Raw genomic sequence first — 57,671 nt, forward strand, 5'->3', positions numbered from 1 at the left:
TTCCACCTATCGACGTGTCTGAGGAAATTAGACCAGTACAGGGAGAGGGCCGGAGGTTCTGCTTGCCGACCGTGTCGCGATTTGCACCGCTTGCCCTCTCCCCCGCCCCTCTCCCTCGCGGGAGAGGGGAGCAAACCAAGAGAGAAGGAGTCAGGCTTTCACCGCTCCCCATCCAGCAACGCATTCAACACCTCGTCAAACGCCGCCTGCGCATCTTCCAGCATCTGCAGCGCGGCGTCGAAGGTCTGGAGGGCCAGCTTCGACGGCTTGCCGCTGCCCTCGGGCGGATACTGGCTTTGCAGCGCGGTGAATGCCACCTGCACCTGGCGCGTGGCGCTGACCACCCGCTCCATGATCTGCGCCTCTTCGGCGCGTTTCTGTTCGTCGCTCATTGGAAGGCCCCCCGGTGGCCGCTTTCGATATGCGGCATATCGTACAAGAACTCGCGGCAGTGCTGGGCTGTCCAACGCCGCATTGCCGGATTTTCGGATAGTCTGGGCAAGCTTGCCCATCTGTAGCCCCTAACCCATGTCATCGTCGATATTGCGCAGGACCCTTGCCGCCACGGTCGTCACGGCCAGCGGTTTCGTCTGTTACTGGACCTTTCTCGCCGTCAACCAGGAGCGGCTGCTGTTCGATGCGCGCCGTCGCCCGCCGCGCGACCTGCCCGAAGGCATCGAGGCGTATTCGCACCCGGTGCCGGGCGGCCTGTTCCGCGGCTATACCTACCGCGCCAGCGAGGAAGGTGTGCGGGACCTGCTTTTCTACCTGCCAGGGCGGGGCGAGGACGTGCTGGAAACGCTGCAGTTCATGAAATGGCTGCCGCCCGGCATGGGCTTTGCCACGTTCGACTATCGAGGACTGGGCCACTCGGACGGCATGCCGTCCGAGGCCGCCGCCGTGGCCGATGCCAGCCAGTTCCTGCTCCACATCCGCCGTGCGTTCCCCGGCGTGCGCGTCCATGTGGTGGGCCGCTCGTTGGGTACCGGGGTGGCCATCCAGTTGGCGGACCTGCAGGATTTCGAGAGCCTGCAACTGATCACACCCTACGATTCGCTGCTGGAAATCGTGCGCAAGCGCTTTCCGCTGGTGCCGCTGCGCCAATTGATGCGCCACCATTTCGACTCCATCGCCCATTGCAAGAAAGTGGTCCAGAGCACCAAGGTCCTGCTGGCCGAGACCGATGACGTGGTGCCGCACGAATGCTCCGAGCGATTGATGGCGGCGTGGCCCGGCCCCGTGGCGGTCCAGACCATTGCCGGCACGGATCACCATACCATCGTGGAGCGGCCGGAAACCTGGCTCGCACTGTGTGAATTCGCGCGACAGGTGCCGCATCAGCCGCCCCTGCGCATCCGGGTCGAACCGCCCGAAGATGTCACCGATACCGGAGTGCCTTTGCCGCTCGCCGCTGCACGGTAGAATGCGCGCCATGAAAAAAATCGTAGTCAAGGCCGCCGGTGTGATGGCCGGGCTGGCAGCCGCCAGCGTATTGCTGGCCGGTTTTGCCGCCGTCATCAGCCTGCAGCAACTGCCTTCGGTCGATGCTTTGCGCGACTACCGCCCCCAGGTGCCCCTGCGTGTCTTCACCCGCGACAACGTGCTGATTGGCGAATTCGGCACGGAGCACCGTGAATTCATCCCCATCGAGCGCATGCCGAAACTGATGTCCGAGGCGCTGCTCGCCGCCGAGGACGACCAGTTCTACAGCCACGTGGGCGTGGACATTCCTGGACTGGTGCGCGCCGCGCTCGCCAATATCGGCGAAGGCTACGCCCAGGGCGCCTCGACCATCACGATGCAGGTGGCGCGCAACTTCTATCTCTCGCGCGAGAAGACGCTGTCGCGCAAGTGGTATGAAATCCTGCTGGCGTGGCAGATCGACCGCTCGCTGTCCAAGGACCGCATCCTGGAGCTGTACATGAACCAGGTCTACCTGGGCGAGCATGCATACGGCTTCGGCAGCGCCGCGCAGACTTATTTCGGCAAGCCGCTCGATCAACTCTCGCTCGCGGAAACCGCCGTGCTGGCCGGGCTGCCCAAGGCGCCCTCGACGATGAACCCGGTGGTCAACCTGCCGCGTGCGAAGCGCCGGCAGGAATATGTGCTGAGCCGCATGCTGGCGCTCGGCATGATCTCGCAGGACCAGTACCGCGTCGCACGCAATACGCAGATCGTGGTCAATCGCGATGCCAACGGCCGCTTCGACGGCCATGCCGAATACGTGGCCGAACTGGCGCGGCAACTCGCCCATGACCGCTTCGGGGACGAGGCATATACGCGCGGCCTCAATGTCTACACCACCGTTTCGTCAATGCACCAGACCCTGGCCTACGACGCCGTGCAGGCCGGGCTGGCGCGCTACGGCAAGCGGCACGGCGCAGGGAAGTCCTCCGCAGCTGCCCCTGCCCTGCCACAAGCCGCGCTGATTTCGCTCGATGCGGAAACCGGCGCCATCGAGGCCATGGTCGGCGGCGCCGACTTTGCCACCAGCCGCTTCAACCACGCCACGCAAGCCCAGCGGCAGCCGGGCTCCACGTTCAAGCCGTTCGTCTATTCCGCCGCGCTGGAGCGCGGCATGTCGCCGGGCACGCTGATCAACGACGCGCCGCTCGACAATTCGCCGCACTGGAACCCGTCTAACGACGACAACCGCTTTGTCGGGCCGATCACGGTACGCAACGCGCTGGCCGAATCGCGCAACCTGCCGGCCATCCGCACGCTGCAGGCCATCGGTATTCCGTACGCGATCGATTTCGCCGGCAAGTTCGGTTTCTCGTCGAAACGGCTGCCACCGTACCTGCCGATGGCGCTTGGCACCGGCACCACATCGCCGCTGCGGCTGGCCGCGGCCTATGGCGTGTTTGCCAACCAGGGCCATCGCATCGAGCCGTACCTGATCGGCAAGATCACGGACGGCGACGGCAACGTGCTGTTCGCCGCCGACGATACCGCCCCGCCGCGCGTGATTTCGGCGCGTAACGCCTTCGTGATGAACAGCCTGCTGCAAAGCGTGGTGGACGAAGGCACGGGCAACGCCGTCAAACGATACCTGCGCCGCGACGATATCGCCGGCAAGACCGGCACCACCAACGACGCCGTGGACGGCTGGTTCGCGGGCTACGCGGGACAGGTGGTGACCGTGGCGTGGATGGGCTTCGACGACAACCGCAGCCTGGGCCGCCACGAATTCGGCGCCACCACGGCGCTGCCGATCTGGGCGTCCTATATGGAAGGGCGGCTTGCCGGCGTGCCTGACGCGAACTTCCCCACCCCGCCGCAGTTGGCGCGCATGAATAACGATTGGGCCTATGCCGAGAACGCCGATGGCGTGCATGGCATCGCATCGCTGGGCTTCCCGCCGCCTGCGGTGGCCGATGTGGCCCCGGATGCGACAGGCCAGGGCAACATGGCCGGCGGTGCGAGCATCACCCCTGCCAACACCGCGCCGACGCCGCCCACCTCCGCCAGCCCGCTCTGACCGATTCTCCGATGCTCGCCGCCACGCATATGTCCGCCTACGCCACGCCGCTGATCTGGGCCGTCGCTGCCCTGGCCACGGCCGGCGTGCTGTTCCGGCCGTTCCGCCTGCCCGAGCCGTTCTGGGCAATGGGCGGCGCGCTGCTGCTCTGCGTGGCCGGATTGCTGCCGTGGCGCGATGCCCTCGATGCCGTGGCGCGCGGCATCGATGTGTACCTGTTTCTCGCGGGCATGATGCTGATCTCCGAACTGGCGCGCAAGACGGGCCTGTTCGATCATGTGGCGGCGCTGGCCGTGCGCAGTGCGCGGGGATCGGCGCGGCGGCTGTTCGTGCTGGTCTACGGCTTCGGCATCGCGGTCACGGCCTTCATGTCGAACGATGCCACCGCCGTGGTACTGACCCCCGCCGTGCTGGCCGCCACCCGCGCGGCGCGCGTCAAGCATCCGCTGCCCTACCTGTACGCCTGCGCCTTCATCGCCAATGCGGCCAGCTTCGTGCTGCCGATCTCCAACCCCGCCAACCTCGTGCTATTCGGCGAGCGCCTGCCGCCGCTGATGGGCTGGCTGGCCCGCTTCGCATTGCCCTCGGCCGTGGCCATCGTCATGACGTTCGTCGCGCTGTACTGGACGCAGCGCCACGCATTGGCCGAGCGCATCGCGGAAGACGTGGACACCCCCCCGCTGACCCTGCAAGCCTGGATCACCACGGCCGGCATCGTGCTGACCGGCGCCGCGCTGCTCACCGCCTCCCTGCACGGCAAGGACCTGGGATGGCCCACCTTCATCGGCGGCGCCATGACGCTGGCCTGCGTCGTTGCCACGCAACCGCGCCTGCTGCGGCCTGCGCTCACCGAAGTCTCCTGGGGCGTGCTGCCGATGGTGGCCGGGCTGTTCGTCCTGGTGGCAGGCCTCTCCCAGACCGGCTTGACGGATCAACTCGCGCACTGGGTGCGTGAGCTTTCGGCGCGAGAGGGCGGCGCGGCGGTAATGGGTGCGGGTCTGGCCGGTGTGGTGGTGGGTCTGGTCTCGAACATCGTGAACAACCTGCCTGCCGGGCTGTTCGCGGCCTCCGCACTGGCTGCGGGCCATGCTTCGGAAACCGTGACGGCTGCCGTGCTGATCGGCGTGGATCTGGGCCCGAACCTGTCCGTCACTGGCTCGCTGGCCACGCTGCTCTGGCTGACCGCCTTGCGGCGCGAAGGGCACAATATCAGCGCCGGCACCTTTCTGAAAACCGGCGCCATCGTGATGCCGATGGCCCTGCTGCCTGCGCTTGCCGTGCTGCGCTAGGCGGACAGCGGGCCGCGCCAAGTTGTGGCACTGGGCCAACTGCCATATAGTGAAGCACCGCGCACCGCGCCTTTCACCCGCCCGATCCAGCGGTCAGACATGTCACACAAGGACCATCCCGACGGGCCGAAGCACGCCACTGCCACGCCAGTATCGGATCGCATCCGCGCCCGCATCGCCGCTTCCGGCGACCGCTTCCACGCCAACGACAATATCGCCCGCCATATCGAACATGGCGAACTGGATGCCCTCCAGGCCGAAGTCGAGGCACGCATGGAAGAGGTGCTGCGGACCCTGGTCATCGATGTCGACCAGGACCACAACACGCGCGAGACGGCCCGCCGCGTGGCAAAGATGTACCTCAAGGAAATCTTCGCCGGCCGCTACGCCAGGCCGCCCGAAGTCACCGAGTTTCCGAACGTCGAGCAGTTGAACGAGTTGATGATCGTGGGCCCGATGCGCGTGCGCAGCGCCTGCTCGCATCATCTTTGCCCGATCATCGGCAGCCTGTGGGTGGGCGTGATGCCGAACCGCCATTCGAACCTGATCGGGTTGTCCAAGTACGCTCGGCTGGCCGAGTGGATCATGTGCCGGCCGCAGATCCAGGAGGAGGCCGTGGCCCAGGTAGCGGATCTGCTCCAGGAAAAGATGAACCCGGACGGGCTGGCCATCGTCATGGAAGCCGAGCACTTCTGCATGCACTGGCGCGGCGTGCGCGACACGGACGCCAAGATGACCAACAGCGTCATGCGCGGCTCCTTCCTCAAGGACGACAAGCTGCGCCGCGAATTCCTCACGCTGTTGAATTTGAATCGTCGCTAAGCCAGAGAAGGGGAAAGGGGATAACGATGCTAGTTCGCCTGCTCTATGCCAGCCGTGCCGCGGTGCCGCTGACCGCCGAAGTGCTCGACGCGATCCTCGACACAAGCCTCGCACGGAATCCGCCCAACGGCATCACGGGCGTGCTGTGCCACAGCAACAGCGTGTTCCTGCAAGCGCTGGAAGGCAGCCGGGAAGCGGTCTCGCGCCTCTATCTCAACATTGGCCGCGACGCCCGCCACAAGGAAGTGGTGCTGCTGCACTACGAGGAAATTGCCGAACGTGCGTTCTCGGGTTGGTCAATGGGCCGCGTCAATGCCAACAAGATCAACGCCGCCATGCTGCTGAAATACTCGGCGCAGGGCGAACTCGATCCCTACCGCATGCCAGGTGCAGCATCGTTGGCACTCATGAAGGAATTGATCGCGGGCGCGGCCATCGTCGGGCGCAGTCCGGAACGCGCCCGCCACTGATTGCCTTCGGTCTGACGTCCGCTCAGACAGACACCTGGCCGAACAGGCCGCATTCGAGATCGCTCTCGAACTCTTCCACCCAGGCAGTGCCCGGTCCGGCGTCATAGACGCTTTCGGCGCCGGTCTTCTGCCTTCGCACCGTCACCTGGCGTGCCGTGGTGCCGTTGGTATCTGAAAACTCGAACTCCTGAAGCGCAAGACCTACTTGCCGGAAGACGGCTTCGATGTCTTGTTGCTCGTTGGCGGGGAAGTCGGGGAACAGTCGCATTGCCATGGCACACCTCCATGCGGGGGTTGTACGGCGCGGCCCCTGCGTAGAGGGTACGGCGCGACACGAGCATGCCACGAATTCCGCGGCGACGTGATGCGCTGCGAAAGACCATGCCCGCGCTACATGTATTGCGGCGCCAACGCGGCATGGCGGAGGTCTTCCCCGCCCGAACAACCGCCCCGCTGCTGCCATCCCGCGGGCCCATCCAAGCGCCTCGGAATATCGGGATATGTACCCAATCCCAGAAATAAACGAAATAAAATTAAAGAAAATTTAAATCATAATTTCACTTTATCCACATCCAATCATCATTGGATAGTTAAATAGTATTTCACCTAAATAAAGCCGTTCCCGGCCCTAACGGATGACGATCCCATTCATTTAGCAAGACAAAGCCGCGCAAGATATTTTTGAAATCTCTCATTTTTAAGTCCTTGGCGATAGCCCGGCGGGGTATACCCATTTAGTGTCGAGCCTCACCTCTATCAAACAGGACAGACGATGCGCAATAAGTTCTCCAAAGAGCGGAGCGCCAGCGAACGCAGTCAGACGTTGCTCCAGACCGCCCGGGCCCAGGCCAACGCACTACAAGGAATGTATCGCGACACGCTCGGGACCTTCCTGGATTCACCCAGCTGCGTGCCGGTACCGCGCGCCGCCCGCGCCCTGTTCTGGCTCGGACGCCTGCGGCAATGGCGTGCCATCGACGTTGGCACGGGCGCATCCGAAGCCAACTGGCTGTCGCTGCATCTGGGCGTCGTCGAATCCGTAGCCGGTACGCATGCCCTGGCCATGCACCGGGACCAATGGAGCGGCCCCAATCGCCGGCATACGTACGAGCGCGACATGTCGTTGCAGATTGCCATGATGCTCGCGCTGGGCTGGAACGAAATGGCGGCGTTTGCCCTGCAAGCGTGGTTCGGGGTGGAGAAGACTGTGGCCGGACAGAGTTGCCTGACAGGGATGACCGGGATGATCGTCGGCGTCGCAGGCGACGCGCTGAAGATAAGCGTGCCGGCGAGCAACTTCCAGCGCAGCGATGCATTGCTCGGACACATACTTGAGAACTGGCAATCCGACGACGCGCAATTCTCGCCCCTCGCAAATTCCCTGGCGGAGCGCCACATGCTGCAGTGCCGCCTCGACACCGATCAATCACTGTTTGACTTCGACCATCCGATCGAACAGGCCATGCCCGTCGAACTGCTGATGCTGCTCAGGCTGCGCGGCAACACCGAGATGCCCGCATGGCTATCTCTCCATGCTGCCCTCGCGCATCCCGCCGCCGTGCTCGTCCAGAGCAGCCCGCCCGTGCAATCGCAGCGATGCGCGGCGTTCATCGAACGCGTCAGCCGGCTGTTACCCCAATATCGCGGCCTTACAGACGCCATGGCGCGACAGGGGAACCTTATCCAGACTGCTGCTGCGTAACGCGCCGCCCACCCGGACAAGGCCCGCCGACAGCGTGATCGGTGGCCTTCACTCGTCACTTTTTCGGCGAATCCAAAGAATCTGCTATTTAATTATCCGACAACCGTGAGCAGAATGTCGCGCTTGTCTCCGTCGGCATCGACGGGTGCCAAAAGCTCATCGCATGTAACTGGAATTCTTCGCATCCTCTCCAACATTTATTGCGACATATCAAAGCGACACCACGCATGCTTCCGGGTCGCCAAGCAAGTACCGCCAATTCCAGTTTGAATCCATCATAATTTGACGATTCACAATCTGATATTCAATCAAATTGTGATTTTCCGTTCATGGTGGAGTATTTTTCCTATGTTCGCGAAAGTACGATTCCTTCGGCGCAGCGTTTCCGATCCGGACGCCGCTACGTTTATGCAAATAAGGACAATTGAGGCATGCCTGCAAAAACCATTCGTGTCGCCCTGGCAGATGATCATCCTCTCGTCGTCACCGCACTGCGCGATTGCCTGCAACGCACGCCCGGTTTCCAGGTGACGTGCGAATGCACCAACGGCAGTGAACTGGTTGGCGCGCTCGCGCAGAATCCGGTCGATGTAGCCGTGACGGACTTCAGCATGGGCTACGGGGACACATCACTGGACGGGTTCAACCTCCTGCGCCGGCTCACACGCCTGTATCCGGAAACGCGCATCGTCATCGTGAGTGCGCAGAACAATGCGGGCGTGGTGACGCGGGCCATGAAACTGGGCGCGCGCGCGTTTGTCAGCAAGGAAGACGAACTCGACGAAATCGTGCGCGCCTGCATCCATGTCACCGTCAGCAGCGGTTACTTCTATTCGCCCTCGATCCGCGCCGTGCTGGATAACGCCGCCACCGTCACGGCACCCACCACGGAACTGACGCTGCGCGAACTTGAGGTGGTGCGGCTCTACGCGCAAGGCTTCCAGCTCAACGATATTGCCAGCAAGCTGGGGCGCTCGGTGAGCACGATATCGAGCCAGAAGACCGTGGCCATGCGCAAGCTCAACGTCCAGACCAATACGGATCTGATCCGCTACGCCTACGAGAATGGATTGATCTGATCGGCCATCATGCAGCAGATCCTTGACCGTACGCAGGAGTCGCTGTCGCAGGCATTCGAGACCCTGGCGGCGAACGCCAGGCGGCAGCAGAAGCTCTATTACGCGACGGTTGCGCTGCTGGTGGCCATCGTGATGGTGGCGGCGCTGCTGCTGGCCGGCCTGGCTGCGGCCCGGCACCTCGACATCCGGCGCGGCCATGTTGCCCAGTACGTGAGCACCATTTCGTTGCAGTTGCAGAGCGAATCCTCGTTCCTGCGCCGCACGGCGCTGACGATCCAGTATTACGCTGCCGCCGCCAGCACGGCTCCGCCCGATCCCACGCTGCTCGCCGACCTGCGGCGCGACGGCATCGCCGTGGCGGCCGACCGGCGCTACGTCATCCTGGTGCCCGCCGCCACCCGCCGCGCACTGGGTAGCCAGTTGCCAGAACGACTGTGGCAACTCCAGCAGATCGCCACCGCCACGCTGACCACCCAGACTGCATTCGGACTCGACCATCTGGCCTATGTGGTGGATGCCGATGCCACCTACGCCATCGTGCTCTCGCCATCGCCGATGACCGATACGGCGCTGGCCCTGCTTGGCGCCGAGCGGCTGGCGGGGCTGCGCGACATTGTTCGCCCCGGGGACAGTGCGCAGCCGCAACCGGACTCGCAACGCTGGCTCGGTCCCATCGACGATCCGATCACCGGACATCGCAGCATGCTGGCCTCCAGCACGGTCTTCACGCACGACGGCAAATCGGTCGTCATGACCGCGAGTGTGCCCGTGGAGTCGTTCCTGGCAGGGTTGAAACGACCAAGCGACCCGGCGACGCTGCTGCTCGTCGGGCACGATGCCGGGACCATCGACGTCTCGCCGCACATGGTGCCGCAGCAGGCCGAGCGCATCCTGGCACGGGTGCGCCAGGTGCCGGGCGAGTCCATCGACGTGACCGCGCGGGGCCTGCTGCTCAACCAGCCCCTTGGCGACTTCGGGGCACTGGTCTATGCCCTTTCCTACCGCACCCTGCTGGCGGCAATCGTCACGGAACTGCTGATCATCGGTGCCGTGGCCGCCCTGCTGATACTGGCGCTCATCCTGACAGCCCGCTACTGGGACATCCATCTGCTGCGGCGCAGCCATGCGGAAGCGGCCAGGGCGCTCGACAACGAGACCATCAACCACATCCTGGTCAGTGCCACGCCAGTAGGACTCTGCATCGTCCGGCGGCACGACCACCGGATACTGACTTCGAACATGGTGGCGGATACGCTGCTGGGATGCACACAGGACGCGCCCCTGCCTTCTCACATCGCCGATGCCATGCAGGCGCAGCCGGCCATTTCCCAGATCACGGTCCCCGCACACGTGCCCGAGACCGGCCAGTTCCTGTCGATCACGTATGTAGCAACGTAATACTCCCCGTCAAATAATGTCACGCAAAAATAAAATATCTTTATTATTCAATATTTTAATAGATACTTAAATACCATTCACGTCCCGGTAGAGGAGTTCGCTAGCGTCAATTTTCGCACCGCTTCCGCCTAGCTGCGCCGCCGTAATAGAACAGTGCAAAAGAGCCAGCAGGCTGCTGAAGCACCTCAGGCGACGCCGCAACGCATCGAGACGTGAAAACGTTGATCTGAGAGCTCAATACGAGTCCCTTCCCGATATCGAATGCACCGCGCGACGCCTCCGATGAAAGCGTGGGCACGACGCGACGGCTCGTACCCAAGTTCGATTTGCGGCACCCGATTCGCACCATAGCCCATTAGAGTCCTTAGCGAAGGTCGATCAGCTCTTCACTGGGATACACGAAGCCGACATCCGGGGAAGCCGAGCATCTCGCTGGAGAAGCTGCTGTGAGCGATGTTGCCACCGGTGCCTCTACAGCACCCGATCCGGACTCAAATTGACGGAGTGCTGTCTCGTTCGTTCATTGGCTTTGCGATAAACGACGCGGTTTGTACACCCACGGTGTTCACCAAGGATCTTCCTCTCTGAAGCCCGATGCGGTGATCGATTTCTTAAATTCGGAGCTCGCCATCGCTCAGATTCGTAAGAGGAACGCTGTCGGGTGAGCACTTCAACGTGGATCCTACGCATAGGGGCATCAGTGCAGTGATGAAACGCATCGGTCGAAGACCAAGTTCAACGTTAACCTCCATCGCAATGGCGGAACCGGCAGACTACACGGGTCATACACTGAGCGACAAGCACCACGGCCTGCCTGCAGCGACAGGTGAGCAATGCCGATGGCGCACACGCTGAGCGCGGAGACTGCGAGGTTCAGGCTTAGCGATGCCGGACAGGTAACGGACAACGGAAATCACCGTGGACGGAGACGATATTGCGACGCACAGGATTCACCAAAGCATGCCTGAAGGTAAAAGTGATTTCTCATAGTCTGTTCGTGCGGGGGAGTACTTCAGCAGCGTGATGGCGACCCGCGGCGAGTAGCTCACTACTCCAGGTGAGTGACAGAAGACGAACACTATCTGTAGAACGTGCCAACTCAGCCAAGCATCGCCCACAAATCCCTAACTCATCGCCACGAACTGACCCAGAAACGATCGGGGCGATCGAACCCGGCCACGGCGTTGGTGAGTCGAGCGCCCTCTCTACACGCTGTTCATTGGGATGGATTTGCGGGGCGCTTCCTGATTTCTACTTGCAGCTCGCGTAAGCCAAACACGTCATCGTCCATGCTTGCCAGCATTGTCGAATCGGCCTCCGGGAGCTTTGGCGGGACCGATACCCGCTGCACTCCAGCTCCTTCGGCGGCTCGATCATAGTCTCGTTGCTTTTCTTCGAGTCGACTCAACTGAACCTCGCTCGATCTCGGTCTTGTCGATGTGGTTGGCGTGATTCCTCGCCGCCTTTTGATCGCGTCGCTTTGCGCTCGTGCTTCCTTCGTGAATCCTTTGGACGTCGCCTTCTTGCCCTCCATCTTCAGTTGCCGATCTCGGCGCCGATCGCTGAGGCATTTCAGACGCATCGCGACTACCCGACTCCGGTCCGCGCGAACACCAAAGAATTCCACCGTCTGAGGTGTAGCCGGGATATCCAGGAACTCGCCACTGTCTGTATGCCACGTAACCACATTGCCATGCGGTGGGGAACTGACCGTGATCTTGATTGGCCCGTCATCAGGAAGGCCATATTCTAGGCGGTGTCGGTCTTCCCAATTCCTGAGCCTTTGTACATGCGGATGATCGTCATGTGTTCGTCCACCATACTCGCCTTCCGGTAAGGCAATCAGACCGCGCAGCACTGACGCATTCTTCTTCTTTGAGCGAAGGATCGCCGCATAGATTTCTTCGGTAGGATGGCGGAAAGCCTGGTCTCCCTCGCGGTCGCTTTGCTGCTCCCTGAACTTCTCGAGCCGGCTCGGCACTAGGCGCTTCGCGAACAGCTTTTGCGTTCGCGCCTTTCGCGTTGTCAGCATCGCGAGATTGTGCTCGTTGATCGCCTCTACCAGTACCCGCTCGAAAACGTGTTCTTCGAAGAAGAAGATGCCTTCCTTCTCCTCCTGCTTACGATAATTGCTCGGAATACCCCGTCCATGTTGCAAATCGAGACGCTTCGTAGGCGACAAGGCCTCAAGCCCCTCAGCCAAAGTTTCAAGAAGTCCTCCAACCAAATTCAGATTGCTGCTGGTCCGCGCTTTTAAGTGATGATTCGCACCTTCGACATTGCCCTTACCTTGGGGGAAATAAGATCCCACCTTCGCAAGATCGATCTTGAGCGTTTTTAGCACCATGAGCCTTGACCGTTTTGATTTTCCTGGGCCACCATCGACAACGACCAGGTCCACTTTTCCACTCTCCATACCTTCTAGCGGTGGATCGAACCCCAGCGCTGCCAGCCTGGCATTTTTGGAGGTGAAACCCGACAGAAGGCCGTTCTGATAGATGTCGGTGTCCTCGAAGCCTATGGACACGTAGTAGCCAAGGATATAGTCACTGCCGCGCACCACGGCAAGAACGACGCGCGGCGCGCCCAGTTCACGCATCTCGGACTCGTCGTCGGTCACGAACATGATGCGAATCTTTTTGAAATCCGTTACATCCATGTCGGCAAGCAGCTCACCGCCCAGGCCGATATCCGTTGACAATCCGGGGGATGGCTTCCGCTTCATCTTGATCAATGGAGCGATCTCGCTTGCCAATCGCCTGGCCATCTTCATGCCCTGCACTTCCAACGTCTGCGGCTGAGGGATCGTCGTCCCTGGCAACTTCCGCCGCTCTCGAATACGCATATTGGCCCCGGCGAAGCAAAATTGCTTGCTCATTAGTTCCCTGAACTTTGCGGGGCTGCGGAGCACCGCGGGCGCGTCATCTGGCGCGCAGGCCACGGTCACGATGATGGCAGCAAGGGTTCGACGACGCCAAAATGGATCGAAGCGGTCTTTGGGAGCATAGGTCTCGGGATTCTCATAGAAATCAGCCGACTTTCTGCCCGTCTTTTTGCTTACAGCCATTGCGGAGCGTGGTTGCCCTGGCGCACCACTCCTGTTTCGACCATCGGTGAGGGCAAATTCGTCTGCTCCGAACTTCACGCAACGCCAAAACAAGTCGTACAGTTTTGTCGCATTCTTCAGCTTCTGTCGTCGCGCTTCCGCTCGCATAAAATTCCGAAATTGCCGTGAGCTGAAGTAGATGTCATCCGCAAATTCCGACGCTTCTGCGCCATCTCTCGCAAAAATATTCTCGACCATCTTCCAGCGTGCGGCGCGTTCCTTTCTGCGACTATTATCAAGATTTTCCTCCTTTGGCAGCGAGTCCCGCAGGCTGTCAGCCACCCGGTGAAATCCGCGCTCAAGTAGTGGCAAGATCTGCGACTCTTCATAATGCACGAATCTTTGCTCGCCTCGACGGTTGTCTTTCTTAGTCGTTAAAATTTTTGTCAAATCATAAAAAGCGTAGATGCCAAGATCATTACTCGCAATGAAGCGTAAATATCGGACGGAGTCCGCATTGTCCCATCGGTAGACCGCACGTGGCACCAAGTATGTTCTCATGAGTTGTCGCGTGATCCTTTCCGAATATAGATGGGCCAGTCCATAGTGGTTGTTCGTTGCGAGCCGCACAGATTCTCGACCTGCCAGCGTCACAGGATTAAGATCGGATACGGACGAGCGGTGGCGCGACACATAGCGGTGTCCTGCTGCTCAAGCTGTGATCCGGCGCGATGCAGACATAGCCCAGAATCATGCCGACGCCTAAGCGGGAGAACGCCTCGTCAGTCGAACAGCTAAAGCGCTTCCCCAGCCGTTTCATCAGGCGATAAAGGGTCGGCGCACGATATGTGGGCGATAAACTGATCTGACGCTGTGCGCGCCTACGTTCGCTTTCATACAATGCTCTGGCAAAGCGCGCTGCGTCCAGCCGTGTTTCGTGATCCCATATGTTGCGGTGCCGGGCCCACCGGTATATGCGACTAGCATTTGCAATGGCGATTGGTGCGAACTGATCGGGGTCAAGCAGTTCGCAGCTCACGCCTTCCTGCTGCAGGCGCTTGTATGCGGCTTTTATCCCGGACGGGGTCAGCATGATTGCATGCATATGCGCCTCGCCTGGCGCATCCCTTCGCTCTACGGTCACCATGCGATCGATGATGATGGGATCCCCTCGATTCCGCACCACATAGGGGTAGTGACACCGGATCTCCACCACATATGGACAAGTCTTGAGCATGAGATCGAGTACCGCCGCCACCCCAGTCTTCGCCAGCAAGTCTCTCGTGCCACGCAGGCTACTGGAATAGCGGATCACCTCCTTCCCCTTGCCAATCGCGCCGGCAAACAATTCGTTGTCATAAGCTGAGCCTGTCGGCACCTCAAGCTTGTCGCGCCCACTGCAGACAAGGTCCGATGCGGGCACACAAAAGTCCGGGAACGTCGCGATACGGATCGTCATTTCGAGCGCCTCCGATTCACGGCATTTTCCGGTTGAGCCGCCGTCTCCCTGTTTTTTGTACCCTGCCGGGTCGACTGAGAGGTCTCAACCATGGCCTCCATGCGCGCTAGGCCGGCGCACACCCGATGTCTTGACGCATTCTGTATCTGTGCGACGAGTTGCCGGAGTCGATCATCGAGGCATTCTGGATGCTCCTTTGCAAGGCATCGGACCCGTCTTCGGAGCCAGGCGAGGTCTGATTCCCAATGATTCTGGATGACCGCGTCGGTACGCGGATATAGCTGGTGGTGCTTATTGAAACACCCCACCGACAAGATGTTTTTAAGAAGCGTTTGCTGGGTAAGACGTGGCGCGGAAGAACTTGCCCCATAGTCTTTCGCTCGCTGCTCCACGGCCCGCGCATAGTCGAGGTCCGTCTTGTGCGCCCTCGCACCTCGCGCGCGTATCGCATGCTGGTCCACTGCATCGTCGAACCATTGCCGGTCGAACGCAATCAACGCTCCGAATTTATCGGCAAATTCACTTTGCAATCGCGTCGGTTGCATCAATGGCTCTTCATCTAAGATGGACAGCAGAAGCGCTCGCGCCGCATCCCGTACTGGTGGCGGGAATCGATAGTCGACAGAAAGGGAAGCCATGCGGGAGCGTCTGCGACGTTCGTCGACCAGCTTGCGCACTTCCTTGATCGACCCCATCATCATCCGCAATCCCAAGATGTTCAGAACCGGACTCAGCCCAAATTTGAGTCCGGCTGCAACCGGCTTGAGGAAGGCCATCGGATTTCGGAAGCCAACGGCATGGTCGCACCAGCGGCTGATGCCTGTGTCGTGGGCTAGCTCGTTCAATCGGTGCATGAACTGATTGCCGACAAGACCCTTGGCCTGCGCCGCGTCCTGTAGCATAGGAAGGAGGTCTTCTGCGTAGACGCCCTCGAGGGTCCCCGCGAGTACGTCATCGATATCTCTCGCCAGAGCCAGACTCACTGCCTCGGTATCTGCCCCGATTTTTCCCTCCATCGGATTGCCGCAGTGAACACAGTTCGGGGCAGCAACTCCGCCGTAGTCTTTCAAGGTGTAGCCGCGCTTGCAGGCACTACACGTCCGCCATGTCGGACAACGATGCCGAAGGCAAAACATGTTCCCTTTAATAGCCAGCGCACGTTTCCAAACTACACAGCCCAGATCGTGATACTCCTCCCATGCGCACTCCGGGCAGACGCCGAGCTCCCATAGATAATCTCTTGAAAGAAAGCACAGTCTCCGAACTGTGTCGAGACGTGGCAACTGCGATTCGACCATCCTCGCGCGTATCAGCGTCGCCACCGAAGCCTTTTCAAACGGACTGACAATGGGGAGCGCCGTGTGCCGTTCAGGGATGAGGTCCAACGCCGGGCAGAGCGCTGAGAACGGCCCGACCGTGCTGGGCAGCGACATCGGCAGCGCGATATATCGACGGCATGCCTCCCGGTGATCGCGGTAGTCGCCTCTGATTGCAACGGTAATCGCACCAACGGTTCGCTCCACAAACGCAGAGTACAATTCTTCTGTCTGAATACCCAAAACGAATCCGGTCGGCGGCAAGGGCGCCTGCCGCGTATGGTTGGACGACATCGCGCTCTCCTGATGGGACGACGATGGCATGACGCCAATCAGTCGGCTTGGACAATGCTGCTGTGTTGCGGCGACTCCAGCCAGCCGAGATCGGTGTCTCCGAGGTGGCAGAAATAGTACCTGCCAGTATCAGGAGCTCGTACAAGGCCGTTAGAATTGGCGGGCGAACGAGGCTTGGCGAAGAATTCAGACTACTGTGCCTGCGTATCCCATCCGATCGGACTCGCGAGATAACACCGATCGGTTGACGGTCCAGACGGCGGCGAAGCACCCGCATCATGACTGGCGCCTCATGTCCAGTTGCCCTGTGATCTTTACGCCCAGCGGGAGTTCATCGCGGTACTTGGTGGCCTCTGCGAGCGTGATCGCTTTCCCTTGCAGCACGTTTTCAAAAACCACCCCCAGATTTTTCATGTCGCCGGTCAGCTTCCCGGACTTTTGGAGCGCCTCTCGCCAAGGCTGCCCCTGCAGGTTTACGCGCCGGTTGAAGTCCAGGACTTGCGGTTCGATCAGGCCCCGCTGGAAACCACCGCGATAAGCAAATTCAACAAACTCATCTTGCATCGGCTCCTCCACACCCAAGAGGCCCCAGTAGTACAGCATGGACGTCGATGCATCCTCGGGGCGAATTGCCGTGATGGAATGCGGGCCGCAGGGGAACATCTGGCGCACATCATCCTGATCGTAGATGTCCATGACTGCAGGCGTGGCGCTTAAAACCACATGGATGCCATCAGTTACGAGCTCGCGAAGAAATCCCCACAACCCAGGAGCGTATTGCGACTCAGCGAGCCTCGCGTGACGTTTCGAAAACCCGATCAGGATCAGGGTCGTCACCGCGTACTTAAACAGGTGCTCTCGTATGAGCTGCGGATTAACGACAGACGGTGAACCCAATATCAAGTCTGGCACTATCACTTTGCCGTGTTGAACCAGCTCATGCACCTTCCGGCGAAGCTGCAGCCGAATTGCCTTGAGCAGTGCGCTGAGAGTGAAGGACTCTGGAAACGATACGACGAGCGTCGTGATCTGAACCATCCCGCCGGGTACCTCGCGGACGACCTCTCCGTTCTCATTGAACTCCACTAGGCGGTTGTGGGCAATTGGTGTTCCGAGGTAGCCATCTAACGCTTGAAAGCAGCGTTCGACATGCATGTATTTGGGCGACACTACGAGCGTCGTTCGCGGTGGATGGTAGACGCTCTCGCCGTGGTCGTGGTCCTTCCTGCCCCCTGTGCCCCACCCCCCTTGAACGGTATGAACTCCCTCGTGCCCTACATTGGCGCCTCCGGTGACATGTGCCTGCTGGGCAGCGATATCGCGGATCCGCATGCCCTTCTCCACCAAATGCTGGCGCGCCTGCGCTACCAAGTCGAAGCAAATCTTTCCCTCCTCTTGGAGCGTCAAGAGCACGCGTCGAATCACCCCATCTTTGGTCTCCCAGGACGTCAGTAGCTCTGACTGCGTGTATTCCCTAACGCTGTGCCTGAACAGTTGCTCCCTCATTTCCAACGGCCCTTCTGTCGGGATCGGGAGGCAGTACGTGAGAAGCGTGGGTTGGGTGTCAATAGGCATTGGCAACTCTGCTTTGGTAGGCATCTATATCAGCGTGACTTGCGGCCAAGTCAGGAAATCCCACTAGCCAGCACCTCCACCAGGGTCGGCCAGCGGCGCCGCGCCCCCAGCATCTGATCGAGGCTTGCGGAGACGATCTGGAATAGGATGCCGCACTGGCCAGCATGTGGCGCCGTATCGAGCACTCAAACCGCTTCCTGATGGCCCGACGCAACGCGAAGGACGCAGTAGAGCTTTGTGCCGCCATCCCACTGCGCATCGAGTTGCACGCGTGGCGAGTCCGCCGGGGGCTGTAGCGTCGGGGGTGTCGTGCGCGCTATTGGCCAACCGGTTCGCGCGAGCCAACGGTCGTCGCGCCCCGTCGCGGCACCGCTCCACACCTTGGCCTTGCGAGGCGCGGTCCCGATGACGCGGGCCTCGCGCTCGACGCGATGCGAGGATGAATGACTGCTCATTCAGGCGGCCGGCAACCCGAATGACGAAAAAGGGCCAATGACGGAGGTGCCCTGCCGTCGTAATCGGTTGACCTCTCGCTTGATGGTGCAGAACTGCGAACTGCCAACGCAGCAGCCTCAATCCTCCCCGCGTGTATCTACGGACCCGAATTCGATGGCTATCATATTCAGCATCCGGCGAGAAATTTCCGAGCTGGTGCTGCCTATTGAAGGCAGCATGCTTACCGCTAAGCAGATACGGGTGTGGCCCCCACGAAGGCGCAGAAACTCGGCAATAGTGGAACACCCTTACCGTCAAGGCACACCCGCCTGTCACGCTATCGGGAACGCCGGATCCGTCGCAGGTCGGCGCAAATTTCCGGGACCGAGACGGTGACTGGCAAAAGTCTGGTTCAGGAAGAATCTGACTCACCTGTGCTCGGGGATGGCAAGGGGCGCCAGCAGTAGGCGATGCGGGCCCAGCAACGGTTGGGCTAGAGGCCCGCGATCCTAAGCGCGTCTTGTGCGAACGCGTGGACGAAGTGACAAGCATGCCAGTCCTCCTGAAGTACATTTTTCGGTACTTCGCAGCCGAAAGGACGACAAATCCCTTGACCTGGCATGCCCCCTATCCAATACTGGGGTTGTTCGACGCCCAGTACTAGTCAAGCAGCACACGCAGGCCTTGTCGGCCTCATGCAATCTCTAAACCGCACCTCTCAGTTACAGCTGAGCGGTGCGGTTTTTGTTTCCAGTGGCACTGGAAACAGCGAGTCAAGCATAGTGTGCAAGGCGATAGTATTCAAAGAAATTCCGTGCCTGCATCGGGAATTTCATTTCGCTTTCGCCGGAATCAATTCACAAAGGTCAGATGAATTTCCCCATAAACCATGACCCTTCGCCGGAGCGGGGCGTTGCCCGGCGAAGCCGAAAAGCCTGTACTGCTGTCGCGACAGAAATTCCCTTGGCCAGATGAATTTTCCTGATCAAGGAAATCCCGCGAGGACGCGCGGGTCGCGTGCGCTCTCTCTACCCAGTCAGACACACCTGGCGAGCCATCGCACCGATCACGCGCTGCCAGACCCTGCCCCCATGCCGCACGGCAACGCCACGGCGCGCGGCGGATCGAGAGACTGCAGGCAGTCGCATCTAGCGCCCCTCCCCGCGCGCGGGGCCGCCATCCCGACGACTCCCTACGGCCCGTCCGCAATTTTGCGGACCAATGGATTACACCTTAGATCCGCACTTCTCGCGTTTTTGCGGACCAATTCATTACACCTTTCGAACGCACTTTTGTATTTCTCTTCGATTTTTTGCGGACCAATGGATTACACCTTTATGCGTGGCGGGGTCCAGATCAAAGCATTTTTTTACCCCAAAATATTTAAATGAAATTCGCCACCCTTCCCGGTACCCCGTCCCGCCAAAGCTGCTTCTCGCCGAATCCGCTGGCCGCGCGAAGGATCGAACGCCGTGCATCTCGCGTGGGTTACCACCGCGCCACCCGCTAACTGGCCTGTGAGGTCCAGAACTGCGCCATCGCGGCCTGCCGCGCGGCAGCCTCGGTGCGCACATAGCACGTGGTCGTTGCGAGCGAACGATGCCCCAGGTTCTGTTGCACGATCTGGACGGGGACGCCGGCCGCCAGCGCGTGCGAGGCGTGGGTATGCCGCAACCAATGGGTGCTGGCACGCTGCAGGCATCGGGCCGCCGGCGGATCCGTGGCGGCGATAGTCTGCGCGCACTGCCGGAAGAACGCCTTGATCTGGCGATGAAAGGTGCTGGGGGCAATGGGCGCCGCAGGATCACGCGTGCGCTGGCGAGCCCACGGCGTGCGCACAGCCTGGTCGGTGGCGCCGCCCAGCAATGCGACGCCGCCGGCCTGCCGGGCATCGCCCGGTAGACCGCGCGCCACCAGGTAATCGCCCAACTGCCGCATCAGCGCCGGCGGTAGTGGCACCTCGCGCAGGCGACCGCCCTTGCCCACGACCGCCAGCCACCACCCCTTCCACCCGATGCCTTGCGCTGGCCCTGAGCGCCCTTCCCACCGCAGATCGTCGGTGGTCGCGGCCACGAGTTCGGCCAGGCGCAGGCCGGTGTCGTACAGCAAGGGCAACGCAAACTGCAGCCGCTGATTCGCGGAGGTCGGCGGCAACGCCACGAGTTCGTGCATCAGGAAGGCCCACTGGTCGGCGGTGAAGCCTCGCCCGGGATCCAGCCCCGGAGACCGCGCGCGGGGCGCCCGCACGGCCCGCCAGGGGTTCCCGCTCAGGTAGCCTTGTGCACCCAAGAACGCAAACAGGTTGCCCAGTACGCCGAGCGCGTAGGCGCACGAGCCCGCGGACAGAGGGCCGGCCAGCGGTCGCCAGCGCGCGCTCCAGCGCGGCTGCGCATGGACGCTGCACCAGTCGGGCGGCGGCGCCAGCAGGAAGTCCCGATAGGCGACCGCATCCTCGATCGTGATGGAGGACAGCGCGCAGCGTCGCACCAGCACCGCCCAGAGCAGGCAGCGTTCAGCTTCCTTGCGGTACGCCCGTTGCGTCGCGTTGATCGCCGCGGCCCCATCTCCTTTGCTGGCGAGCCACGCCAGGACGGCATCCCGGTCATTGTCCGCCGCGAGCCGGCATTGCGCGCGCGGACAGCGGAAGGTCCCGGCACGCCCATCGAGCGCCGCAGTGGACACGAAGCGTTCGAGTGGCACGCAGGCGTTGAGGGGATGGCTCGCCTCCTCGGCCCGCAGCGCGGCGGCGCTGGGGCGATCGCTCTCCGGATCGTGTTCGAAATCGGGCACCGCGCCCAGCGTGTCCGCGTGTGCGCGCAGGAACGCCGCGATCGCGTGCGCCTTGCGCGCCCCGATGCCGCGCAACGGCCGCCACCAGCCTGCTCCCCGCGCGTGCAGGTGCGCTAGCAGATCGCCCAGCGTGAGAAGGCCGGCACGCCGCAGCCGATCGGCCACGGCGTCGACCAGCCAGGCCTCGCAGCCATCGGCCAGCGAAACGGGCTGGGCCACCTGGGCTTCCAGCACATGGATGGCATCGAGCTGGCGCTGCAGCAGGCGCAGGCGTCGCCGCTCGCGCGCACGCGCTGCGTCGGAGGATGCGGTGGGTGTGCCGGGCGCCGCTGGCACGCCAGGCGCGGTAGGCGCGTGTGCCGCCGCCCACGCGGCCAGTTGCTCGGCCTCGCTGAAGCCATCGAGTCCCTGCGCGACCACGAAGGCGGTCAGGGGCAAGGGAGCAGCCGGCGTATCCATCGCCTCCGGCCCATCCGGCACATCCGCCGACCGGCGCGGCGGCCCGAGGTCCAGGCGCAGCAGCCGGGCGCGGGCGAAGTCCCCGCCGCGCACGGCGGCCGCGCCCAGTTCCGCGCGGATCCAGCCGGTCATGCGGTGCACTCGCGGGCCGTCGTCGAACGCGCCCGCATCGGCAAGGTAGCGTGCCCACATGGTGTGTGGGGACAGCCCCTGCGCCACCGCACGCAGGAAGGCGAAGTGGCCGCGGTGCAGGCGCGGGCGCACCACGCTGTAGGGGCCGCGGGGCGGGGCGTGGGCCGGGACTCGCGACGTAGGCGTGGCCGGGGAAGCGGTAGAGGGGGGGGCCATGGCAGCTCCAGGTATCGGAGAGGGCACGGCAGAGGCGGGAGGCAGAGCGCGGGCCGCGGGTGTCGGCCGATTTACGATAGCAGATAAGACGAATTATCCTGCAGTGGACCGGCCGAATTTGCCGGCCGCCATGTACCCGCCCCCACCTGGCGTGATGGTGCGGGCGCCAATCAAGCGGCCGGACGTTTGCGCCGCCGTATGGCCGGACGTGGGCGACGGTGCCAGCCTCGTGGTTTGGACAGCAGGGGCACGCGTGATCCATAGTTTAGCTGTACAGCTAAACTAGCGAAAATCGCTAAGCTCAGATCCTGCTGACGGGCAGGTCACGTATCCAGTTGTCATGAACAGAACCGTCCAGAATCCGCCAGCAAGCGCTCGCGCCACATTGAAAGCCGAACTCGCTAACGCGCTGGATGCCGCATTTTCAGGTGCCGCAGACCGGCCGATTCGCGTCGCCCGCGTCCAGACGCAGTCCGCCAGCGACGCAGGCCTCGATCTGTCGCTGGCGCTCGATGCTGCAGGCAAGTCGGTAGCCGTCGCGGTCGCTACGTTGGGCGTTGCGTACCCGCGTGACATCCACGGGGCCGTATGGAAACTCACCGAATACCAGCGTGCCGCGTCGCACGCACAGGACCTCATCCTGCTCATCGCGGCCGAGTCACTCAGTCCCGGGGCAAGAGAACAGTTGCGTCATCGCGGCATTGGCTATTTCGAACGCAACGGAAACTTAAATCTGCACTGGCGCAACTGCTTCATCAACATCGAGCGGCCAAACTTGCCCTTCAGAAAAAGGGACGCCACGTTCCTGTTCACGGGTGCGCGAGAGATGGTCGTGCACGCGCTCCTGGCCAATCACGGCAAGTGGACGACCGGTACCCAACTCGCAGAGATGGCCCGGACGTCGTCGTACACTTGCTCCGTGGTGCTGCAAGAACTCGAGCGACGGGGATGGTGCGAATCCACTGGTACTGGCCGTACGCTGCGGCGCAAGCTGACGCAGCCGAAGCCGTTGCTGGAAGCATGGGCCATCGCATGGACGAATCGTAAAAAGGAACGCACTCGCTGGCATACGTTCGCTGAGCGGCCTCACTTGCTGGGCGATCATCTCGCGCAAAGAATCGAGAACGCTCGGCTATCCTTCGATTGGGCCTTCACCGGGGCCGTCGCCGCAAACGTCTATGCACCGCTGCTTACCCATGTCGATACCGCGGAGATTATCGTGCCATCCGGGCACGCGGAAGAACTTGCGCGTGAAATTGGCCTGAAGGCCGCCGAGAGGGGCGCGAACGTCTTCATCGTCGAACGCGAGGGCGCGAGCTTTCTCTTCCGCGATGCCAGTCACACCTCCCTTCCCCATCTCTCAAGCCCTTTTATCTGCTATCTGGATCTGCTCGACGGGCGGGGCAGAAACCAGGAATTGGCGCAGCACGTTTTGGAGAAACTGGAGCTATAGCCTGGCATGGGCCGTGCGAGACAGCGAGGCGCCTCGCTGCGTCGGCCTTCGATTTCGGACGCAGAGAATGTTCGCGACTCAAGCGCGATTCCGGCTTCTCTTTTTCATTTTGCGATTGAGGTCCCGGCGATTTATCGAGCCCGCATCCTACTCGTATTTCACCTTTACACGCCTCGCTCGAGGACAGGCCGAGACCGGCCATCAACGGACAGCCACATTCCAGCACCACAGACATTGGAATGCCGGCTGCGCGGCCCCTAGCGGCCGTTGACACCACCTCCTTTGAATGTCTGTACACGGTCGGGATGCAACGGCAACGAGGCACGGCGTGCCTACTTCATTGGAGCGGCATCAGTCTCGCGACGCAGGCGCCTCAGGACACGCGAGAAGATCACTGAGGGCCAATCGCGGGAGAGAACGCTAGTAATGTGTGCGTTCTCGAACGCGGCGCTAACAGCGCTAAGATGTCAGACTGGCGTCTGCTCGATCGTGGCCGCTCCACGTCAGACGCCACGCCATACTTGGGGGTTTTTCCACCAGTCCATGGTCCTGCAGGAGCAGGAGATGATGGGCCAGCCTGGAAGCATCGACATTGCCAATGACTTTGCCAAGCTGAAGATTGGTCATCGATTCCTGGATCTCGGCACGCAGCCCCAAGAGGATTCTATCCAACAACGACTTGTGTCGCTGCATCTTGCACCTCGGATCTTATTGGCTTATGCCGTGTATTACTGCTTGCTTAGTGGATTAGAATGCTACGTGAATTCAAAATTATATTCTCGTTCGGACCTGAACAAAGATGGCCTATTCCAAAATAGCGTCAACAGTGATCGCTGTTTCGGGGAACGCGGAAGCGCCGCATTCCATTAAATCTTGTGACGATAGCTGAAGCATGCACTTCCCCGAAGTTGCCGCTTTCTTCGCTCTCGCAAGACTTCATTCGGGCCAGAGCTCTATTGCGACAAGAACCGAGCATACGCGTGCGATTTACTTTGGCGACAATGTAGCAATGTCATCGCGAGCCTTTGCCTCTCCATAGTCAAGCGCCGCATCGACGTCGCGAAAGTAGTCGGTGCCGTCGATGAGATCATAGGAATGTACGCTGGGAAGATCGTCTCTGATGGGTTGTCGATCCGTACGAGCAAGCGAGTAGCGCACTACGTAGCCAACCGCTCCGACCAACGGGGTGGGACCGTGGTGTTGCTCCGCTTCGATCAACACGTCATATTCACCAATTGTGGCACGTCTTTGCATATCTAACCTCCGCTCTCGGCCTTCGCTCATTCATCCGGCCCAAGAATAACGTCCACGGCGGCCCGCCCGGCCAGCTCCGCCACCAGGTAAGCCCAACGTCTGGAGTACGGCCCGCCAAAGACTTTGATTCGCTTGCCAATCGCTGCAACGCCTGGGGGACTCATGGGTCCCTCAACCTGGAACCAGACGTCGAACATGTCCCTGGATGTCAGATTGAGATCGACATGGATATCGAACCCACGGTACTCCGTCACGCGATCCATAGCCATCTTCAACCTTCCAGGAGTGATTTTTTCAACGTAGTGCCAAGACCAGTAGCGATTGAAGTCGATGTAAGTCCGGAGCAGTAGGTTCCAACCATCAGTACCTGGGGATTCCGCCGCCAGACTTCTTTCTCACTTAGGCTGCGCAAGATACGTTTCCGGGGACGCATAGGCTCGGCCGACCCGAAGCAGCAGTCATATGCATATGAAATTCGGCATCAGGTCATTATGACCGTCGACCCCGACGCCGCCCAGTTCATCGATGAGCTGTTCCAGGGCTTCCTTCGCTCGCGAGTCGGAACTGACGATCACAGCAATTGGCTCGGTGCGGGATGCGCATTCTGCTGCCACAGTGCAAGGCGACCGACCTTACCGCCGACCAATCCGCAGAGCCACCATCCGATCATCGCGCGAAGCATGACGGCAACATACGCAACAGCCGTGGTGCCGGCGCCGGCGGAAACGCCGTATCTGAACAAGCGCGCCGATGAACATTCCTGTGATCGCAGCCTCTTCGCGGTACGTTGTCTGACTGACGTCGGTCGTCGGCAATCCGTCGACGTGTTGAATGTCGCGCTTGACAAACTACGGCCCTGCAACGAGTGCCAGGCTGCCAGCCAAATCGCCCAATCGCGCTTGTGCCAGTCGCGCGTTGTTGGCGGCGTCTCTCAAACTGAAATACAGCAACGTACGCATAGAGCTACCTCACGCAATTTCAGTCATCATTTCAGGCTAGCCGACGGATGCTTGCCTTATGACCGCGGCCAATGCGCCTGATGGCCCGGGCTCGAGTGCAGGACGGTGACCGCAGGTCTGGCCAGCCTTCGTTGACAGCACGATCCCAGTCAATCAGGAGCGTGATTGACTGACGCCAGCGGGGCGCCACCAATCGCATGACTCCGAATCGATGGGTGCTTCCCTTCGGCGGCCTTCCGGCCTGGCGGTCGCTGAGAAGGCGCGTGACATGTATGGCCCGGTAAGTGGCCTCTGCAGATTCTTTCGGCACGATATCTTCCTTCATCACTTGCCAGGCTGGCATAGTGACGGCAGGCTGGAAAAATTGTCGCCATTGTGCACACCGAGTTTCCATTGGTAGCGGGTGATCATTTCCACCCATATCGCACTCCTCAGGATCGTTACGTTATCGTCATCACGGTGAGAGCACGGCTCCGCCCGCCTGAAGTGCGAAAGAGCAGCAACGAAGGCGGAAACCAACTTTGCGATTGGTCTTGCGGAGAAGAGTCCTCGGCAGACATCGATTTCGATCCTGGAGAAAGACTGGCTTGCTTGGCTACTGGGGGACTGGGCGAACGGCGGTCGCCGCGTGGCATCTTGCATAAATTTTCCAGGGATCCCCGTGAGTGACTTCAGGAGTCACCAGTCCTAAGACGTCATCGAGGGGGGAAGGCCCGGAAACGAGTGATAGGCGGAACAAAAGCACTTAGCTTCTGAAACACTGCAACTAGCAGTATAGGTGGGCGATGCACCCCATCCTAATCCGCTTACAAATTGGTCAGGCAGGCGGCATACCACGCATCTGCGGTGCCCGCTAGCGCGAACCGCTCGCCCGCTTCTCGCGCTACACTAAATTGCATGGTCAGAGCCGTTCTCGCGGCCAACATCGTCTCCGCCTCTGTGTCGCACAAGGTCATAAATGAACCGCCTTCGGTACTCGGTGAATCTGTCTTATGAGATCCTGGATCCCTCAGGAGACTTTCTGTTGATTGTCGAAGCAGCGAAGACCGCAAGACAGTCCGTTGTATCCGAGCGTCTGGCACTCACGCCATCGGTTCCCGCCGCTCGTTACACGGATCCACTCTGCAACCGCCTGCTCAGGATACGTGCGTACAAGGGCCCCTTGGCCATCCGCTATGAAGCTGTGGTGGACATCGATCATCGTCTGGACGATGGCATGTCGCTAACGGAGGTACCGGTCGCCGAACTCCCGTCCGATGTACTGTCGTACCTGGCGCCGAGCCGGTACTGCGAATCCGACCGCATGATGGAGTTCGCCATGCGCGAGTTTGGCGGCATGCGCCCCGGTTATTCGCGCGTGTATGCGATTCGGGAGTGGGTGCGCAACCATGTGCGCTTTCTTGCGCGATCTACCAATGAGCGGACCTCGGCGATCGATACGATTGTCGAGCGTACCGGCGTATGTCGGGACTTTGCGCACCTGATGATCGCAATCTGCCGCGCATTGAGTATTCCCGCCCGTATGTCCAGCAGCGTGGACTATGGCGCCGATCCTGCGTTGGGCGCGCCGGACTTCCACGCAGTGGTCGAGGTGTTCCTGTCAGGCGGGTGGTACTTGCTCGATCCTTCGGGAGTGTCTATTCCCACTGGCCTACTGCGCATTGGCACCGGCCGGGACGCTGCCGACATTCCGTTTGCCGCCATATTCGGCAAGGTCGAATCGAAGCGGCCCTATATCGAAATTCAGCCAATGACCGACCAGCCGGCGGGGATTGGCCTGCCGCTCGCAACGACGAGCGCTATCTCCACGTGGTGACCGTCATTAGCGAACTTCTCCTTTCATCCGACCCGCATTCGATGGCGGTGTTCTCCTAATATATGTCTCAATCTAGTCCGTGACTTCGTCGATGGATGATGTCAAACGTTCTGGGGCGAGACGCCCCGAGCCGACATCTTACGGACCACCATTCTCGTTCTCTCGTTCTTCGGCAGCAGTACCAAGTCTTCAAGCATGCGGCGTAGTTCTAGGTTCCCCATGGCTAGCCTATGCTTGAAGACTTGAAACGCTTGTTAGTCGCCGGGATTGGCACCTAGAGGTTCTTGCCACGGCTTCGGCAGCTTCGGTGCCTAGCCAAGGCAGACCTATCTGTGCCTGCTGCTGGGTGGGCGGGTTGCCACTCACAGCCAAGTTTCAGGGCAATCAGTCCGCCTTTGCCTCGCCACCGAGGGGAGATCGAAGTGCAGTCGACCTTCGAAAATAAACAGGCGGCAGGCGCGAAATAGAGCGTAGAGTGGTCAGCAAGCTCACGGAGACGCTCATGAATGAAGCACCCAGTTCGAACTACAAAGGGTTCGATATATACCCGCTAGTCTACAAGACCGAAACGCGTCGCGAATGGTACGAGCGACGCCCTGACCGCGCGTATAACATTTCTGTCGTCATTTGCGAGGAGGGTATGGACCCCACCGCAGACGCTGCACAGGTCTTTCCGCTGCTGGCAGAACAATGGGACAGTATTGGGAATGCGAAGCGAGCAGCCATCCTCGGCGGACAAGGCATCATCGATACTTTCGCAACGAGACGTACGCGACGCTGATGATCCAGGGCCGCAAGAAAGCCCCGTGCAGTGCACCGCCGTAAGCGCCTGTCAGCGGAGGCGATGGAGTTCACTTCCGCTCGGCCTCTTCCCGGATGTTAAAGCGCTTGCGTAATTCGTCGATGTGAGGCTTCAGCGCCTGCAGGCACGCACCACCAGCATCGCCTTCGATTGTTGAAATGAACCAATTGCAACCGTCTGGGTCCGCGGGGTGCCAGCATACGTCCCCGAAGCAAGTTCCTGCGCACACCGAGATCTGGTCCTGCGCCGCGCGGACCATCGCCCGAACTTCCGCCTTGTTCTTCATGACTCGTTCCATGACCTCTCCTCGTGAAAAGGACGTCTATGCAATGAGCATAGGCGAATGTGGTGCGCCACAAGCGGCTTTCAAACATCGTTGACAGCATTAGATTGACGGCGGTAGAGAAGCTCCGTATAACTGACCGCGCGGACTCTTCGAGCCCACGACACTGGGACAAAAGCTCGCTTCTATGGGGCGCTTCTGTCCCAATGCCATCCCCCTCCCCTTAGCAGGCGGTTTCGTCAATACAGGCCAACCCTATTGACTGTTGGCACCCACCCATCTGCGGAGAAAAGCGCTTGCTGTGTACCTTTCCAGCTTCTTCTTTTTGTCCTCTCGCAGCTTTTCGAGCGGCGCCAACGACGAAGCAAAACACCAAGCAGAGCGCTCCGCTTGCTGCGCACGCTAAGCTATTCGATGTCCTTGTTGGTAATGGTGGCCACGTTGGCATCGCTGGTTACCCAAAACTAGAAGGTCGCAGATGACGTCTCCTCGTGTAGAGATCCGCGTGCCCGCCGCCTGCAATCCCGATGTTCCTTCGGCCGGCCGTAGATTGATTGACGAGGATTCACAATGCGGTCATCAATAAGATGGAAATGCGAAAGCTACCGCGGCATGTACATACACGTCGTCGCGTTCGAAGTTTCCACTGTGCCGATTCCTCTCCGCCCCCCCTGGCCAAAGTGGGACTACGTGATGGCCGTTCGCTACACGGCGGATACGGACGATCGCATGTTCTGCGAGTCTTTCGACCAAGCGGATGACTACTTCACGCGCGAGGCTGCAGAGCAGGCGGCCTTCCACTATGGTCGGTTTGCCGTGGACATTATTCAGGGATTAGGTTGAGGCGGCGAGGAATGCTGATGCAAAAAAGGGCCTTTACCGAAATCCTCTCGGATATCCCCTTAAACTGGCCAAGCGCCTAGACGCTATTCAGCCGTTGCCCGCGGCCTCAGCGCCCAGGCAGGGTAAGCCCATCTGGTGCCGGCTACTGGCTTGGCGGGTTGCTGATCAGCATTCACCTCCGATTCGGCCCCTCGTGTGGCGTAGGACAGAACCGGACATCAGCCTTGAGTTCGAGCGCGCACGATGACAAGAAAGAGGCCATTGACGTTGCGACGTGACGGTGACCCTCCCTTGAAACATTATTTTTTTACCGGGGTCTTGTCATGGATGCGTTCAACATACGAAGAGTGGAGCAATATCGAGGTCTGATACTGCAGATGGTGGTGTTTCAGAATGATGTCGATGGTCAGCAACGAGGCCAACATGGGTGGGGATACAGCGTTGCAGTTGGAGAGCCAGCGGATGCAGAGAGTCCATATATATGTGGGCCCTACTATCACTCGTCTCCATACCGCTCTTCCGCGGAGGCTGATACGGCTTGCTTACAGCGCGGTCACCTTGCCGTTGACATGCTACTTGGCACTATCTGAGACTGGCATGCGCACCCGCTGCCGGCGAACCGGCGCCGCAACAAAAGCGTCATCGATCCGCTATTGCGATGCGGACAATCCTGACGGCGGAGCCCAGGAGTCTATGCTCACTCTCGACCGGACCGCTTTCAACCGTTTGCTCGCTTGACATGATGGACGCTCGGTCCGAAGTCAACCCAAAAAGAGCCATCCCTGGTGCAGCGATTGGATGTCTCACATGGGTCGTTCTGCGACGGTCGCGGCGTCGGACAACTTCGGCGGCCGGTCTTCGCCGCCAAGAACTGGTAGCTACCAGCTATCCGTCGACGGCGCCGCGGAGGCAATCTGCATGCGCCCCAACCCTGCATCGGACTCGGCCGCTGCCACCGGCCAGCGCCACCGCTCTAGCCTCACCCCCCGTCAAGCATTCAACCCCGCACAAAAAGCACGACCGGACTGACATTTCTATTTAGCGGAGGGGAAGACATTTCAGAAGGCCCTAGACATGGTAGCTACCAGATATCCTGCGGCCTCACTCTTCGGCTAAAACGATCCAATAACAGCGGAGGCCAGGCCGATTGCAGGCGTATAGAAGATGGATGTCTGCGCACGCACCAAGCTGGAGGAAATTTTCCGGTCGGCCGACGCCGGCCCCGCCCCGCGCCGCAGATCCACAGGCGCGGCTCCCGTTCATGGGCGACGGGGACGCAAGGCGAATGCTTGACATGCTGCTCAGTGGCGTACGCTCAAATGGCAATTTCGCCACATCGCTTGAGTGCCCGCAATGCAGCTTGCCTTCTTCCCGCACAACACAAAAGTCGAATTTGATCCGGCGGCGCCCGCCCTGATTGTCCTGGCGTGTTCCGGAAGGAAGGGCACCGTCCGCTCCCCTGCTTTGCAGCTCTACCGGGGCGTGATGTACCAGACCTACCGTGCCCACTTCCCATGCGACGCCGCCGCGCCGGCAATGGTGATCCTCTCCGCAAAGCACGGTTTTGTAGCGCCCGACGACACGCTGGACCCGTACGATCTGCAGATGACATCTGCCCGCGCTGACGAAATCTTGGCAAGGCTGCAGCAGTCCGTAATGCAGGTAGCGTGGCCACTCAGGGCCAGTAAAGTACTCCTCGCCGGCGGGCAAACCTACCGGCGCGTGATGCGCGCTGCCGTCGGTCTGGTCGGTGCATCGCACCTGCCGATCGAGGAGGTCAGTGGAGGCATTGGCTACCAGCGCTCCCAGCTCGCCAAGTTCCTTGCCGAGCAAAGCGGCCCTGCCCTTGCCGACCAGTGCGGCTCCTATCCGAACGGCCAGCCGCTGTACAGGAGATACGGGGTCTATGCGGTCGGAGACAGCGTACTTTTCAACGACCCCGGCCCCGGGCGGTTGGCGCTGAAGCGTGCTGTCCTGCGTGAGTTGTTCCATGGCCCGGCTGGCCCCACCGCATGCGCCGACGTCGACGATACGGTTGCTGGCCGGGCGCGCGTCGTCTCCAGGTGGATCTCGCTCGCCGGAATTCGATGCCACGCGGACGAAGCGGCAGCCCCCACCGCTGGCAGCAACGACCGCATCGAAGATGCGGTAAAGGTTGTCGGGAGGCGCAACTTTCAGTATATAAATACTGGCTATGGATACCCTTTGGCATCATGATCCCGCGCGCGCTTACGCCGACTGGCAGGCGCGCGAAGCCGCCGGCGCTGACCGGCGGCCCTTCTCCCAGCAATCCATCGTCCAGCATCGGGCGATGTTCGACAGGTTCCACCGCTACCTGGTCGGCCGCGGCACGACGCTGGCCAACTTCGGCGCTGACGTTCTCGATGGGTTTTGGCTTGATGGGGAAGCCGCCCAATACTCTGCGGCGACACGCATGCGCTACCTCAAGCTCATCGACCGCCTGTGTAGACATCTGGTTGTGATCGGCATCCGCGATGCGAATCCCGCCAGCGAACACGTTCGTGGCCAGCGCTGGCCAGTCGACGACCCGGAACCCCTCTTCCTGCCCGAGGATGTCGACCAGAGGCTGCAGGACTTCGTGCGGCCGCAACCCGATGATGATCCCGCAAGGCTGCAAAAACGCGCGATCGTTACGCTGTTTCTCGGCACCGGAGCGACATCCAGCGAAGGGCGCGCTGCACGCCTACAGGACCTGCACCCGCAAGCATCACCGCCGTATCTTCACGTGCCGGCGCGCCCGCCGAGAGTTTCACGCACGGTTCATCTCGAGCCGTTTGCCGTGGCAACGCTTACCGACTGGCTATCCGTTCGCCGGGGCTTGTCCGTCAATGGCGACCTGCTGTTTACGCTCAAGCAATCTGGCACACCCATCACCGACATGAGCCTTGGCAAGATCGTGCGCGAGGCATTTGCCGCCATTGGGTATGAGTCAGAGGACATGAGCCCTCGAATTCTTCGCAACACCTATTGCCGGCGACAGCTGCTTTACGGCGTAACTCCAGATGCTGTATCTGAGCGGCTGGGATTGGCCAGCAACAGAACCGTCGTACGCATCGCGGCGACCATCGACTCGGCAAAGGTTCGCTGACGTGACCCCCTCTTGCGTCGGGAGGCCGTCCCAAGACACCTAGGCCATACTCGCTGCTCGCCGGACAAATGAACTGAACAACACCGGAAACACGAGAATGGTCACTACGTTTGCATGGGCGTTCTATGCCCTCACCCTCCTAGCCGCCCTGTTTGCAGGCCTGCGCTGGATTATTCGGAACGATCCGAGCTTCGCATGCGTCGAGTAACGACCCAGATCGCTGTGCTGGCCATCGCCATTGCGCCTCTCGCTACCGCCAACGCCTACACAAAATGCCAGCGCGGCAACAAGGTCCTCTACACGCAAGAGTTGCATTGCCCGACCGGTCACACAGCGGTCGCCGCAGCCGTATCGGGCACCGTATCGACGGTGGGCAAAAGCGACGCGGTCCGTAAGCAGGAACAAGACTTCCTGGCTTCTCGTGCCACGAACGCTGCCGCGACGGCGCAGATTGTCAGCACCACGGCACCCGTTCAGGCTTCGTCTGGTCCTGCATGCGAGGCGCTCACCGAGCAGGCCAGGGCGATCGAAGCCTCGATGCGCAGGCCCGGCGATGCACAATGGCACGACAGCCTGCGCCAGCAACACCGTAGTGTTCGCGATCAGCAGCATCGATTGGGTTGTTAAGCTCCGGGCTGAGCAATTCGCAACACTGCAAACATGACCGGCAAGGCAAAAGCACTATCGCAGGCAACTCAAGACGACAGACCGTCGCGCTCGTCGCGCGCAACGGCCGCACTCGCCCGTCTCCAAGCGGCCGCCACGCGCCAGGGCTTTGTCTGTCACGCTACCGAATGGCGAGGTGTCAGCGCGAAGCTCTGGCTTGAGTGTGAAAAAGGTCACCGCTTTGAGCGCGCAGCCTACGGCGTGCTGTACAAGCAATCGGGCTGCCCCGAATGCAGCCGCGCAGTACCTGCCGCCAAATTTGCCAAGCTCGTAGCCGAGCGCGGGGGCCAATGCCTGAGTGGCACCTACCTGGGTAGCGAAGCCCTTCACAGACTCCGCTGCCAGGCGGGGCACGAATGGACTCCTGAGGGGCGTAGTGTGCTGGCGGGTTACTGGTGCCCTATGTGCGCGGGCAAAGGGGAACTTGCGACCTCAAAAGGATCATCCGCCAAGTATGGACTGGCTGACCTTCAGGCCAAAGCGGCGGAACATGGAGGGCGATGTCTCGCGACCGCCTACGGGAGAGGCCGGGACTATTATCCTTTCCAGTGCGCAGCCGGCCACGGCTGGGAAGCGATGGGCTACAAGGTGCTCAAGGGCAATTGGTGTCGCACCTGCACTGACTCCAGATTGGCAGCGCAGAGAGCCGATGCAAACGGCCTCGCCCGCATTCAACGTATCGCGCTGTCGCATAACGGGAAATGCCTCACCACCACCTACTTGGGCACTAGTGCTAAGTATGCATTCGAGTGCGCAGCGGGCCATCAGTGGAAGGCATTGGGCAACAACATCCTCCAGGGCGGCTGGTGTCGTCGGTGCCGCAACGAGAGCCAGAAGCTGGGCATCGAGGCGATGCATGCGCTGGCAAGGGCACGCGGTGGGCGCTGCCTCTCGGACACGTACACCCACGGGAAATCCAAGCTCAAGTGGGAGTGCCATCGTGGCCACGTATGGGACGCGACCCCCTCGGGGGTAAAGGGAGGCCGCTGGTGCCCATCCTGCGCGATTCTGAACACTATCGTTGCAAAGAACCATCGTAAGCGTAAGCGCTACGAGACCGTAGGGAAGACGCCAAGTTAGCGATTCTCCCGTTGCGTAACGATGCGCATTCTGGCTAATCTCTAAGGATCCGGCCGGAGCGCCGGCGATTTCCCCGAACAGGAGCCCTATGGCAACGAAGAAGACGGCCGCCCCGAAGACTGCGGCGAAGAAGGCTGCACCGGCAGCGAAGAAGGCAGCCGCCGCGCCCGTGGCAAAGCCGCTCAAGGACACGTTCAACAAATCCAGCCTGCTCGCCCACCTTGTGACGCAGACCGAGTTGGACAAGAAAACGGTGCAAACTGTGCTGGTGCACCTCGAGAACACGATCTCCAGCGCCATTCACAAAAAGGGCGCCGGAGAATTCACGTTTCCGGGGCTGTTCAAAGTATCGGCGATTCAAGTGCCAGCGACGAAGAAGCGCTTTGGTCGCAATCCCTTCACCGGTCAGGACCAGTGGTTCGCCGCAAAGCCGGCTTCGGTCAAGGTGAAGGTGCGCCCGCTGAAGAAGCTGAAGGACGCAGCCCTGTAACTCATCACGCTGCCCAATAAGCAGAATGGCCTGGCATTGCCAGGCCATTTCGTTTTTGTTGCGATGGAATTGGTTCTTTGCATGGCCGAGTTCGGCCATTTTCGGTCGTTGCACTTTCATCGATGAACGTCTGCTCGAAGAGCATAAACCGACCTTGACTCAAGCCTTTGGTGACTGGTCCCAACAACTTCGGCGCACTTCCCCAGCCAGGACCTTGCAACTACCAGCCGCTCCCCGGTGCAGCGGCTGGACTCTGCATGCCCCTCCCAGCATCTGTGCTCGGCTAGGGGGCGGCCAGTACCACCGCCCCGTCGTCCTCAGCCTCGCACCAAGCATTCGAACCTTCTCCGAACCGCACGGTCGGGCCAACATCTGAAGATTTCCGGCCTACGATCAACAAAGCCCACAGAAGCGCAGGAGCTTCTCTACATGTCACGGAATCGTATGAGACTGAGCTCTTCGCGTTAATGTCGCGCTTAAATTCACTGTATGAGAGGGACGATTCCAATTTTTTCAGCAAGCATGCGCTCGTACACCCCGAAGTGAAGATCGACTTCAGTCTGGCTAACAACGGTCACCTCTATATTAATCTGCTCCGCTGTTAGCCCAAATATTGTGGCCAGCGCCAGTTCCAGATGCGGGACGACATCCTTATCCTTTGGAAAAGTCGTGCCAATATTGATTGAGTACGAATTCGAGCGATCCGCAACAACTTCTAGCAGGCGGGCGGCGGCGCTCATGTTGTGCTCGACGCCAATGCGGGCGAGCTCAGCGATGCTGCGCATTTTTTCAGTCGGGAACCCGCGAACGCACCGAAGCCGGATGCGGTGAGGGCCTAACGTAATCCAGTCAGTATCGAACTCCATAGTTACCTCCTTTCTCGTGTTTTTGGAAGCCAATACTTTGCCGGGAGATTCAGAAGGACCTCCCGGCCTACCCTGGAACCTAAGAGATCTTGATTTCAATGCGTCTGGGTCGCGCCTCGTCACGGCGTGGGATGATGAGTTTAAGGACACCGTCCTGCAACTGGGCTTGAATCTGTGTGGGGTCTAGATCGGCGCTGATGACAAACGACCGCGCAAAATGCGGCTGGCGAATCTCGGCGTGCTGAACCCGCAGATCCGCCGGCATCGGCACGACGGCCTCTGCGTCAATATGCAAAGTCCCGTCGTTGACATTTACCTGAAGCTTTTCACGGCTTACTCCCGGAAGGTCGGCCCACAGCGTCACGCCATTCTTGTCTTCCACGATGTCGACTGCGGGGACCAATGTCATTGTGCTGGTGGCTTGGTCCTCATGGCGTTGGGCCATGGGACCATCATTGCGTTGCGCGACTTGGGTGGTCTCGTTCATGGCAGGCTCCTTCACTTAATTGACCGTAATCGCTCTCGGCTTGGACGCCTCCCGCCTACCTACACTGACCGAGAGGCAACCGTTGGCATATTTGGCCTGAACTTTGTCGGGGTCAGCGCCTTCCGGGAGCTCAATTACTCGTCTGAAAGAGCCGACAAAGCGCTCCTGCGCATAGCGTCGTGCCTCCGGCATGTCTGCTTGCCAAACCGCATGTCGTTCGCCGCTGATGGTCAGCAGCCCACGGTCTATAGAAACTTCGAGATTCTCCTGCTTGATACCCGGTGCAAACGCAACGATCTCGATGGATTCGTCAGTGGCACCAACATTAATTGGAGGGAATGCGCCGAAGCGCCCGGCGCGGATGCTGGAAGGAAACCCTCCGAACAGGCCCGTCATCTGCTGTTGCAGTCGTTCCAGGTCACTGAAGAGGTCGGTCCCGAAGAATGCATCAGCCATAGTCGTATCCTCCTGTAAAGCGCAGTGAGGAGTGAGGGGCATTACGCGCTCCCACTCACCTGCCTCACTGATGGCAAACAAATAGAAACACGCAGCGCGACGTCGCGACTGCCTGAGCGGAGGTAAAAATAGCAACAGAACAGCGCCTTTTCAAGAGGACGATTGAGCACATAAGACCGAATCCGCAGAAGATCACTTGGCGCGCCGAGTATTGGCGGCTTTGCGCATGCACGAAAGCCAAGGGGGGCGAAAGTCGCCCCTTGTCAGGCAATTTCGGGGCAAGTTGGAAGTCTTGGCAAAGTACGTTCGGCCTCGCTACGATAAAACAATCTGAATTGCCTCTGCTTGCCATGCACATAGTTCTGCTGCGCCGCGGTAGCCGCGCCCTGATTCTGCCCGGCGGCAAAGACCTGATCGACTGCCCGCTGCTGGTGCGTCATTGGCTGGGCGCGCCTGACACGCGCTGTGCTACCGAGTTGACCAGGGACACGCCGTTACCTGGGATAGCCCCCCCTGTGGTACTGGCAGAGGTTCTGCAGAAAGGCTTCTGCGCGCTTGATGTGTATGGCGTGGTACACGGCTTCGAATCGCCCTTGCAGGCAGATTTCACCGACTAGATTGTCCGAGATGCGGACACAAGTGCCACTGATCTGTTAACCGGTGCGGGGGGCTCGACCGAAATCCGCGTGGTTAAACCAGAGTAAGGCTCCGCATTTGCCCTTACGCTCAAGCCGAAAAAGCGTAGCTGCAGACCGCCCGCTGCCGATTTGCTCTGAGATGGGACATCCTTTCCTACGCCATCGCATGGCGACTTGGGGTCGGTTAGAGCGGGCCGCTCCAGGCGGGCGGCCGTCCGGCAGGCCGTCGGTCCAATGTCTCTTTCCCCCCTCGTATGGCGCCGATGGCGGGTCACAAAAGAGCCCGCGAGGACTTCCTGTCGGCGAGCGAAACCTGCACGCCGTCGGTGTTGTATTGGGTAGCCAGCGTGGACAAGCCCCGGGACGAGTGCAAAAAGAAGCGGAAGCGGAAATTCGCCAGCAGGGTGAAGTCGTATGCCAATCAACGCGTCCCTTGTGAGTCGAGGGCGAAGTCTGATGAGGCTCGGGCGGCGATTTCTGCCGCCCCCTTATCGTGGCGGGAGCGGGCGTCCTGTGCTTAAATGCGGATGCTGGGGCCCGACCGTCACTCCACCATGTCTACCAGCGTCGGGCAATGATTTCACCATGTCCGCCCCCGAATCTACTTGGCAATACTCCGCACACATGCACGCGGAGGTCACGCAAACGATCGTCAGCCGCGCCTTGCCGTACTCGCCAGTCGGCATCACGAGGGTGCAAAGCACCCGGCGCCACTCCGGCATGACGGACCCCTACGAGCGAGAACCAGCCTACCTGGTCATCCTGCAGCTGCGGCCGTTCGGCGAACAGGAACTCTGGCTCGGCGGCAAGCCCGCACCGCATGTGCCCTACGGCGCCGGCTGGCTGGCCATCTACGATCTCGAACGGAACTGGTCTGCCAACCTGATCGGCGAGTACGACTGCATGCAGTTCTACATCCCGCAGGCCGCCTTGACCGAAACCGCCAAAGACCTCGGTATCCGCGCCGTACAGCACCTGCACTGCCCGCCTCACCTGGCCGTTTCCGACCCCGTGGTCCACCACCTGAGCCAGGCGCTGCTGCCGGCGCTGGCGCGCCCGGAGCAAGCCTCGGCGCTCTTCATCGACCATATGGCGCTGGCGCTGCGCGCCCATCTGGTGCAGACCTACGCCGGCGTGCAGGTGCCGGCTCGCCGCGTGCACGCCGGGCTGGCGCCTTGGCAGGAAGACCGTGCCAAGGCGCTGATCATGGCCCATCTCGATGGCGAGATCCTGCTGGAGACACTTGCAGAAGCCTGCGACCTCTCGCGCGCGCACTTTGCCAAGGCATTCCGCGTAAGTACCGGCATGCCGCCGCACCGTTGGATGGTGCTGCAGCGGATCGAGCGCGCTCAGCATTACCTGGCTCACAGCAATCTGTCGCTGGGAGAGATCGCCCATCTGTGCGGCTTTGCCGACCAGAGCCACTTCACCCGAACCTTCGGCAAGGTCGTCGGCATTAATCCTGGCGAATGGCGCCGGCAAAAGCGGCATTGATGCGCCTACGCCTGGCGTGTTGCACATTGCAAGGATAAAGCACACGTTTGTACAATAGCAGCACATCGGTTCTATCAACAGCCAGCATCGGCTCGTAAAGTCCGGCATGCCATTGGATTCAAGGAGCTGCCGCGTGAACGCCCCCGAACACCCTCGGCCTCCGCGCACCATGGCGAGTTCACCCCGCAGTAGCACGCCGGCTTCGTCTCCGGAATGTTGATCGGCAGATCCGCTGTCAGCGCCGGGCTGCATTACCGACCATAGCCGCTATCGCATATCGACACCTGCGCCCGCTGGATTGCGTTAGGTATCGATTTGATAGGGTGCCAACGGGGAGCCGCCGCTCACGCGGCGAAACAATTACTTAACGTCAGGCTTGGAAGCCCGGCACAACCTCTGCGTTCCATGTCGTCAAATGCCTATCCCACCCCGCTCACTAAACCGCGTTTCGACGAAGCTTGGCTTGAGCAATGTGCGCGCGTGCGTCTGTTTGCCGAGGGAGAGATTGTTTGGAACCGCGTGACCGATCGCGCAACCAACACCACGTGGATCACGGCAAGCGCGCGTTGGTCGGCAGGCGATGGATGCCGCCGGCTCGAGCGGGAAAGTGAGCTGGTAGATCGGCTTCAGCCGAACTGGGCCGTGGCGCCGGTGGAGACCATTCGCACCGCCGATCGGCTGGTATTATTGTACAGTGACACCGGTCACTCCAAGCTGGCGTCAATAGCGCACGGAGTTTCGCTTTCGATCGACCGTTTCTTGCGCATCGCCATTGGCGCGACGCATGCAGTGGCCGAAGCGCACGCGCGTGATCTGCTCCACCGAGACATCCGTTCGGCCACGCTGGTGGATGCCGGGGACGGGCGCATCTTGCTGGCATCATTTGGTTATGCCGCCGACCTGCTAGGTGACACGCCGCCCGCCGCCATGCCGTGGAACCACGACGCTATCGCTTACGCTGCGCCGGAGCAGGCGCGGGTTCACCATCCGTATAGCGACCAAGCAAGCGACTTGTACTCGCTGGGAGTCGTACTATACAAGCTGTTGACCGGAATGCTGCCGTTGCGCGCGGACTCGAACGCCGCGTGGCTGCACGCCCACGTTGCGGTTCAGCCGGTACGGCCTAATGCCGTCAGGGAGATGCCTGCCCAGTTGAGCGAGTTGGTGCTCAAGCTAATCGCGAAGGACCCCGCGGACAGGTACCAAAATGCGCAGGTGCTCCAAGCCGACCTGCTGCGCTGCCAGTCGGAATGGGAACGGCTTCGTGACATTCCATCGTTTGAACTCGGCCTGTCCGGCGCGCCGCGCTCCATTGCCCGGCCACAATGCCTGTTTGGCCGCGCGGCGGAGATGGATTTGCTGACCGCAGCATTCGAGCGGGTCGCACTTGGCGGCCACTCGGAACTCGTGCTGGTATCCGGGGCGCCAGGCGCGGGCAAGTCGGCTCTGGTAGACGAGTTGACTCGCGCAAGCGGATCCTACCCGAGCCGTTCCGCCACAGGCAAGAGCGACCAGCAGCAACGCGACATTCCTTTCGCACCTGTGGCGCAGATGCTGCGTTCGCTTACCGTTCGGCTGCTAAGCGGTGATAACGTGTCCGTGACCCGCGTGCGCGAGCGCCTAGCAGCCACTGTAGGTGCCAAGGGGCAGCTTCTCGTCGACCTGGTGCCGGAGATCGCGCACGTGATCGGACCATGTCCTGCACTACCGGAGCTTCCAGTTCCCCAGGCGCTGATCCGCGCGCATCGCACCATATTGCAGGCGCTATCAGCATTCGCGCTGGATGGGCTCCCGCTGATTCTGTTTCTCGATGACCTCCAGTGGGCTGACGACTCCACGTTGGCATTGCTGTCCGCTTTCACCAACCAACCGCCTGAGGGTGTTCTCCTGGTCGGGTCTTACCGCAATCACGACCTAGGGTTGTTGGAGCAGATGGGCGCGATGCTTTCCTCGCTGCGTAGCAGCGCGGTGAGGATGACGGAGATCGAGGTCCGCCCGCTTTCGGTTCCTGACGTGAGCGCCCTGGTCGCAGCTATGCTCAACCGGCAAGTCGACGATGTTGGCTCGTTAGCCAACGTAGTCCACGAAAAAGCGGCCGGGAATCCTTTCTTCATTTATCAGTTGCTGCGCTCTCTGGCCGACGAGGGCGTGGTTCGTTTTGACTCGGACGCGGGCGAATGGACATGGGACAGCGCCGAGGCCATGCGGCGCCGTTATTCAGACAATGTGATCGACTTGATGATCCGGCGGCTGGACCGGCTTTCCGTGGACGGCCGGGAGATCCTGCGCCAACTCGCCTGCATCGGCCATCGCGTCGATGGGCACCTGCTGGCGCGCGTGGCAGGTGTGCGTCCGGCCCAACTGCAGCTAGCAGTTCAGTCATTGGTTGATGCCGGCCTGTTGCTGCGCGATGGCCGGGACTATGTATTTCCGCACGATCGCGTGCTAGAAGCGGCCTACGCGCTGACATCTAGCAGTGATCGTCCGGGAGAGCATGCGCGTATTGCAGCCGTGATGATCGATCTCTGGCCGGAAGCGCCTTCGGAGGTCGCGTTTGAGATAGCTAACCAGATCGAGCGGGCGATGTTGCATAACGTGTCCTCGCATGAACGGGTGCAGTTTGCCGGCGCGCTACTGGTGGCAGCGCGGCGCGCACGCAAGGCTGCCGCGATCGATCAAGCTGTGAGCTATCTCGAGGCTGCGTCGGGTATGGTGGAGTTGGATTGGTGGACGGAACAATACCCACTTGCCGTCGCCATTAGCATGCTGCACTGTGAGTGCTTGCTAGCCCAGGCACGGCTCGATGCTGCAGCGAGCGAGATCGAGGCGCTGCTGCACAACGCCGTGCAATCGATCGACAAGGCCGCGGCATATCGTCTTAAAGCGACCCTGCAAACGATCAACTCTGAATACGAGGGAGCAATCTCCGCGGCGCTTGCCGGCCTAACGTTACTGGGTATCGAGTTGCGGCGTTCGGCATCGCCCGAACAAGTCCGCCAAGCCTACGAGGACGTAAAAGGTGCCCTAGACGGTCGCCCTATCGCCGAGATTGAGCATCTTCCTATTGCCGATGACAAGCAGATCGAAGTGGCGATGGGCCTGCTGTCTACGCTAATCTCGTCGTTCTTCGTCAACGACGAACTGTGCTTCTTCCACGTCGCGAAAATGGTGGAACTCACACTTAAGCATGGAGCTACGCAAGACAGCGCTTACGGATTTGCCTGGTTCGGCGTGAAGATTGCGCATCTGTACGAGTCCTACGAAGAAGGCTTTGCGTATGGCGAGGTGGCGTTGCGCCTGGCCCGCCGGTTGAACAACGAGAGCGGCCACATCGCCGCACTGGTGGCGGTGGACCAGGTGAGCCCGTGGACGCAGCCGCTTTCGTCGGCCTTGGCGCGCATCCGCGAGGCGGGTGCAGCGGCCCGTGCCGTGGGTGATGTGCCCATGCAATGCTATGCGTTCAATCACCTGATATCCGATCTCACTGCGATAGGCGAGCATCTCGGGTATGTACAAGATGAGATTCGTCTCGGGCTAGAGTTGACCCGGCGTGTTCAGTATAAGGACGTGGAGTTAATCCTCACGGCACAACAAGCATACGTACGCGGAATGCGGCACGGCCCTTCATCACTCGGTGAGACGGATGGCGAGCATCAGGTCCATATGCGAACGCAGGCAGGGGAAATGGGTGCTAAGTCAATGTCCACCGTCTTCCTGATGCATCTATACGAAGGCATGACTGCGTACTTTCTGGGCGATGCGGCTCGTGCGGTCGAGTGCCTTGCGTTAGCTGAGCCGCTTGAATGGGCGATGCCTGCGCACATCAACGCCTGTGACTGCTTAGTGTTCGGCGCGCTGGCGCACGCCCGGGTGGCCCATGTTAGCGGCAATCGGGAGGAGGCCGTCGCGTTCATCGTCGCACGCCGCGCTAGGCTGGCCAGATGGGCCGAACTCAATCCCGCAACATTTCGTGGCAAGCTGTTGTTGGTCGATGGCGAACTCGCGCGACTGCTCGGCGAGGATGTTAAGGCGATGCAATGCTTCGAGCAGTCCGCGAGCGCGTCCGCAGCGGGCAGCTTCGTCCACGAACAAGCACTTGCGCATGAAGCGGCAGCACTGCATTGCGACGCTTTGGAGCTTAAGACTTCGGCGCGGCAGCATGTGCGCATGGCGCGAGACTGCTACCGGCGCTGGGGCGCTAACTACAAGGTGAGCCAACTTGAGACGCACTATCCTTTCCTTGCTGAGGAGGTAATCTCCGACCCGGCTTCCTCGGACGACGGTGGGCAGGCTGCGCTCGACCTGGAAGTGGGAATTAAGGCTGCTCAGGCTTTGTCCGAAGAAGTGGTACTCGATCGCCTCATTGAGACGCTGATGTCGAACATGATCGTGCATGCCGGCGCTCAATACGGGCTGCTGCTGCTAATGCGCGATGGGAGCCCCTTAATCGAGGCTACGGGAAGGGTGCAGGGTTCCCATGTGGCAGTGACCCTCGATACCCTTGCGCCAACTGCTGACGTTATGTCGCTCGCGGTACTGAACAACGTGGTCCGAACAGGCCGTACGCTCGTGATCTCCGACGCGCAGGCGCACGCGATGTCAGAACTTAACGCGGAACCTGCAACGCGCGTGCTGCGTTCGGTTATCTGTCTGCCGCTGGTCAAGCGCGGCAATTTGATTGGAGTCTTGTACCTAGAGAACAATCTGGCGCCCGACGTATTTACGCCGAGTCGCACGGCCATGCTCGAGGTTCTGGCACCCCAGGCGGCGATTTCACTCGAGACGGCGCGGCTGTATGCCGAGTTGATCGACGAGAACGCCCGGAGGGCTAAATCCGAAGCCGCGCTGGCGAGTGCACGCGCTGAACTCGCCCGCACCTCTCATCTGACCGTGATGGGTGGCCTAGCCGCCTCGATCGCACATGAAATTAACCAACCACTCGGCGCCATCATTTCGTGCGTGGACGCGAGCCTGCGGTGGCTACAGCGAGCCACACCCGATATCGGCGAGGCGCTGGGGGGGCTAAACCAGATTAGGAACGACGGCCTGCGGGCTGCCGAAATCGTGCGCGCATTACGTTCGCTGGCCAAGCAGGCGCCCGCCGCGTTGGGTGCTATGGTGGTGGACGATGTGATCCATGACGTAGCCAGCCTGACCCGCGCCGACATCGAGGCGCATCAGGTGAACCTGATAACTCGCCTGGATGCGGCGAAGGCAATCGTCATTGGGGATCGCATCCAGGTGCAGCAGGTCGTTCTGAATCTGATCAGCAATGCAATTGACGCCATGCGCGAAACGCCGCCCAAGGCCCGCGAGCTGATCGTCAGTTCAACCGTGGACACCGGCTATGTGGTGGTGAGCGTGCAGGACACTGGCACTGGGATCGCCGCCGGGACGCTCGCTCGCATCTTCGATCCGTTCTTTACGACAAAGGAAACCGGCATGGGAATGGGGCTAGTAATCTGCCGTTCGATCATGGAAGCGCAGGGTGGCACTCTCGAGGCATTTTCGACCGAAGGGCTGGGAAGCATGTTCGTGTTTCGGCTGCCTATGGCGACGGAGGCCCAACTCGCTGAGTTGGAATCGAGCTAACGCAGCATTTCGGCCCTGCCAGAATAGTTGGCGCCCCCTTCAAGAGGACGCTGGCTAATTAGGTTGAAAACTCCATAGCGTGCTGAACTCCCGCGGAAAGCTGTACTTCAGCGCGCGATGAGGATAGCCGCCCGTTGGAATGCTCAAAGGCGCGCCAGATTGCCCCTCATCCGTTCTAGGTCTACATTGGACGCGGACAGGGGCCGGAGAACGCCTTAGTGCGATTTCACACTAATCGCCAGTGCCAACCTCAATGACCTCAACCTGCGGGCCAACGGAGATGGGCACCCATTTTTATGGCGCCAGCTTTGAAACATTGCGGCCACTGCCTCACGCAAGTTGGCCGTCGCGGTAGCTCTGGCGCCCGACATAGCGGAAGTGAGCTAGTTCGGCGCGATACTGCTCGAAGGTTTCCTCGTTGACAGTCTCAGCGTGGTAGTGCGGATTGGAAAACACGCGCCGCAGCAAACGGGCAGTATGCTGGCAGCGCCATGGTGCGCGCATACGGAGAAAAAGCAATTGTCGCACAACGCTCACCCCGTCCAAGTCATTCGCATCCGGCGCGCCTACGTGCCGGCTTCTCCCGATGACGGCTTCCGTGTGCTGGTCGATCGCGTGTGGCCTCGTGGAGAAAGCAAGGCAACGCTCGCGCTGGCCGAATGGGCCCGTGACCTTGCGCCAAGCACCGAACTACGCCAGTGGTTCGGCCACCTTCCGGAGCGCTGGGAGCTGTTCCAGACCCGCTATCGCGCGGAACTTGCCACCGACGCGCAACAAGCGCGCCTGCGCGCACTGCTGGTGGCGGCGGGAGGCCGGCCGATCACGCTGGTGTACGGCGCGAAGGACGAGCAGCACAACCAAGCTATCGTGCTTCGAGAGGTGCTGCTCGCACTGTGCCGCGCTTAACTTCTCAGCCGTTGCCGACAAGCCAATCGGGTGCAATGCGCATCCAAACGACGGGATATCATAGGATTTCGGTCGTCGACCTCGAGGTAGCACACTGTCGCAAAAGGGTCGGCAACAGCCATCTAAAGAGAAAAGGTGCGCGGGGCGTCAAAAGGGAATGTCGACTTCCGTGGTGTTAGCCAAGTCGACTAAATAGATGATCTGTGACGCGCACACGGCCAACATGTACTCTGTAAGTTCTGGAGTCGCCTTGCCACCGTTCGCCCCACCATGCCCGACTCCATCGCCGCCGCTTCGAAACGCGTAGACGCCGGTGAGTGTCTGACAAATTGCCTTCGGCACTGTGACGTCGTCTGTCGACCCCAGCCACTTTGCGAGATCACCCAAGGTAGATGCTTTTGCAGAGGGAAAAAGAGCTTTGCCAGCGGCTTCCACTGCGCAGACAGCTTCCTTCACTGCATTCTCATGATCCGGTCGCGAAGGATGTCGAAAAAACTGAATGGCTTTGTCGAAGTGTTTGCGCGCGCTCAAAAGCCGCGCATCGCCAAGCACCACTTGCGATTTCGCTACAAGCTCCACCGTGTGCCTCCGGCCGCGTCTACGGACCGTGCCCTCCATGAACTCATAGGCTAGATCCTCTTCCAGAAAGAGTCGCTGAAGCTCTAACGCAACGTAGGTTTGCATATCGCCGCGTGAAACTTCGACGGAGTAATGACCGTAACTGTCCTCGTGTCCGATCTCTTGGAGCAGATGACCATACAAGCGCTCACAGAAGTCATAGACTCTCTCCCACCGGAGTCCTTCCAAGGCTTCTGTCGCATCGGCTTGAGCTTGCTCCAGGCTCGACACGTTCGACGCGAAATACACCACGGGCGGCAGGCGACCGATGCGATTAAGTTCAAAACCAGATGCAGCAACCCCCGGCGAGCGGAAGGCGGGAAGTCACCATCGATCTGCCTATGCTGACCTCTGGTTCGTGCAGAAAAGGGAGGCTGTATAGAGGATGTCATGTTATTCGAGCATTAAGCCGCCACGTGAGCCGTGATGGTCTCAACCAAAGCCAAGCGGCGGGTCGGCTTCGGCAGTTCTGTGGGTATTTCGGATAGGCCGCAGTTGTCTTCGATCTGCGTAGTAGCGGTGGAGGGGGGGCGAAGAGAATCTTCGCCCCCGCAACACGCAGCGCGCCATCCCGCACCGCTACAGCCGTGTGCGGCACCGTGCCAGAGAACGCACGCGAAAACGAACTTACTCAGATTCAGATGCAATGCTCTCGAATTCGGACAACTGCTTGAGCTGCAGTTCAACTTGCGCCAGAACGTTCTGCTGTTCAGCCGGCGAATGTGATCGCAGATAAGCAAGCGCCACCAAAGTCACCGGATGTACGCCGAGCGCCTTGGCGATGGAATCTATCTTGTCGAGCGTCGGACTCTTCAAACCGCGTTCAAGACTGCTCACATACGTTCGGCTCGAAACCAACTCCAGCGCCTCCTGCGGAACTCGACGGAATCGTCGCACAGTGCGCAACGCACCTCCAAAATTCTCTCTTAGTGTCATGGGAAGAGCAGCGCAAATCCCATAATCTCGTCTTTGTGAACACTATAGAGCTACAATCTATAGTGTTCATTCTGTGATGGTCACGGAGTGATGGCTACTCGGGTCACGGTTCTCACAATCCATCTCAGTGAAAATGTGATCCATTCGCTTTAAGGCATATGTTTCTGATTCAGAATGAAAATAGGTTGCCGCTTCCATCCGCGTTGGCCGGCGACGGTGCAGGTGTATGGGCAGTAATGGAGCAATGGACCCCTGGCGACTTACTGGTTCTCCGAGTGTCGGAGAAACGAGCTCGGGGCGTACCACGAATCGTTTGGATGGATCTCAACCGCGGCGCCGCCTCTCTACAACAGTTCCTCAACGGCACAGATGTGCTGCGCGGCGCCGCAGTGGTAAGCACCAGTGGGGCCCGCCAGAGTGGGAGCTGGTACTTGGATCCTTTGCGTGAGATACGAGTCGGTGTGAGTGAATACAGCGAAACACATGAAGCATTCTTAACCGCCACCTATTTCACAACAACGGCGGGCCGGGAATTTTCGGTGCCGCACGGCTTTGCAACACGCTATGCGCGGGGGCGGCGCATCTGGCAGGCCCCCAACTTAGTGCGCGAATGTGATGACTGATACGCGATTTCACGACGCCATGAACTGGTCAATGGCGTCCGAGAGCCACTGTGGGTGGGGTAATCGCTACTTCATTGACACGGAATTCAGCGACTTTCAGACCCCGGAATTGCTCAGTATCGCTATCGTTGGGGAGACCGGAAGTGAGTTCTACGGTGAACGCACGGATTTCAATCCGGAGCGCTGTAGCGACTTCGTAAGAGCGGTTGTGCTCCCGCAATTCGGTCAAATCGACAGCAGGGCGATGGTTCTGGTAAGCCTAAGACAGGAACTGCGTAATTGGGTCGCAGAAATCCCTTCCACATCCAAGCCGATGATCTGCTACGACCATGCCGTGGACCTCGCCATGCTGCAATTTCTGCTTGACGGTCAGTTGCCTGACTACTGGGCGTTCGAGAATGTCAGCGGGTGGCTTAACGCAACACGCCGGGCGGCATACTATCGAAAGAACGGCGGCGAACATCACGCGCTACATGACGCGCGGGCAAACGCCTACGCTTGCGACTTTTAGTATCTCTGACGACAACCAGAATATGCTGTCCGAGCTTCCGCGATCCGAAGCGAAAAGTGATGCGTGTGATGACAATAAAGTCTGAGAGTCAAGCTAGACAAAGCAATCCGAGCTTTCGACACTAATAGTTCTCAGACTTTATTGTCGCAATTTCTCGGACTTTATTGTTTGGTCACCCCCCTCGGACGGCACCGCCGCAGCCGTCTTTTTGTATGTCGAAAGGCTGACGTTGCTGCCACCTACAGCGCCGTAGCGCTGAAGCAAGGTTGCAGCGGTTCCCGAAAGGATCGTCTAGTCAGAGCGCGGACAGAATCCGTCCACTACTTAGGAATGCCGACATGAGCAGACAGCGTCGGGCCGATAGAAGTCACCAGAGTGGCTCGAACTCGATTGCGCCGTAGTCGGTGTGTCCTTGGCAAAAATATGCGTTCGCAGATCCGCCGGGATGCTGTTAGCATCAAGCCCATGACCTTTGCCTGAGGTGGGCGAGATGACTCGGGAAGTGCTAACTCGTGCGCAGTACCTCGAAGTCTTGAACGAAAGCTTGCGACATCATCCCGAATGGCGGCCGGGCATGGCATTTGTTTTTCTGCCCCTCGGAAGCAGTGCGAAGCGGGCGAAGGAGATCGGCTTCATCGGGCCTCCGGAGGCTAGGCGAATTTTCGATCAGATTCAGTCAGTGGCGATCGAACTGTGTGAAGTGAGGAAGAGCGCGAATTGGTAACGCTGCTGCAGTCAGCCCCCAAGCGACAAAATTCGATGCTCGCCGTCCGCTGACTAGAGCAACGACTTCGAACGGCCTTGACCGGTGAATAATTAGCAGCAAATCCTTACGCAGCCGGGGTTCCCGGATGGCAGTATCGCAAGTTTGCGTAGGTTTAGCGCTCTGTTTTGCGGCGTTTTATTAATCAATGGCAACGTACGCACCCGTTCGATACCGGGACGAAGACGTGCTGTTCTGCGCCATCCAGGACGTCACGGCGCAGCACCAGCTGGAGCACCAGCTGCGCGCGGCACGCGAGGCAGCCGAATCCATGATGCGCGCGCGCTCCAACTTCTTCGCGTCGATGAGCCACGAGATCCGCACGCCGCTGAACGCGCTGCTCGGCAATCTCGAACTGCTGGCCCGATCCGACGGCATGGCGTCGCAAGCGCCGCGACTGCGCGCGCTCCAGGTAGCCTCGGACGGTCTGCGGCGGATCGTCAACGACATCCTCGACTTCTCGAAGATCGACGCCGGCGAGATGAAGCTCGTCAACGAGCCGTTCCGGCCCATCGACGACCTGGAAAACCTGGCGATGTCCTATGCACCGATGATCGCCAACCGCCCGACGCTTTTCTATGTGCATCTGTCGCCCACGCTCGACACGGCGTTGATTGGTGACCGCACACGCATTGCGCAGATCGTCAGCAACCTGCTCAGCAACGCGTTCAAGTTCACGGCCTGCGGCAAGATCATGCTCAGCGCCGAAGTCGTGACCGATACCGAGGGCCGCAACGTGCTGGTCTGCCGGGTACGGGACTCGGGCATCGGCATGCCACCAGCGCTCGTGGCGCGGGTCTTCCAGCCCTTTGTGCAGGGCGAGGCCAGTACGTCGGCGCGCTATGGCGGCACGGGGCTGGGCCTGTCGATCTGCGCCCGACTGACCGAGATGATGGGCGGACATATCACGGTCGAAAGCGTCGAAGGCGTGGGCACGGCATTCACCTTCGCGATTCCACTGCCAGCGGCTCCGAACCAGGTGCCCCGGCACGAGTACGAGGTGCATGGCAGCCGTGCCATGATCCTCTGCCAGGAAGTCGAATCGGGCACCATGCTCGGGGCCTGGCTCGAACAGGCCGGATGGCGCGTGCAGACCTTTCACCAACCGGCTGCGGCCCAGGCGTGGCTGCGGAACAATCGCCCTCATATCTTGATGGTGACCGGCGAATACGGTCTGAAGACAGTGGCGGAACTGCGGCAGATCCATCCGGCCCGCGCGGTCTGGATCACGCTCAATGGGCCGGAGCGCGCGGTGAAACGCCAGGATGGCGTCTTTGAGGTCACGACGTTTTCCCACACGGCCCTGCTCGCCGCGGCAGTCACCGCGCTCGATGACGAGGGCGATGGCGGAGATGAAGACGGCCAGGGCGCCGACGACGACGGCGATATCGCGGAGCGCCCGTTGACCCCGGCGCTTCCCGCCACCGATCTTCATGCCACGCGCCGCACGATACTGGTCGCCGAGGACAACGCGCTGAACCAGACCTTGATCGCGGAACAACTCGAATCGCTGGGCTGGCAACCCACCGTCGTGGGCGACGGCCGGCAGGCGCTTGACGCGCTGGCGCAGCACGCCTCGGACATCGACGTCGTACTGACCGACATCCACATGCCCGTGATGGACGGCTATGCGCTGCTCGCGGCCATCCGGGCGAGCTGGCCCGACATGCCGGTACTGGCATTCAGCGCCGTCACGCATAGCGAACAGGCCGGCGAATGGCAGGCGCGCGGATTCACCGGGTATGTGGCAAAGCCGGCCTCGCTCGCCACGCTCGGCGCGGCACTTGGCGCGGTGCGCCCGAAGCAGGCCGCCGTCACCAGCCGGCACGCCGAAGCCGACCCGGACGTTTCCCACGAATCCGCATTGCCGGCCAAGGAGCTGGCCCGATACTGCGGACTCCTGCGTGATCATTTGCAGCAGGACGCGCCTGAACTCGCCAGCATCCTGGTCCGGCGCGACGTGACGGCGCTGCAACACTGGGCCCACCGGTCGGCCGGCGCGTTTCTCGTGGTAGCCGCACATAGTACGGTGCGCGCGTGCCGCACCGTGGAACGCATTGCCGAAGCGGCAGGCGGAGCCTGGACGCCGGAGCTTGCGGCGGCGGCCGAAACGATGCAGGTGGCCGTCAATCAGTTCCGCGAGGCAGGACACGAGGCGGCACACGACACCTCCGGTGCCACGACGGCCACATAGGGGGGGCGGCGAGTCGGGCGCAGAATCGGCGCCCTCAGGATTTGCGCGCTCAGGCGGGACAGGACGATAATGCGACGCTCAAGCTCCCGCCCCTCCCCCGCTTCATGTTGCCTCACCAAGGTCTTCCGCAGCCACAGCGTACCTGGGCCATCCTGACGGTGTTCTGCGGCCTGGTCATGGCCGTACTCGATGGGTCGATTGCCAATATCGCGCTGCCGTCGATCTCCCGCGAACTCCAGTCCGATCCCTCACGAACCATCTGGGTCGTCAACGCCTACCAGTTGACGGTCACCGTATTCCTGCTTCCGCTCTCCTCGCTGGGAGACATTCTCGGCTACAAGCGCGTCTATCGCGTCGGGCTCGCCACGTTCCTGGTGGGGTCGCTTCTGTGCGCGCTGTCCGTCAACCTGCCGATGCTGGTGGCGGCGCGCGTGATCCAGGGGATTGGCGGCGCGGGCATCATGAGCGTCAACACCGCACTGGTGCGCTATATCTACCCGCCGACGAAACTGGGCCGGGGGATCGGCCTCAATGCGCTCATCGTCGGGGTCACCATTGCCATCGGACCGTCGCTCGGCGCCCTGATCCTCGGGTTCGGCAGTTGGCAGTGGCTGTTCGCCGTCAATGTGCCGGTTGCCATCTTCGCGCTGGCCATCTCGAAGCGCGCCCTACCGGAAACACCGGCGGAACCGCACCCGTTCGATTATTCCAGCGCGGTTCTCTCCGCAGTGGTGATCGGCCTGTTCATCCTGGGTCTCGATGGTCTTGGGCACGGCGCGTGGCGGCTGATCGCGGCCGCGAGCCTAGTGTCGTCATTGCTGCTGGGATGGTGGCTGATCCGCCGGCAACGAGGACGTCCTGCGCCGCTGGTACCGGTTGACCTGTTCAGGAGCCGGGCCTTCGTGCTGGCCGTGGGGACCTCGTTCTGTTCGTTCATGACGCAGATGCTGGCCTTCGTCTCTCTGCCCTTCTACCTCGAATACCAGCTGGGGCGCAGCCTGCAGGAAACCGGGCTGCTGATCACGCCATGGCCGCTGATGGTGGCCCTGATGGCGGCGGTGGCGGGCCGGCTGTCCGATCGGTATCCGGCCAGCATCCTTGCCGGGATGGGACTGGCCATGCTGGCCACGGGTCTAGTTGCGCTATCGCTGCTCGGGCCGGACGCATCGAGCCTCGATATCGCCTGGCGTACCGCACTGTGCGGCATCGGCTTCGGCTTCTTCCAGTCGCCCAACAACCGCGCGATGATCTCGGCCACGCCGCCTGCGCGCAGTGGCGGTGCAAGCGGTGCGCAGGCCACCACTCGCCTGTTGGGACAAACCACGGGCACGGCCGTAGTGGCGCTGCTGTTCAGCCTCGATGCCACGGGCGCGGCGCGCATCGCGCTGTACGTGGCCGCCGCGGTGGCCACCATCGGCGCCGTTGTCAGCCTGAGCCGGCTGCGCATGGCGTCCGCCGGTCAATCCTGACGTCCGCGTTCATCGCCGCGCAGGCGGATTGCCAAGACGCCGCTCACGATGTTCGAGTCTTTCCAACCGCTCCAGGCGCTGCAGCCAGTCCGCACCATCGCCTCCGCCATCGGCCCCCTCCGGAAAGGTCAGGCCGCCGTGGCCGCCCGCATCGCTGATGCGGTTATGGTCACCCTCCACGGAAATCACCGTGCACCCCGCCAGCAGGATGGCGGCTGCCGCCATCGTTTGCGCCCATCTCATGGAATACCTCCACGCCCGGGGGCAGGGAAACAAAAAACCGGGGAAGGCGCCGCCCTGCCTGGCCGCGTCGTCCCCGGAACCGCTACCGGCTCATCGCCGGTTACTCAGGGTCCCCGTGCCGCTCAGGCCGGACCTTCGTCCAGCCACGGACGGGAGTCGCCGTCATCCACCGTCGAGGTGTACGCGGGATCGCCCGGCTCCTGATCGGCGCCCACCCACCACTTGGCGCGGTACTTGTGCAGTCCCTTGCCCTGGTAGTTGTTGGTCACCTCGGAACCCGCGTCGTAGGCCTGCGGACGCCACGTGCCCTCGCCACCGGAACTACCGCCCGCCAGAATCTGGAGAGTGACGGTATCGGTGTCGTCGTCGCCCGTACCGGCGTCGCCCGTTACCTTCAGCGTGATCTGGATGGTGGTGTCGCGGTCGACGATCGGCGCGTTGGCTGTGACCGAAATCTCGTCGGCGCCGTCGAACGACAGGCCCGGTGCCGTCCACGCATACAGCAGCGGGGCAGGACCGGTGGATTCCACACCAGACAGCTGGATCGGCGCGCCGCTTTCGTACTGCGTGCGGCCCGTGATCTTGGCCACCACGTCGCCCGGTTCGTCCTCGCCCGGCACCACGGTCAGGAAGATGGCGCTCTGGTTGGTCTCGGCGCCATCGTTCACCGTCAGCTTGACCCAGTAGTCGGTCACGGCACTGACGGTCGGCGCGGTGCCTTCCACCAGTTGGGCGGTGCTGTTATGGAACGGCAGGTCCGGCGCGTCCCACAGGTAGGTCAGCGCATGGCCGTCCGGATCGAACGATGCCTCGGCAGACAGCCCGTACGGCGTGCCGGACTCCAGCAGCACCGTGATACGCGAAGTAGGCGGCTGGTTGGTCTTGGTCTTGACCTTGAACGTCTGGCTGGCCGTGGCCGTACGACCCGCTTCGTCCGTGACGGTCAGCGTTACCGCGTAGGTGTGCTCGGGCGGGCCAACGATGCCCTCGGCCACCGGGCCCGTCCAGCCATCGAGGAACTGCAGGCCCGTGGCGCCCCACTTGTACGTCAGGCCGTTGCCGATCGAACGCAGCGCGGAGAACTTGACCGAATCGCCGACAAAGGCTTCCGTGGGACCTTCGATCACGGCCACGGGCGGCTTGTCCTGGTCTTCCACGTTGATGCCGTTGAAGTAGAACGGCTCCATGTCCACCACCTCTTGCGTCGGCGTGGCGCCCAGCCCTTCCCGCGCGGCGTTCAGCAGCACGCCGCTGTCCATGTCGATGGTCCACGTGAACAGTCCGCCCAGGTTGTTCTCCAGTACGTAGCGGCCCTTCTCGCGCACCGAGCGCGGTGTGTCGATCGACAGGAACAACTCGCTCTCGGCGTTGTAGAGGTAGTCGGCGTCGGCCACCGTGTCCGTGTACACGTTGAAGCCGTTGATGCCTGACTTGGCCTCGAGGTCGAGGTAGTTGTACAGGATGTCGTAGAACTCGGTGGCGCCCGATTCGTACGTACCCGTGGTCGTGCCTGCGCCTCGGTCGTAGGTACCCGCCAATGGCGACCATGACGACACCACGGCACCGCGTCCGCTGCGGCTGTAGGCGGCATAGCCCACGAAGATGTTCCGCGACGGCACGCCCTCGCCCAGCAGGTATTGCACCGCGCGGTCGATACTGAAACCTTCCGGATCGTCGAGGTCGAGATCGTACAGGTTGGTGTGGTGGGCCAGCTTCGGCGCCCAGGGGGTGCCGAAGAAATCGTAGGTCATCAGGTTGATGCCCTCGACCCCCGCAGCCAGCATGCCCGGGATGTCGGCCGCGATCAGCGTGGCGTGGGCCGCGCCGGTGGCAATGCTCACGCGCACGTGGGGCAGGCGCTGCTTGATGCCGCGCACCAGATGCTGGAAGTTCGTCGCATCGGCCGGGCCATGCGGATTGCCCGCACCGGGCATGCCGGGGTATTCCCAGTCAAGGTCCACCTCGGTGAACATCGGGAAGCGGTCAAAGATGTACGCCAGGCTCTCGATCAGCGTCTGGCGCCTGGTGGCGTCGGCCGCCACCTCGTGGAACGCGCCGCTCATGGTCCAGCCGCCCAGGCTGAACGACAACTTCAGCTTGGGATTCTGCTTCTTGAGCTTGGCCAGCCCGCCCAGCACGCCCTGCGCCTTGGCCTCGTTGAACAGGTCCTTGTAGTCATTGCTGACCCAGCCCGTAAAACCGACGTTGCGGAACGACGCCACATCGCCCCACGCATCGGTGAAGGTGGCCTCATTGAGTTTCTTGCCGAAGTCCACGGCTGCCTGGTCGATCGTGAAACGCTTCTCGCCCTGGTCGCCCACGATGCCCGCAAAGCCAATGATCAGGCGGTCGTAGGCCGAAGCGTCCAGCAGCATCAGGTCCGTGCCACGGCCGGCTGCCGAGTTGGCGAAATTGCCATCGAGACGGCCGTCGTATTGCGACCAGTCGGTGTAGTAGCCGAACACTTCGGTGCTGTTCTGCGTCGTGCCGTACTTGTTGTACACGCGCTTGGCCACGCGCGTGGACGTGTACGAGAAGTCGTTGACTTCCGTGGCCGGATCGAAGCTGTTCTGCTGGTAGGTCTTGTCCGACGCGCCTTTCGAAGCCGGAATCGAAGGATCGCCGGGATCGCCGTCGTAGACCAGCTTGCTGTTCGTGCGTCCGCTCTGCAACGCATTGCGGCGGCCCGCGAAACGGCTGCGCACCGGGCGCGCCGGCGCGGGATCGCTGGGATCTCCGCTCCGGAACACGCGCGATGCCAGGCCGACCCGAGGCTGGGTGGCCTGACCTGCCGGCTGCTTGCTGCTGTTACCAGATTTCTTTGTCATGACGTCTGTCCTTGCAGATTGATTTGGCGCCGCCGGTGCGCCACGGCATTTGCTCGAAAGATCGCAGCCGGCGACGGAATGCATCTTTCCGATTTCGCCGCTGCATTGACATGGATACGGCATGGAATATCGACGGTGACAAGTTATCCATCGATCCGCAGGCGGCAATCGACAGCCACGCGTCGGTTATCTCGATTTTCGGCACGCGCCATTTCACGGAATATGGGACACCCCGGATCCATGCGGAAAATGGAAAACGTGGATAGCGGAAAATCCATCGCTACTGCAATGACAGAAACGTCGACATACCCGATTGGGTTATGATGAAGCGCCTTCCGCGCTGACAGTATTCAATTCCGTCAAATCATCATGTTGTGACATTCGGCCAATGCGCGAGGCATTTCTGTTTGCACCAGAGATGACAAGCACCCCGGGCGGTAGATTGTTTCGCGAATGCGGAATATTCCAGGAGAGCCGAGCATTAAGCTGTCACCCGAGCGGGTCAGATACGGACGGAAATATCTTCCATGGGAGCTATTTCTGCGTATCGATACGCTTGTCGTCCATCGATGACGACATGGGGTGAGACGAAATGATCCGGAATGGCGACTCGGTTTTTTTTGATTGGGAAACGGACCGCGTATTACGTGGAGGTGTGGAAGCCAAGATAACGGGACAGCAGAAAAAACTGCTACGGCTGCTGGTGGAAGGAAAAGCACCCGTTAAATCGCGGGATTATCTCTTGAAAGGAGTATGGGGGAAACGCGCAGCACTGGTTGACGAACTTTATCTCGTGCAACTGGTGTACCGCTTGCGCAAGGCGCTGAGTCCCGTCAGCCTGGATGCCCACATCGTGACCGTGCCGCGTCAGGGCTACCGGTTTCTTCCGGTGGCGTACACCACCACGGTGTCGCCGCCGCCTCCCGATCTGATTGCCGAGCCGGAATCGGGTCTGGAACAGGCGCGCGGCCTGGCGCACGTGCTGGCGCGGCTTGGCATGCCGATTTCCTCATCGCCATCTCTTGCTGCGTTCGCAGATAACGACGACACCATGCATATCGACGAGATGCAGGGCATCGTGTCGTTCAACGGCATTGTCGCCAAGTTGACGCGCTTCGAGTTGCGGCTGCTGATCGTGCTCAAGGATCATGGCGAGGCGGTCATGTCCAGGACGCAGATTATTGCCTCGGTCTGGGGCCCCGAGGCGATGGTCGACGAGAACTGCCTGACGCAACTCGTCTCCAGGCTCCGACGGGCGCTCCATCCATTGGGGCTGGATACCTGTGTGTCCGCAGTACCCAAGATCGGCTACCGCTTTCGTTCCCAGACTGGCTCGGCGGCGCGTACGTTCTGAGCGGTAGCGCGACTGCCTTCGCGCTATTCCGTCCGCATTCCAGCAGATTTCCGCCATGCCGCTCAGCGGTCCGGCGAAAATCCGCTTCATCGTGACGCCACTACTCAGCCTTGGCGCCCGAGTCCTTCACCACCTTGGCCCATTTGGCGATCTCGCTGCGTTGATACTCAGCCAGTTTCTCGGGCGTACCCAGCACGGGGTCAAGCCCGATGGTCTTGAGCTTGGCCTGGACATCGGGCAGCGTGAAAATGCGGTTGAGTTCCGTATTGAGCTTTGCCACGACATCCTTGGGCGTATTGGCTGGCGCAAATACCGCGAACCACGACGTGGCGTCATAGCCAGGCAAGCCCTGCTCGGCAATCGTCGGAATATCCGGCGCCGATGCCGAGCGCTGCGCGCTTGTCACACCCAACGCGCGCAGCTTGCCCTCCTTCACCACCGGCAGTGCCGACGGCAGGTTGTCGAACATCATCGTGATGTGTCCGCCCAGCAGGTCCGGAATGGCCATCGCCCGGCCCTTGTATGGCACGTGCGTGATCTTGGTCCCGGCCATCGTATTGAACAGTTCGCCCGCCACATGCAGCGAGGTGCCGACGCCTGGCGTACCAAACGTCAGTTGACCCGGTTTCGACTTGGCCAGCGCAATCAGTTCCTGCACGTTTTTCGCCGGCACCGAAGGATGCACCACCAGCACGTTCGGGGTGGATGCCAGCAGGATGACCGGCACGAAGTCCTTCACCATGTCGTACGGCATCTTGCTGTAGAGCGCGCCGTTGATCGAGTGCGTGCCCACCGTGCCGAGCGCCAGCGTATAGCCATCGGGCGGGGCCTTGGCCACAGCCTCGGCGCCAATGTTGCCGCCAGCGCCGGGCTTGTTGTCCACCACGATGGGCTGGCCGAGGCCGGTCTTCTCGGAGACGATGCGCGCGAGGATGTCCGGCGCCCCGCCGCTCGGAAAGCCCACCACGATGCGCA

Annotated in this window: 47 protein-coding genes (1 of these 47 running past the window's edge); 28 read left to right on the forward strand and 19 right to left on the reverse strand. The window is 61.0% G+C overall.

All coding sequences use genetic code 11. The features are described from left to right. Positions 1–158: 158 nt before the first annotated feature. Positions 159–392: a hypothetical protein gene (locus tag ABDB81_RS18535; RefSeq protein ID WP_346812791.1), complete on the reverse strand. Its 234-nt coding sequence runs from the start codon at positions 390–392 to the stop codon at positions 159–161. A gap of 136 nt (positions 393–528) precedes the next feature. Between ABDB81_RS18535 and ABDB81_RS18540 the strand changes: the two genes are divergently transcribed. From ABDB81_RS18540 to ABDB81_RS18560, 5 genes are all read left to right on the forward strand, one after another. After that, positions 529–1,422: an alpha/beta fold hydrolase gene (locus ABDB81_RS18540; protein WP_346812793.1), complete on the forward strand. Its 894-nt coding sequence runs from the start codon at positions 529–531 to the stop codon at positions 1,420–1,422. A gap of 1 nt (position 1,423) precedes the next feature. Continuing rightward, positions 1,424–3,481 (forward strand): PBP1A family penicillin-binding protein, encoded by a 2,058-nt coding sequence (locus ABDB81_RS18545; protein ID WP_346812796.1) that lies wholly within the window; start codon positions 1,424–1,426, stop codon positions 3,479–3,481. Positions 3,482–3,510: 29 nt separating this feature from the next. Beyond that, a complete protein-coding gene (locus tag ABDB81_RS18550; RefSeq protein ID WP_346812903.1) occupies positions 3,511–4,770 on the forward strand; it encodes an arsenic transporter in 1,260 nt (419 codons plus the stop codon). Between the two features lie 99 nt (positions 4,771–4,869). Beyond that, positions 4,870–5,592 (forward strand): GTP cyclohydrolase I, encoded by a 723-nt coding sequence (gene folE, locus ABDB81_RS18555; protein ID WP_137924517.1) that lies wholly within the window; start codon positions 4,870–4,872, stop codon positions 5,590–5,592. A 26-nt stretch (positions 5,593–5,618) separates the two neighbouring features. Beyond that, on the forward strand, positions 5,619–6,062 hold the full coding sequence (locus ABDB81_RS18560; RefSeq protein ID WP_137924518.1) for a BLUF domain-containing protein: 444 nt from the start codon (positions 5,619–5,621) through the stop codon (positions 6,060–6,062). Positions 6,063–6,084: 22 nt separating this feature from the next. Here ABDB81_RS18560 and ABDB81_RS18565 read toward each other — a convergent pair whose 3' ends face one another. Continuing rightward, complete coding sequence (locus tag ABDB81_RS18565) at positions 6,085–6,336, reverse strand: hypothetical protein (RefSeq protein WP_137924519.1); 252 nt, start codon at positions 6,334–6,336, stop codon at positions 6,085–6,087. Between the two features lie 498 nt (positions 6,337–6,834). Between ABDB81_RS18565 and ABDB81_RS18570 the strand changes: the two genes are divergently transcribed. The 3 genes from ABDB81_RS18570 (at position 6,835) to ABDB81_RS18580 (ending at position 10,241) form a co-directional block, all read left to right on the forward strand. Beyond that, the gene (locus ABDB81_RS18570; RefSeq protein WP_237380590.1) at positions 6,835–7,764 is read left to right on the forward strand and encodes a hypothetical protein; all 930 of its coding nucleotides are present in this window, start codon (positions 6,835–6,837) and stop codon (positions 7,762–7,764) included. Between the two features lie 431 nt (positions 7,765–8,195). Beyond that, complete coding sequence (locus tag ABDB81_RS18575) at positions 8,196–8,843, forward strand: response regulator transcription factor (RefSeq protein WP_137924520.1); 648 nt, start codon at positions 8,196–8,198, stop codon at positions 8,841–8,843. A 9-nt stretch (positions 8,844–8,852) separates the two neighbouring features. Then, a complete protein-coding gene (locus ABDB81_RS18580) occupies positions 8,853–10,241 on the forward strand; it encodes a hypothetical protein (protein WP_346812807.1) in 1,389 nt (462 codons plus the stop codon). Between the two features lie 1,216 nt (positions 10,242–11,457). Here ABDB81_RS18580 and ABDB81_RS18585 read toward each other — a convergent pair. From ABDB81_RS18585 to ABDB81_RS18605, 5 genes are all read right to left on the reverse strand, one after another. Then, a complete protein-coding gene (locus ABDB81_RS18585) occupies positions 11,458–13,848 on the reverse strand; it encodes a hypothetical protein (protein WP_346812810.1) in 2,391 nt (796 codons plus the stop codon). Between the two features lie 97 nt (positions 13,849–13,945). Continuing rightward, positions 13,946–14,746, reverse strand: coding sequence for a hypothetical protein (locus ABDB81_RS18590; protein WP_346812813.1), 801 nt, complete (start codon positions 14,744–14,746; stop codon positions 13,946–13,948). Beyond that, positions 14,743–16,356 carry a hypothetical protein gene (locus tag ABDB81_RS18595; protein WP_346812817.1) on the reverse strand — a complete coding sequence of 538 codons (1,614 nt, stop codon included), beginning with the start codon at positions 16,354–16,356 and terminating at the stop codon, positions 14,743–14,745. The genes ABDB81_RS18590 and ABDB81_RS18595 overlap by 4 nt, the downstream gene beginning before the upstream one ends. A 276-nt stretch (positions 16,357–16,632) precedes the next feature. Next, complete coding sequence (locus tag ABDB81_RS18600; protein WP_346812819.1) at positions 16,633–17,931, reverse strand: hypothetical protein; 1,299 nt, start codon at positions 17,929–17,931, stop codon at positions 16,633–16,635. Between the two features lie 1,941 nt (positions 17,932–19,872). Further along, positions 19,873–21,807 (reverse strand): tyrosine-type recombinase/integrase, encoded by a 1,935-nt coding sequence (locus tag ABDB81_RS18605; protein WP_346812822.1) that lies wholly within the window; start codon positions 21,805–21,807, stop codon positions 19,873–19,875. A 496-nt stretch (positions 21,808–22,303) separates the two neighbouring features. Between ABDB81_RS18605 and ABDB81_RS18610 the strand changes: the two genes are divergently transcribed. Next, complete coding sequence (locus ABDB81_RS18610; protein WP_346812825.1) at positions 22,304–23,416, forward strand: type IV toxin-antitoxin system AbiEi family antitoxin; 1,113 nt, start codon at positions 22,304–22,306, stop codon at positions 23,414–23,416. A gap of 564 nt (positions 23,417–23,980) precedes the next feature. Next, positions 23,981–24,286 (forward strand): hypothetical protein, encoded by a 306-nt coding sequence (locus tag ABDB81_RS18615; RefSeq protein ID WP_346812828.1) that lies wholly within the window; start codon positions 23,981–23,983, stop codon positions 24,284–24,286. Positions 24,287–24,403: 117 nt separating this feature from the next. Here ABDB81_RS18615 and ABDB81_RS18620 read toward each other — a convergent pair whose 3' ends face one another. Both ABDB81_RS18620 and ABDB81_RS18625 read right to left on the reverse strand, forming a co-directional pair. Beyond that, a complete protein-coding gene (locus ABDB81_RS18620) occupies positions 24,404–24,670 on the reverse strand; it encodes a hypothetical protein (protein WP_346812831.1) in 267 nt (88 codons plus the stop codon). Positions 24,671–24,696: 26 nt separating this feature from the next. Then, positions 24,697–24,933: a hypothetical protein gene (locus ABDB81_RS18625; RefSeq protein ID WP_346812835.1), complete on the reverse strand. Its 237-nt coding sequence runs from the start codon at positions 24,931–24,933 to the stop codon at positions 24,697–24,699. A gap of 228 nt (positions 24,934–25,161) precedes the next feature. On the opposite strand from ABDB81_RS18625, the gene ABDB81_RS18630 reads away from it, so the two are divergent. The 3 genes from ABDB81_RS18630 (at position 25,162) to ABDB81_RS18640 (ending at position 28,226) form a co-directional block, all read left to right on the forward strand. Beyond that, positions 25,162–25,710, forward strand: a complete 549-nt coding sequence (locus ABDB81_RS18630) for a hypothetical protein (protein ID WP_346812838.1) — start codon at positions 25,162–25,164, stop codon at positions 25,708–25,710. 877 nt (positions 25,711–26,587) lie between these two features. Next, positions 26,588–27,445 carry a transglutaminase family protein gene (locus ABDB81_RS18635; protein WP_346812841.1) on the forward strand — a complete coding sequence of 286 codons (858 nt, stop codon included), beginning with the start codon at positions 26,588–26,590 and terminating at the stop codon, positions 27,443–27,445. Between the two features lie 502 nt (positions 27,446–27,947). After that, complete coding sequence (locus ABDB81_RS18640; protein WP_346812844.1) at positions 27,948–28,226, forward strand: hypothetical protein; 279 nt, start codon at positions 27,948–27,950, stop codon at positions 28,224–28,226. Positions 28,227–28,296: 70 nt separating this feature from the next. On the opposite strand, the gene ABDB81_RS18645 is transcribed toward ABDB81_RS18640, so the two are convergent. Next, the gene (locus ABDB81_RS18645) at positions 28,297–28,545 is read right to left on the reverse strand and encodes a hypothetical protein (RefSeq protein ID WP_346812847.1); all 249 of its coding nucleotides are present in this window, start codon (positions 28,543–28,545) and stop codon (positions 28,297–28,299) included. A gap of 678 nt (positions 28,546–29,223) precedes the next feature. Here ABDB81_RS18645 and ABDB81_RS18650 point away from each other — a divergent pair. The 5 genes from ABDB81_RS18650 (at position 29,224) to ABDB81_RS18670 (ending at position 34,718) form a co-directional block, all read left to right on the forward strand. Continuing rightward, positions 29,224–29,373 (forward strand): hypothetical protein, encoded by a 150-nt coding sequence (locus ABDB81_RS18650; protein WP_346812850.1) that lies wholly within the window; start codon positions 29,224–29,226, stop codon positions 29,371–29,373. Positions 29,374–30,726: 1,353 nt separating this feature from the next. Then, positions 30,727–31,590, forward strand: a complete 864-nt coding sequence (locus ABDB81_RS18655; RefSeq protein ID WP_346812852.1) for a DUF6884 domain-containing protein — start codon at positions 30,727–30,729, stop codon at positions 31,588–31,590. Next, positions 31,568–32,482, forward strand: a complete 915-nt coding sequence (locus ABDB81_RS18660; RefSeq protein WP_346812855.1) for a tyrosine-type recombinase/integrase — start codon at positions 31,568–31,570, stop codon at positions 32,480–32,482. The genes ABDB81_RS18655 and ABDB81_RS18660 overlap by 23 nt, the downstream gene beginning before the upstream one ends. Positions 32,483–32,677: 195 nt before the next feature. Beyond that, the gene (locus tag ABDB81_RS18665) at positions 32,678–33,109 is read left to right on the forward strand and encodes a hypothetical protein (RefSeq protein WP_346812858.1); all 432 of its coding nucleotides are present in this window, start codon (positions 32,678–32,680) and stop codon (positions 33,107–33,109) included. Between the two features lie 1,207 nt (positions 33,110–34,316). Further along, positions 34,317–34,718, forward strand: coding sequence for an HU family DNA-binding protein (locus ABDB81_RS18670; RefSeq protein WP_346812861.1), 402 nt, complete (start codon positions 34,317–34,319; stop codon positions 34,716–34,718). 482 nt (positions 34,719–35,200) lie between these two features. On the opposite strand, the gene ABDB81_RS18675 is transcribed toward ABDB81_RS18670, so the two are convergent. The 3 genes from ABDB81_RS18675 to ABDB81_RS18685 all read right to left on the reverse strand — a co-directional run bounded on the left by ABDB81_RS18675 (position 35,201) and on the right by ABDB81_RS18685 (position 36,527). Then, on the reverse strand, positions 35,201–35,584 hold the full coding sequence (locus ABDB81_RS18675; RefSeq protein ID WP_346812864.1) for a hypothetical protein: 384 nt from the start codon (positions 35,582–35,584) through the stop codon (positions 35,201–35,203). A gap of 79 nt (positions 35,585–35,663) precedes the next feature. Then, on the reverse strand, positions 35,664–36,071 hold the full coding sequence (locus tag ABDB81_RS18680; RefSeq protein ID WP_346812867.1) for an Hsp20/alpha crystallin family protein: 408 nt from the start codon (positions 36,069–36,071) through the stop codon (positions 35,664–35,666). 15 nt (positions 36,072–36,086) lie between these two features. Beyond that, positions 36,087–36,527, reverse strand: a complete 441-nt coding sequence (locus tag ABDB81_RS18685; RefSeq protein WP_346812870.1) for an Hsp20/alpha crystallin family protein — start codon at positions 36,525–36,527, stop codon at positions 36,087–36,089. Positions 36,528–36,787: 260 nt separating this feature from the next. Here ABDB81_RS18685 and ABDB81_RS18690 point away from each other — a divergent pair, with 260 nt between their 5' ends. Then, complete coding sequence (locus ABDB81_RS18690; RefSeq protein ID WP_346812873.1) at positions 36,788–37,144, forward strand: hypothetical protein; 357 nt, start codon at positions 36,788–36,790, stop codon at positions 37,142–37,144. A gap of 292 nt (positions 37,145–37,436) precedes the next feature. On the opposite strand, the gene ABDB81_RS18695 is transcribed toward ABDB81_RS18690, so the two are convergent. Continuing rightward, complete coding sequence (locus tag ABDB81_RS18695; RefSeq protein ID WP_346812875.1) at positions 37,437–37,586, reverse strand: hypothetical protein; 150 nt, start codon at positions 37,584–37,586, stop codon at positions 37,437–37,439. Between the two features lie 164 nt (positions 37,587–37,750). Here ABDB81_RS18695 and ABDB81_RS18700 point away from each other — a divergent pair, with 164 nt between their 5' ends. From ABDB81_RS18700 to ABDB81_RS18710, 3 genes are all read left to right on the forward strand, one after another. Further along, a complete protein-coding gene (locus ABDB81_RS18700) occupies positions 37,751–38,659 on the forward strand; it encodes an AraC family transcriptional regulator (RefSeq protein WP_160474907.1) in 909 nt (302 codons plus the stop codon). Between the two features lie 480 nt (positions 38,660–39,139). Beyond that, the gene (locus ABDB81_RS18705) at positions 39,140–44,251 is read left to right on the forward strand and encodes an AAA family ATPase (RefSeq protein WP_346812877.1); all 5,112 of its coding nucleotides are present in this window, start codon (positions 39,140–39,142) and stop codon (positions 44,249–44,251) included. A gap of 519 nt (positions 44,252–44,770) precedes the next feature. Beyond that, positions 44,771–45,157 (forward strand): DUF488 family protein, encoded by a 387-nt coding sequence (locus tag ABDB81_RS18710; RefSeq protein ID WP_160474909.1) that lies wholly within the window; start codon positions 44,771–44,773, stop codon positions 45,155–45,157. A gap of 147 nt (positions 45,158–45,304) precedes the next feature. On the opposite strand, the gene ABDB81_RS18715 is transcribed toward ABDB81_RS18710, so the two are convergent. After that, positions 45,305–46,006 (reverse strand): hypothetical protein, encoded by a 702-nt coding sequence (locus ABDB81_RS18715; RefSeq protein WP_346812882.1) that lies wholly within the window; start codon positions 46,004–46,006, stop codon positions 45,305–45,307. Between the two features lie 396 nt (positions 46,007–46,402). Continuing rightward, a complete protein-coding gene (locus tag ABDB81_RS18720) occupies positions 46,403–46,711 on the reverse strand; it encodes a helix-turn-helix transcriptional regulator (protein ID WP_346812886.1) in 309 nt (102 codons plus the stop codon). A 317-nt stretch (positions 46,712–47,028) separates the two neighbouring features. Between ABDB81_RS18720 and ABDB81_RS18725 the strand changes: the two genes are divergently transcribed. The 4 genes from ABDB81_RS18725 to ABDB81_RS18740 all read left to right on the forward strand — a co-directional run bounded on the left by ABDB81_RS18725 (position 47,029) and on the right by ABDB81_RS18740 (position 52,271). Continuing rightward, positions 47,029–47,334, forward strand: coding sequence for a hypothetical protein (locus ABDB81_RS18725; RefSeq protein WP_346812888.1), 306 nt, complete (start codon positions 47,029–47,031; stop codon positions 47,332–47,334). Next, positions 47,327–47,845 (forward strand): 3'-5' exoribonuclease, encoded by a 519-nt coding sequence (locus ABDB81_RS18730; RefSeq protein WP_346812890.1) that lies wholly within the window; start codon positions 47,327–47,329, stop codon positions 47,843–47,845. The genes ABDB81_RS18725 and ABDB81_RS18730 overlap by 8 nt, the downstream gene beginning before the upstream one ends. Positions 47,846–48,756: 911 nt before the next feature. After that, positions 48,757–50,802 carry an ATP-binding protein gene (locus ABDB81_RS18735; RefSeq protein WP_346812891.1) on the forward strand — a complete coding sequence of 682 codons (2,046 nt, stop codon included), beginning with the start codon at positions 48,757–48,759 and terminating at the stop codon, positions 50,800–50,802. 104 nt (positions 50,803–50,906) lie between these two features. Continuing rightward, positions 50,907–52,271: an MFS transporter gene (locus ABDB81_RS18740; protein ID WP_346812892.1), complete on the forward strand. Its 1,365-nt coding sequence runs from the start codon at positions 50,907–50,909 to the stop codon at positions 52,269–52,271. Positions 52,272–52,280: 9 nt separating this feature from the next. On the opposite strand, the gene ABDB81_RS18745 is transcribed toward ABDB81_RS18740, so the two are convergent. After that, complete coding sequence (locus ABDB81_RS18745; protein WP_137924523.1) at positions 52,281–52,514, reverse strand: hypothetical protein; 234 nt, start codon at positions 52,512–52,514, stop codon at positions 52,281–52,283. Positions 52,515–52,636: 122 nt separating this feature from the next. After that, the gene (locus ABDB81_RS18750; RefSeq protein WP_346812893.1) at positions 52,637–55,342 is read right to left on the reverse strand and encodes a glycosyl hydrolase family 18 protein; all 2,706 of its coding nucleotides are present in this window, start codon (positions 55,340–55,342) and stop codon (positions 52,637–52,639) included. Positions 55,343–55,353: 11 nt separating this feature from the next. Between ABDB81_RS18750 and ABDB81_RS18755 the strand changes: the two genes are divergently transcribed. Beyond that, complete coding sequence (locus ABDB81_RS18755; RefSeq protein ID WP_160474104.1) at positions 55,354–55,608, forward strand: hypothetical protein; 255 nt, start codon at positions 55,354–55,356, stop codon at positions 55,606–55,608. Between the two features lie 326 nt (positions 55,609–55,934). Then, positions 55,935–56,696: a winged helix-turn-helix domain-containing protein gene (locus ABDB81_RS18760; protein WP_137924525.1), complete on the forward strand. Its 762-nt coding sequence runs from the start codon at positions 55,935–55,937 to the stop codon at positions 56,694–56,696. Positions 56,697–56,796: 100 nt separating this feature from the next. Here ABDB81_RS18760 and ABDB81_RS18765 read toward each other — a convergent pair whose 3' ends face one another. After that, a protein-coding gene (locus ABDB81_RS18765; protein ID WP_137924526.1) for a tripartite tricarboxylate transporter substrate binding protein crosses the window boundary here: on the reverse strand, positions 56,797–57,671 show its 3' portion. Its footprint extends 124 nt past the window's final position; 875 of the gene's 999 nt are visible here — the last part of the coding sequence; the start codon falls outside the window, past its right edge; the stop codon is at positions 56,797–56,799.

Source organism: Cupriavidus sp. DL-D2, from assembly GCF_039710735.1.
In the GTDB taxonomy this organism is placed as follows: domain Bacteria; phylum Pseudomonadota; class Gammaproteobacteria; order Burkholderiales; family Burkholderiaceae; genus Cupriavidus.

What these genes read in the sequence shown, in the direction of transcription:
- ABDB81_RS18535 (WP_346812791.1), bottom strand. Translation starts at nt 392, where the DNA reads ATGAGCGACGAACAGAAACGCGCCGAAGAGGCGCAGATCATGGAGCGG.
- ABDB81_RS18540 (WP_346812793.1), top strand. Translation starts at nt 529, where the DNA reads ATGTCATCGTCGATATTGCGCAGGACCCTTGCCGCCACGGTCGTCACG.
- ABDB81_RS18545 (WP_346812796.1), top strand. Translation starts at nt 1,424, where the DNA reads ATGCGCGCCATGAAAAAAATCGTAGTCAAGGCCGCCGGTGTGATGGCC.
- ABDB81_RS18550 (WP_346812903.1), top strand. Translation starts at nt 3,511, where the DNA reads ATGTCCGCCTACGCCACGCCGCTGATCTGGGCCGTCGCTGCCCTGGCC.
- folE (WP_137924517.1), top strand. Translation starts at nt 4,870, where the DNA reads ATGTCACACAAGGACCATCCCGACGGGCCGAAGCACGCCACTGCCACG.
- ABDB81_RS18560 (WP_137924518.1), top strand. Translation starts at nt 5,619, where the DNA reads ATGCTAGTTCGCCTGCTCTATGCCAGCCGTGCCGCGGTGCCGCTGACC.
- ABDB81_RS18565 (WP_137924519.1), bottom strand. Translation starts at nt 6,336, where the DNA reads ATGGCAATGCGACTGTTCCCCGACTTCCCCGCCAACGAGCAACAAGAC.
- ABDB81_RS18570 (WP_237380590.1), top strand. Translation starts at nt 6,835, where the DNA reads ATGCGCAATAAGTTCTCCAAAGAGCGGAGCGCCAGCGAACGCAGTCAG.
- ABDB81_RS18575 (WP_137924520.1), top strand. Translation starts at nt 8,196, where the DNA reads ATGCCTGCAAAAACCATTCGTGTCGCCCTGGCAGATGATCATCCTCTC.
- ABDB81_RS18580 (WP_346812807.1), top strand. Translation starts at nt 8,853, where the DNA reads ATGCAGCAGATCCTTGACCGTACGCAGGAGTCGCTGTCGCAGGCATTC.
- ABDB81_RS18585 (WP_346812810.1), bottom strand. Translation starts at nt 13,848, where the DNA reads ATGAGAACATACTTGGTGCCACGTGCGGTCTACCGATGGGACAATGCG.
- ABDB81_RS18590 (WP_346812813.1), bottom strand. Translation starts at nt 14,746, where the DNA reads ATGACGATCCGTATCGCGACGTTCCCGGACTTTTGTGTGCCCGCATCG.
- ABDB81_RS18595 (WP_346812817.1), bottom strand. Translation starts at nt 16,356, where the DNA reads ATGTCGTCCAACCATACGCGGCAGGCGCCCTTGCCGCCGACCGGATTC.
- ABDB81_RS18600 (WP_346812819.1), bottom strand. Translation starts at nt 17,931, where the DNA reads ATGCCTATTGACACCCAACCCACGCTTCTCACGTACTGCCTCCCGATC.
- ABDB81_RS18605 (WP_346812822.1), bottom strand. Translation starts at nt 21,807, where the DNA reads ATGTGGGCACGCTACCTTGCCGATGCGGGCGCGTTCGACGACGGCCCG.
- ABDB81_RS18610 (WP_346812825.1), top strand. Translation starts at nt 22,304, where the DNA reads ATGAACAGAACCGTCCAGAATCCGCCAGCAAGCGCTCGCGCCACATTG.
- ABDB81_RS18615 (WP_346812828.1), top strand. Translation starts at nt 23,981, where the DNA reads ATGATGGGCCAGCCTGGAAGCATCGACATTGCCAATGACTTTGCCAAG.
- ABDB81_RS18620 (WP_346812831.1), bottom strand. Translation starts at nt 24,670, where the DNA reads ATGCAAAGACGTGCCACAATTGGTGAATATGACGTGTTGATCGAAGCG.
- ABDB81_RS18625 (WP_346812835.1), bottom strand. Translation starts at nt 24,933, where the DNA reads ATGGATCGCGTGACGGAGTACCGTGGGTTCGATATCCATGTCGATCTC.
- ABDB81_RS18630 (WP_346812838.1), top strand. Translation starts at nt 25,162, where the DNA reads ATGACCGTCGACCCCGACGCCGCCCAGTTCATCGATGAGCTGTTCCAG.
- ABDB81_RS18635 (WP_346812841.1), top strand. Translation starts at nt 26,588, where the DNA reads ATGAACCGCCTTCGGTACTCGGTGAATCTGTCTTATGAGATCCTGGAT.
- ABDB81_RS18640 (WP_346812844.1), top strand. Translation starts at nt 27,948, where the DNA reads ATGAATGAAGCACCCAGTTCGAACTACAAAGGGTTCGATATATACCCG.
- ABDB81_RS18645 (WP_346812847.1), bottom strand. Translation starts at nt 28,545, where the DNA reads ATGGAACGAGTCATGAAGAACAAGGCGGAAGTTCGGGCGATGGTCCGC.
- ABDB81_RS18650 (WP_346812850.1), top strand. Translation starts at nt 29,224, where the DNA reads ATGGCCGTTCGCTACACGGCGGATACGGACGATCGCATGTTCTGCGAG.
- ABDB81_RS18655 (WP_346812852.1), top strand. Translation starts at nt 30,727, where the DNA reads ATGCAGCTTGCCTTCTTCCCGCACAACACAAAAGTCGAATTTGATCCG.
- ABDB81_RS18660 (WP_346812855.1), top strand. Translation starts at nt 31,568, where the DNA reads ATGGATACCCTTTGGCATCATGATCCCGCGCGCGCTTACGCCGACTGG.
- ABDB81_RS18665 (WP_346812858.1), top strand. Translation starts at nt 32,678, where the DNA reads ATGCGTCGAGTAACGACCCAGATCGCTGTGCTGGCCATCGCCATTGCG.
- ABDB81_RS18670 (WP_346812861.1), top strand. Translation starts at nt 34,317, where the DNA reads ATGGCAACGAAGAAGACGGCCGCCCCGAAGACTGCGGCGAAGAAGGCT.
- ABDB81_RS18675 (WP_346812864.1), bottom strand. Translation starts at nt 35,584, where the DNA reads ATGGAGTTCGATACTGACTGGATTACGTTAGGCCCTCACCGCATCCGG.
- ABDB81_RS18680 (WP_346812867.1), bottom strand. Translation starts at nt 36,071, where the DNA reads ATGAACGAGACCACCCAAGTCGCGCAACGCAATGATGGTCCCATGGCC.
- ABDB81_RS18685 (WP_346812870.1), bottom strand. Translation starts at nt 36,527, where the DNA reads ATGGCTGATGCATTCTTCGGGACCGACCTCTTCAGTGACCTGGAACGA.
- ABDB81_RS18700 (WP_160474907.1), top strand. Translation starts at nt 37,751, where the DNA reads ATGTCCGCCCCCGAATCTACTTGGCAATACTCCGCACACATGCACGCG.
- ABDB81_RS18720 (WP_346812886.1), bottom strand. Translation starts at nt 46,711, where the DNA reads ATGACACTAAGAGAGAATTTTGGAGGTGCGTTGCGCACTGTGCGACGA.
- ABDB81_RS18725 (WP_346812888.1), top strand. Translation starts at nt 47,029, where the DNA reads ATGGATCTCAACCGCGGCGCCGCCTCTCTACAACAGTTCCTCAACGGC.
- ABDB81_RS18730 (WP_346812890.1), top strand. Translation starts at nt 47,327, where the DNA reads ATGACTGATACGCGATTTCACGACGCCATGAACTGGTCAATGGCGTCC.
- ABDB81_RS18735 (WP_346812891.1), top strand. Translation starts at nt 48,757, where the DNA reads ATGGCAACGTACGCACCCGTTCGATACCGGGACGAAGACGTGCTGTTC.
- ABDB81_RS18740 (WP_346812892.1), top strand. Translation starts at nt 50,907, where the DNA reads ATGTTGCCTCACCAAGGTCTTCCGCAGCCACAGCGTACCTGGGCCATC.
- ABDB81_RS18745 (WP_137924523.1), bottom strand. Translation starts at nt 52,514, where the DNA reads ATGAGATGGGCGCAAACGATGGCGGCAGCCGCCATCCTGCTGGCGGGG.
- ABDB81_RS18750 (WP_346812893.1), bottom strand. Translation starts at nt 55,342, where the DNA reads ATGACAAAGAAATCTGGTAACAGCAGCAAGCAGCCGGCAGGTCAGGCC.
- ABDB81_RS18760 (WP_137924525.1), top strand. Translation starts at nt 55,935, where the DNA reads ATGATCCGGAATGGCGACTCGGTTTTTTTTGATTGGGAAACGGACCGC.